Annotated in this window: 46 protein-coding genes and 1 riboswitch (2 of these 47 running past the window's edge); of the genes, 23 read left to right on the plus strand and 23 right to left on the minus strand. The window is 66.7% G+C overall.

What is annotated here, in order from left to right:
• Positions 1-586, plus strand: the 3' portion of a protein-coding gene (locus MJ606_RS13520) for a hypothetical protein (protein ID WP_243050053.1). Its footprint begins 329 nt before the window's first position; 586 of the gene's 915 nt are visible here — the last part of the coding sequence; its start codon lies off the left edge, out of view; it ends in the stop codon at positions 584-586.
• A gap of 76 nt (positions 587-662) precedes the next feature.
• Here the strand turns inward: MJ606_RS13520 and MJ606_RS13525 are convergent, their stop codons facing one another.
• The 5 genes from MJ606_RS13525 to MJ606_RS13545 all read right to left on the minus strand — a co-directional run bounded on the left by MJ606_RS13525 (position 663) and on the right by MJ606_RS13545 (position 5,305).
• Complete coding sequence (locus MJ606_RS13525) at positions 663-1,565, minus strand: DUF4097 family beta strand repeat-containing protein (RefSeq protein ID WP_243050054.1); 903 nt, start codon at positions 1,563-1,565, stop codon at positions 663-665.
• A 19-nt stretch (positions 1,566-1,584) separates the two neighbouring features.
• Positions 1,585-2,025: a hypothetical protein gene (locus MJ606_RS13530; protein ID WP_243050055.1), complete on the minus strand. Its 441-nt coding sequence runs from the start codon at positions 2,023-2,025 to the stop codon at positions 1,585-1,587.
• Positions 2,022-2,570: a sigma-70 family RNA polymerase sigma factor gene (locus MJ606_RS13535; RefSeq protein WP_243050056.1), complete on the minus strand. Its 549-nt coding sequence runs from the start codon at positions 2,568-2,570 to the stop codon at positions 2,022-2,024. The genes MJ606_RS13530 and MJ606_RS13535 overlap by 4 nt, the downstream gene beginning before the upstream one ends.
• Positions 2,571-2,701: 131 nt before the next feature.
• Entirely contained in the window at positions 2,702-4,495 is a 1,794-nt protein-coding gene (locus tag MJ606_RS13540) for a phosphoenolpyruvate carboxykinase (GTP) (protein ID WP_343214821.1), read from the minus strand.
• A gap of 231 nt (positions 4,496-4,726) precedes the next feature.
• Positions 4,727-5,305 (minus strand): TetR/AcrR family transcriptional regulator, encoded by a 579-nt coding sequence (locus MJ606_RS13545; protein ID WP_243050058.1) that lies wholly within the window; start codon positions 5,303-5,305, stop codon positions 4,727-4,729.
• Positions 5,306-5,426: 121 nt separating this feature from the next.
• Here MJ606_RS13545 and MJ606_RS13550 point away from each other — a divergent pair, with 121 nt between their 5' ends.
• The 3 genes from MJ606_RS13550 to MJ606_RS13560 are packed head-to-tail and all read left to right on the plus strand — an operon-like array spanning position 5,427 to position 9,370.
• Positions 5,427-6,317, plus strand: coding sequence for an alpha/beta hydrolase (locus tag MJ606_RS13550; protein WP_243050114.1), 891 nt, complete (start codon positions 5,427-5,429; stop codon positions 6,315-6,317).
• A gap of 52 nt (positions 6,318-6,369) precedes the next feature.
• On the plus strand, positions 6,370-8,841 hold the full coding sequence (locus tag MJ606_RS13555; protein WP_243050059.1) for an acyl-CoA dehydrogenase: 2,472 nt from the start codon (positions 6,370-6,372) through the stop codon (positions 8,839-8,841).
• A gap of 58 nt (positions 8,842-8,899) precedes the next feature.
• Complete coding sequence (locus MJ606_RS13560; RefSeq protein ID WP_243050060.1) at positions 8,900-9,370, plus strand: hotdog fold domain-containing protein; 471 nt, start codon at positions 8,900-8,902, stop codon at positions 9,368-9,370.
• Positions 9,371-9,424: 54 nt separating this feature from the next.
• Here MJ606_RS13560 and MJ606_RS13565 read toward each other — a convergent pair whose 3' ends face one another.
• Positions 9,425-11,026: a peptide chain release factor 3 gene (locus MJ606_RS13565; protein WP_243050061.1), complete on the minus strand. Its 1,602-nt coding sequence runs from the start codon at positions 11,024-11,026 to the stop codon at positions 9,425-9,427.
• Between the two features lie 558 nt (positions 11,027-11,584).
• Here MJ606_RS13565 and MJ606_RS13570 point away from each other — a divergent pair.
• Positions 11,585-13,927, plus strand: a complete 2,343-nt coding sequence (locus MJ606_RS13570; protein WP_243050062.1) for a TonB-dependent receptor — start codon at positions 11,585-11,587, stop codon at positions 13,925-13,927.
• A gap of 10 nt (positions 13,928-13,937) precedes the next feature.
• A complete protein-coding gene (locus MJ606_RS13575; protein WP_243050063.1) occupies positions 13,938-15,080 on the plus strand; it encodes a histidinol-phosphate transaminase in 1,143 nt (380 codons plus the stop codon).
• A 17-nt stretch (positions 15,081-15,097) separates the two neighbouring features.
• Here MJ606_RS13575 and MJ606_RS13580 read toward each other — a convergent pair whose 3' ends face one another.
• Positions 15,098-15,769 carry a M24 family metallopeptidase gene (locus MJ606_RS13580; RefSeq protein WP_243050064.1) on the minus strand — a complete coding sequence of 224 codons (672 nt, stop codon included), beginning with the start codon at positions 15,767-15,769 and terminating at the stop codon, positions 15,098-15,100.
• 55 nt (positions 15,770-15,824) lie between these two features.
• Positions 15,825-16,181 carry a DUF1304 domain-containing protein gene (locus MJ606_RS13585; protein ID WP_243050065.1) on the minus strand — a complete coding sequence of 119 codons (357 nt, stop codon included), beginning with the start codon at positions 16,179-16,181 and terminating at the stop codon, positions 15,825-15,827.
• 241 nt (positions 16,182-16,422) lie between these two features.
• Here MJ606_RS13585 and MJ606_RS13590 point away from each other — a divergent pair, with 241 nt between their 5' ends.
• From MJ606_RS13590 to MJ606_RS13605, 4 genes are all read left to right on the plus strand, one after another.
• Positions 16,423-17,214 carry a hypothetical protein gene (locus MJ606_RS13590; RefSeq protein WP_243050066.1) on the plus strand — a complete coding sequence of 264 codons (792 nt, stop codon included), beginning with the start codon at positions 16,423-16,425 and terminating at the stop codon, positions 17,212-17,214.
• A gap of 114 nt (positions 17,215-17,328) precedes the next feature.
• Positions 17,329-17,445, plus strand: a riboswitch (SAM riboswitch).
• 85 nt (positions 17,446-17,530) lie between these two features.
• A complete protein-coding gene (locus tag MJ606_RS13595) occupies positions 17,531-18,559 on the plus strand; it encodes a homoserine O-succinyltransferase (RefSeq protein WP_243050067.1) in 1,029 nt (342 codons plus the stop codon).
• A 37-nt stretch (positions 18,560-18,596) separates the two neighbouring features.
• A complete protein-coding gene (gene metB, locus MJ606_RS13600; protein WP_243050068.1) occupies positions 18,597-19,787 on the plus strand; it encodes a cystathionine gamma-synthase in 1,191 nt (396 codons plus the stop codon).
• Entirely contained in the window at positions 19,784-20,866 is a 1,083-nt protein-coding gene (locus MJ606_RS13605; RefSeq protein WP_243050069.1) for a homoserine dehydrogenase, read from the plus strand. The genes metB and MJ606_RS13605 overlap by 4 nt, the downstream gene beginning before the upstream one ends.
• A 140-nt stretch (positions 20,867-21,006) precedes the next feature.
• On the opposite strand, the gene MJ606_RS13610 is transcribed toward MJ606_RS13605, so the two are convergent.
• Positions 21,007-22,626 (minus strand): APC family permease, encoded by a 1,620-nt coding sequence (locus MJ606_RS13610; RefSeq protein WP_243050070.1) that lies wholly within the window; start codon positions 22,624-22,626, stop codon positions 21,007-21,009.
• A gap of 306 nt (positions 22,627-22,932) precedes the next feature.
• Here MJ606_RS13610 and MJ606_RS13615 point away from each other — a divergent pair, with 306 nt between their 5' ends.
• Positions 22,933-23,937 carry a tetratricopeptide repeat protein gene (locus tag MJ606_RS13615; protein ID WP_243050071.1) on the plus strand — a complete coding sequence of 335 codons (1,005 nt, stop codon included), beginning with the start codon at positions 22,933-22,935 and terminating at the stop codon, positions 23,935-23,937.
• A 10-nt stretch (positions 23,938-23,947) separates the two neighbouring features.
• Here the strand turns inward: MJ606_RS13615 and MJ606_RS13620 are convergent, their stop codons facing one another.
• Together MJ606_RS13620 and MJ606_RS13625 are read right to left on the minus strand one after the other, a co-directional pair.
• Positions 23,948-25,330: an L-serine ammonia-lyase gene (locus tag MJ606_RS13620; protein ID WP_243050072.1), complete on the minus strand. Its 1,383-nt coding sequence runs from the start codon at positions 25,328-25,330 to the stop codon at positions 23,948-23,950.
• A gap of 116 nt (positions 25,331-25,446) precedes the next feature.
• The gene (locus MJ606_RS13625; RefSeq protein ID WP_243050073.1) at positions 25,447-27,855 is read right to left on the minus strand and encodes a TonB-dependent siderophore receptor; all 2,409 of its coding nucleotides are present in this window, start codon (positions 27,853-27,855) and stop codon (positions 25,447-25,449) included.
• Positions 27,856-28,057: 202 nt separating this feature from the next.
• Here MJ606_RS13625 and MJ606_RS13630 point away from each other — a divergent pair, with 202 nt between their 5' ends.
• A complete protein-coding gene (locus MJ606_RS13630) occupies positions 28,058-28,297 on the plus strand; it encodes a glutaredoxin family protein (RefSeq protein WP_243050074.1) in 240 nt (79 codons plus the stop codon).
• A gap of 36 nt (positions 28,298-28,333) precedes the next feature.
• Here the strand turns inward: MJ606_RS13630 and MJ606_RS13635 are convergent, their stop codons facing one another.
• From MJ606_RS13635 to MJ606_RS13645, 3 genes are read right to left on the minus strand one after another with little or no spacing between them, the layout of a single operon-like run.
• The gene (locus tag MJ606_RS13635; RefSeq protein WP_243050075.1) at positions 28,334-28,891 is read right to left on the minus strand and encodes a YceI family protein; all 558 of its coding nucleotides are present in this window, start codon (positions 28,889-28,891) and stop codon (positions 28,334-28,336) included.
• Entirely contained in the window at positions 28,891-29,469 is a 579-nt protein-coding gene (locus MJ606_RS13640) for a cytochrome b (RefSeq protein ID WP_243050076.1), read from the minus strand. The genes MJ606_RS13635 and MJ606_RS13640 overlap by 1 nt, the downstream gene beginning before the upstream one ends.
• Complete coding sequence (locus MJ606_RS13645) at positions 29,466-30,086, minus strand: YceI family protein (RefSeq protein WP_243050077.1); 621 nt, start codon at positions 30,084-30,086, stop codon at positions 29,466-29,468. The genes MJ606_RS13640 and MJ606_RS13645 overlap by 4 nt, the downstream gene beginning before the upstream one ends.
• A 154-nt stretch (positions 30,087-30,240) precedes the next feature.
• Here MJ606_RS13645 and MJ606_RS13650 point away from each other — a divergent pair, with 154 nt between their 5' ends.
• Positions 30,241-33,813, plus strand: a complete 3,573-nt coding sequence (locus MJ606_RS13650) for a hybrid sensor histidine kinase/response regulator (RefSeq protein ID WP_243050078.1) — start codon at positions 30,241-30,243, stop codon at positions 33,811-33,813.
• Positions 33,814-34,391: 578 nt separating this feature from the next.
• Here MJ606_RS13650 and ltaE read toward each other — a convergent pair.
• On the minus strand, positions 34,392-35,420 hold the full coding sequence (ltaE, locus tag MJ606_RS13655; RefSeq protein WP_243050079.1) for a low-specificity L-threonine aldolase: 1,029 nt from the start codon (positions 35,418-35,420) through the stop codon (positions 34,392-34,394).
• Positions 35,421-35,571: 151 nt separating this feature from the next.
• On the opposite strand from ltaE, the gene MJ606_RS13660 reads away from it, so the two are divergent.
• Positions 35,572-37,347 carry a glucan ABC transporter ATP-binding protein/ permease gene (locus tag MJ606_RS13660; RefSeq protein ID WP_243050080.1) on the plus strand — a complete coding sequence of 592 codons (1,776 nt, stop codon included), beginning with the start codon at positions 35,572-35,574 and terminating at the stop codon, positions 37,345-37,347.
• A gap of 11 nt (positions 37,348-37,358) precedes the next feature.
• Here the strand turns inward: MJ606_RS13660 and lptG are convergent, their stop codons facing one another.
• Both lptG and lptF read right to left on the minus strand, forming a co-directional pair.
• On the minus strand, positions 37,359-38,462 hold the full coding sequence (gene lptG / locus MJ606_RS13665; RefSeq protein ID WP_243050081.1) for an LPS export ABC transporter permease LptG: 1,104 nt from the start codon (positions 38,460-38,462) through the stop codon (positions 37,359-37,361).
• Positions 38,462-39,559: an LPS export ABC transporter permease LptF gene (gene lptF, locus MJ606_RS13670; RefSeq protein ID WP_343214823.1), complete on the minus strand. Its 1,098-nt coding sequence runs from the start codon at positions 39,557-39,559 to the stop codon at positions 38,462-38,464. The genes lptG and lptF overlap by 1 nt, the downstream gene beginning before the upstream one ends.
• Positions 39,560-39,777: 218 nt before the next feature.
• On the opposite strand from lptF, the gene MJ606_RS13675 reads away from it, so the two are divergent.
• On the plus strand, positions 39,778-41,265 hold the full coding sequence (locus MJ606_RS13675) for a leucyl aminopeptidase (RefSeq protein ID WP_243050082.1): 1,488 nt from the start codon (positions 39,778-39,780) through the stop codon (positions 41,263-41,265).
• A gap of 68 nt (positions 41,266-41,333) precedes the next feature.
• Positions 41,334-41,756: a DNA polymerase III subunit chi gene (locus MJ606_RS13680; protein WP_243050083.1), complete on the plus strand. Its 423-nt coding sequence runs from the start codon at positions 41,334-41,336 to the stop codon at positions 41,754-41,756.
• Between the two features lie 126 nt (positions 41,757-41,882).
• Here MJ606_RS13680 and phaZ read toward each other — a convergent pair whose 3' ends face one another.
• From phaZ to MJ606_RS13695, 3 genes are all read right to left on the minus strand, one after another.
• Positions 41,883-43,136, minus strand: coding sequence for a polyhydroxyalkanoate depolymerase (gene phaZ, locus MJ606_RS13685; RefSeq protein WP_243050084.1), 1,254 nt, complete (start codon positions 43,134-43,136; stop codon positions 41,883-41,885).
• 98 nt (positions 43,137-43,234) lie between these two features.
• A complete protein-coding gene (locus MJ606_RS13690; RefSeq protein ID WP_243050085.1) occupies positions 43,235-43,978 on the minus strand; it encodes a methyltransferase domain-containing protein in 744 nt (247 codons plus the stop codon).
• A gap of 42 nt (positions 43,979-44,020) precedes the next feature.
• Positions 44,021-44,524: an RDD family protein gene (locus tag MJ606_RS13695; RefSeq protein WP_243050086.1), complete on the minus strand. Its 504-nt coding sequence runs from the start codon at positions 44,522-44,524 to the stop codon at positions 44,021-44,023.
• A gap of 63 nt (positions 44,525-44,587) precedes the next feature.
• Here MJ606_RS13695 and xerD point away from each other — a divergent pair, with 63 nt between their 5' ends.
• From xerD to MJ606_RS13730, 7 genes are all read left to right on the plus strand, one after another.
• Positions 44,588-45,499 (plus strand): site-specific tyrosine recombinase XerD, encoded by a 912-nt coding sequence (xerD, locus tag MJ606_RS13700; protein WP_243050087.1) that lies wholly within the window; start codon positions 44,588-44,590, stop codon positions 45,497-45,499.
• A gap of 101 nt (positions 45,500-45,600) precedes the next feature.
• Complete coding sequence (locus MJ606_RS13705) at positions 45,601-46,359, plus strand: DsbC family protein (protein WP_243050088.1); 759 nt, start codon at positions 45,601-45,603, stop codon at positions 46,357-46,359.
• Positions 46,360-46,545: 186 nt separating this feature from the next.
• Positions 46,546-47,583, plus strand: coding sequence for a zinc-dependent alcohol dehydrogenase family protein (locus MJ606_RS13710; protein WP_243050089.1), 1,038 nt, complete (start codon positions 46,546-46,548; stop codon positions 47,581-47,583).
• A 127-nt stretch (positions 47,584-47,710) separates the two neighbouring features.
• Positions 47,711-51,571, plus strand: a complete 3,861-nt coding sequence (purL, locus tag MJ606_RS13715) for a phosphoribosylformylglycinamidine synthase (RefSeq protein WP_243050090.1) — start codon at positions 47,711-47,713, stop codon at positions 51,569-51,571.
• Positions 51,572-51,652: 81 nt separating this feature from the next.
• Entirely contained in the window at positions 51,653-52,357 is a 705-nt protein-coding gene (locus MJ606_RS13720) for a hypothetical protein (RefSeq protein WP_243050091.1), read from the plus strand.
• A 69-nt stretch (positions 52,358-52,426) separates the two neighbouring features.
• Entirely contained in the window at positions 52,427-53,338 is a 912-nt protein-coding gene (locus MJ606_RS13725; RefSeq protein WP_243050092.1) for a glycosyltransferase family 2 protein, read from the plus strand.
• Entirely contained in the window at positions 53,335-54,237 is a 903-nt protein-coding gene (locus MJ606_RS13730) for a DMT family transporter (protein ID WP_243050093.1), read from the plus strand. Before MJ606_RS13725 ends, MJ606_RS13730 begins: the two co-directional genes overlap by 4 nt.
• A 153-nt stretch (positions 54,238-54,390) precedes the next feature.
• Here MJ606_RS13730 and MJ606_RS13735 read toward each other — a convergent pair whose 3' ends face one another.
• The 3 genes from MJ606_RS13735 to MJ606_RS13745 all read right to left on the minus strand — a co-directional run.
• Positions 54,391-55,791 (minus strand): sigma-54 dependent transcriptional regulator, encoded by a 1,401-nt coding sequence (locus tag MJ606_RS13735; RefSeq protein ID WP_243050094.1) that lies wholly within the window; start codon positions 55,789-55,791, stop codon positions 54,391-54,393.
• A 76-nt stretch (positions 55,792-55,867) separates the two neighbouring features.
• Entirely contained in the window at positions 55,868-56,947 is a 1,080-nt protein-coding gene (locus MJ606_RS13740; protein ID WP_243050095.1) for an alpha/beta hydrolase fold domain-containing protein, read from the minus strand.
• Between the two features lie 28 nt (positions 56,948-56,975).
• Positions 56,976-57,671 carry the end of an alpha,alpha-trehalase gene (locus tag MJ606_RS13745; protein ID WP_243050096.1) on the minus strand. It continues 996 nt past the right edge of the window, so the window shows 696 of its 1,692 coding nt (coding positions 997-1,692); its start codon lies off the right edge, out of view — the gene reads right to left on this strand; it ends in the stop codon at positions 56,976-56,978.

Below are 57,671 nucleotides of genomic sequence, written 5' to 3' on the forward strand. Positions count from 1 at the left end.
CGAACACAACTGGGCCAACAACCAGGCACCTCGTGTCATCGGCAGCGAAGTGGGGGCTACCTACAACAGCGGCCGTTACACCCTGGGGCTCAGCGTGGGCGCCAATAGCGTGCCGGGCAACGCCACGCTGCCGCGCTTGCTGCCAGGTGCCTTGCCTGGTGTGAATGGGCTGCCGGGTTTCGATAGCAGCACGCAGCTCAATGCCCGTGGCCGCCTGGCGCTGGACGGCGCCAGCGGTATCGATCTCGGCGCCAGCGTTGGGCGCGTACGCCTGTTGCCGGGCAATCTGCTTGGCATCAGCACGCTCGACCAGAAGGCCTTGAGCTTTGGCGTCGATCGGGGTCCGCTGAGCGGCAGCATCGTCGGTCGCACCATGCAGCCGGAGGCCGGCGTGCCGGGCGTTGGCTACCAGGATCGTCACTGGAACAGCATCGACCTGGGTGTCACCTGGCGCTTGCCGTGGCAGGGTCAATTGAGCGTCGGCGCGCAGAACTTGTGGTCATCGGGCAGCGGCGCGAATACGCCCATGGGCCCGGAGCCGGATCAGTCGCGCACACCTTACGTGCAATATCACCAGGATCTTTGAGCCCGCATCCACAGGGGCGGGCGTCAAAAAAACGCCGGGCATGAGAGCCCGGCGTTTTTTGTTTGGCGCGTGACGATCAGTCCTGCTGGCGAATGCGCAGGTCGCCGCTGAAGGTCTCGACGCTGATCTTGCCGTTGCCGCCGCCCACGGTGGCCTGAAGCTCGCTGCCGGGGCCATGTTCCACCTTCTTGACCGTGCCGAAATCGCTGCGCAGGTCGCCGCTGAAGGTGTTGGCGTGGATGGTGGCCGAGGTGCTGGCGGGAATCTGCAGCTGCACGTCGCCACTCATGCTGTCGACATCGAAGGTGCCGCCCGGGGCGAGGCCGCCGGCCAACTGCACGTCACCGGAAACCGTGCTGAGGTTGAGCTTGCGCCAGGGCCCGCCACCGACGCGGATGCGCCCGGATACCGTCTGCAGTTCGGCTTCAGCGCCGATGTTGGGCGCAAGGATGTCACCGCTGACCGTCTGCAGCGATACCTTGCCCGCGCTGCCGGCCAGCTCGATGCTGCCGCTGACGCTGTCCACGTCGGCGATCGGCGTGCGGGCGTTCACGCGGGCCTTGCCGCTGACCGTGTTCACGCTGATCTTGCCGCCGTCGATGCCATCGATGCTCAGCGGCGCGCTGACCACGTCGACATCCAGCGAGGCCCCCTTGGGCACGCGGATATCCAGCGTGGTAGCACCCATCGAGGTGTCGCTGTTCCAGTTGAACCAGCCCGACTTGCCCTGCGATTGCACCTTGATGGTCATGTCGCCGTTGCTGCCCTCGATGGCGAGCGGCTTGGCGCCATCGCCGAGACGGCCGCCCACCTGCACCTGGTTGCGATCCCACGCGGTGATGGTGACGGCGCCTTTGACGTTGCTGATGCTGACGTGCACGTTGGGCGTGGCGTCGTGCGTGAGATTGATGGGCGTATCGGCCAGGGCTTGGCCGATCGACAGGCTGAGCAGGAGTGGGAGGATGCGTACGGTTTTCATGCTGAAGGCTCCGCTGGACTCAACCAGCCTGGTGTTCCATCTGACGCAGTTGCGATTGCTGTTTTTGGGTGCGATATAGCAGGCGCTGCAGCGCGGGGGAATCGGGGGCCTGCTCGATGGCCTGACGCAGTTCCATGCTGGCGGCATCGAGTTCCACCGCGGCACCGGCAAGGCGCGGATCGGTGGGGCGCCAGCGTGCCGCGTCCGGCGTGGCTTGGGCGGCGCTGACGCTGGCGGGCTGCTCACGCAGGTGCACGACGACGCTGCCGGCAAACAGGGCCAGGCCAGCCACGCTGGCGGCCAGCAGCCAGCCCTGGCGACGGCGCGATGGCTTGTCCGCGATCGGCATGGCGGCATCGGCCGCATCCAGCGCGGTATCCAGCGCGGGCCACAGGTCGCGGCGCGGCGTCACCGGTTCGCGCAGGGCGCGGGTCTGGCGGAGCCATTCGAATTCGTTCATGAGCGTTCTCCCAATACTTTTCGCAGCAGGCCGCGCGCACGGTGCAGTTGTGCCTTGGACGATCCCACTGCCATACCCAGCTCGGCGCCGATTTCCTCGTGCCGCCAGCCTTCGATGTCATGCAACACCAGTACGGCGCGCGCACGGGGCGGCAGCTTGCCGATGGCGCGTTCCAGTTCCTCGCGCTCAGCGGCGCAGAACGGTGTTTCACCATGATCCGGAATAGTGTCCTCGTCCATCATCGTGACCGGGTCGGCGCCACGCGACCGGATATCCATCAGCGCGACATTCACGGCGAGCCGGTACAGCCAGGTGCTGAACGCGCTTTCATGGCGAAAGCCGGCCAGCTTCTGCCAGGCGCGCACGAACGCGTCCTGGGTGAGATCTTCCGCGCGGGCGTGATCGTAGCCGGCGAGCCGGTAGACCGCGCCATAGATGCGGTCCACATGCAGTCGATAAAGCCGCTGGAACGCCTGTCGATCACCCGCAGCGGCCGCGCGGACGTCGTCCGTGTCGGTGGAGTCCGCGGCAGGCGCAGGCGGCATGGGGCTTCCGTTGGCGGGGCAGGCGGCAATCATCTTGCCAGCTTGGATGCGCCGGTGCGTGGCAAGGTTTAACGAGGGGGGAGGCGAAGCCCGTTCTGCCGGCCGCATGACGGCCGGCAGAACGGGGTGACTCAGGAGGCGACGGCGGTGCGCGGGGGCGCCGCGGCTTGATCCAGCGCCTTGGCGACGCGCTGCTGTTCGGCATGCAACTGCTGCGGCATGCGGGCGCCGAAGCTGTGCAGGTAATCGCCGATATCGGCCAGTTCGGCCGTCCAGCCAGCGTGGTCGACATGCAGCAGGGTGTCGACCGTGCGTGGGTCGAGGGCCAGCTCGTCGAGCTTGAGTTCGCCCTTGGCGGGCACTGTGCCGATCGGCGTCTCGGTGCCGCTGGCGCGGCCTTCGACGCGATCGATCATCCATTCCAGCACGCGCAGGTTGTCGCCGTAGCCCGGCCACAGGAAGCGGCCATCCTCGCCCTTGCGGAACCAGTTGACGTGGAAGATCTTCGGCAGTTTCGCGCCCGGCCGGTCAAACGATAGCCAGTGACGGAAATAGTCGCCATAGTGGTAGCCGGCGAACGGCTTCATCGCCATCGAATCGCGGCGCAGCACGCCCACTGCGCCGGTGGCGGCGGCGGTGGTTTCCGAACCCATGGCGGCACCCACCAGCACGCCGTGCGCCCAGTCGCGCGCCTCGAACACCAGCGGGATCAGCGAGGGGCGACGGCCGCCGAACACGATGGCGCTGATCGGCACGCCCTGGGCGTCCTCGGCATGCGGCGACCAGGTCGGGCACTGGCTGGCGCTGACGGTGAAGCGGGAGTTCGGATGGGCCGCCGGACCGTTGGCGGGGTCATACGGACGGCCCTGCCAGTCGGTGACGGGCGACCCTGGCAGGCCTTCCCACCAGGGCTGGTTGTCGGCCGTGACGGCGACGTTGGTGAAAATGGTGTCGCGCGCGATGCTGGAAAGCGCGTTCGGATTGGTCGCTTCGCTGGTGCCCGGCGCCACGCCGAAGAAACCGGCTTCCGGATTGATCGCGTAGAGGCGGCCGTCCGCGCCGGGGCGCATCCAGCAGATGTCGTCGCCCACGGTCCACACCTTCCAGCCGTCCTTGCGGTAGCCCTCCGGCGGAATCAGCATGGCCAGGTTGGTCTTGCCGCAGGCCGATGGGAACGCGGCGGCGATGTAATGCGTTTCGCCCCGGGGATTCTCGATGCCCACGATCAGCATGTGCTCGGCCAGCCAGCCTTCGGACTGGGCCTGGTAGCTGGCGATACGCAGCGCATGGCACTTCTTGCCCAGTAGCGCGTTGCCGCCGTAGCCGGAGCCATACGACTTGATGGTCAGCTCTTCGGGGAAGTGCATGATGAAGCGGCGCTCCGGGTCCAGCTCGCCGGTGGAGTGCAGGCCCTTCACGAAGCTGCCTTCGCGCTCGATACGGGCCAGCGCGGCGGCGCCCATGCGGGTCATGGTGCGCATGTTGATCACCACGTACGGGCTGTCGGTGATCTCCACGCCACAGCGGGCCAGCGGCGAGTCGATCGGCCCCATGCAGTAGGGGATCACGTACATGGTGCGGCCTTCCATGCAGCCGTCGAACAGCGCATCCATCTTGGCGTGCGCGTCGGCCGGCGCCATCCAGTGATTATTGGGGCCGGCAGCTTCCTCGTCCCGGGTGCAGACAAAGGTGAGGTGCTCGACGCGGGCCACGTCGGAGGGGTTCGAGCGGTGCAGGTAGCAGCCCGGATGGGTCTGCTGGTTCAGCTCGATCAGGTCGCCGGTCTGCAGCATCTGCTGCACCAGCTGCCGGTATTCGGCATCCGAGCCATTGCACCAATGGATCTGCGCAGGGCGGGTCAGGGCCGCCACTTCGTCAACCCAGCGCTGCAGCGCTTCCAGCTTGCTCGACATCGCGTTCCTCACTCTGGTCTTAGGCCAAAAAAGAGCGAAAACGGTAACTTGCGATGACTGGCATGGCAAGGCGAGGTGCAGCAAAAGGCAACTGGGCGCACCCCTAAAACACCGCTCCGGCCGGCAGTTAGGCAGGAACGTGCAGACCACTTCGGGAAGTGGACTGCCAGAGGCGTTGGGCCATAGAAAACGCCACCCGAAGGTAGCGTTCTTTGTAGTGGAAATTCCTGCTGTGGCCTGGGCTTAGGCTGGGGTAAGGGTGCGGATCATGTGCTCGACGTAGGCGTCGAACTCATCATGACTGATCCGCGGCAGGCCCAGGGTGAAGTTGAGCTGCAGGAAGCCGACGTACGCGGCATAGGTGAGGCGGGCGCGATTGAGCGCCTCTTCGGGCGGCAGGCCGGCCTCGCGGTAAATATTGGTGAGGAACTCCATGCGCCGCTGGGACACCCGGGCCATCACCGGTACCACCTGCGGGTGGTCCAGTGCCTTGAGCAGGGCGGCGTAGACGCGATGGGGTGCCAACTCGTGGGCCACGCGGCGGAACAGTTCCGGCAGGCGTGCGCGCGGATCGGGCATGGCCTCGATCTGCTCGATGACTTCGCGCTCGCCGTATTGCTCCCAGCGTTCCAGCGAGGCTTGCAGCAGCGCTTCGCGGGTACGGAAATGCCAGTAGAAGCTGCCCTTGGTCACGCCCAGTTGGCGCGCCAGGGCCTCGACGGCGAGGGCGCCTACACCCTGGTCGGCGATCAGCTTGAGAGCGGCGTCTTCCCAATCTTCAGCGGAAAGTCGGGTGCGTTCGGGTTTGGCGCTTGCATTCATGGATGCATGGTAGCCCCAGTCGGCGGGTTTGCAATTGGCGGCGGGGCAAGTCGTTGAATTGGCGCGGTCATGCGGCGGCGCATATTGACGTGGCCATTTGTCGCGATCCATACTCGTGCGTATGGTATCCGCATCGCCCATTGAGAAGACCGTGTCCCGCGTCACCGCCGCCGATGGCCTGGAGCTGGCGGTCGAGGTGCGGCATCCCTCCGGCACCCCCACGCTGCTGTTCGCGCATGGCTTCGGCCAGACCCGTGGCGCCTGGCGCGGCACGGCGGCGGCGCTGGCCGCGCAGGGTTATCGCTGCGTCACCTTCGACAGCCGTGGCCATGGCGAAAGCGGACGGGTGGCCGGTGGCGACTATCACATGGAACAGTTCGTCGGCGATCTGCGCCTGCTGGCCCATGCGGAGTTGAGCAAGCCGATCCTGGTGGGCGCCTCGATGGGCGGCCTGCTGGGACTGGTGGTGGCCGGCGAGATCGATCCACAAGCGTTCCGCGCGCTGGTGTTGGTGGACATCACGCCGCGCTGGGAAACCAAGGGCGTCGAACGCATCCTCGCCTTCATGCAGGCGCATCCGGATGGCTTCGCCAGCTACGAGGAGGCGGCCGAGCAGATCGCGGCCTATCTGCCGCATCGCGCGGAGCGCAAGACCGAAGACCAGCTGCGCCCGCTGCTGCGCGAAGGCGCCGACGGTCGTCTGCGCTGGCACTGGGACCCGGCCTTGCTGGGTGGTGTGGTCAGCGAAAGCGAGCGTTACCAGCCGCGCCTGATGGCTGCCGCCGCCAAGGTGAACGTGCCGGTGCTGCTGCTTTCCGGTGGTCGCAGCGACGTGGTTTCGCGCGATACCGTCGAAGAATTCCTGCGGCTGGTGCCGCATGCCGAGCATGTCCAATTGCCGCGCGCCACGCACATGGTGGCGGGCGACGCCAACGATGCATTCACCCGCGAGATCGCACGATTCGTGGGCGAGCTTTCCTCACCCGGTCGCCGTGATGCGGCGGCCGTATGAGTTTTTTCCCGTGTTCGATCCGCAAAGTCGTCATCCGTAACGAGGTGTTGTGATGTCTGTGATCCTGACCCTGCTGGCGGCACTCATTGCCACCGGCGCCTGTGCCTACCATCGCAGTAGCCTGCGCACGTGGGCGATCGCCACGGTGGTCACCACCGTCGTGGTCGGCCTGGTCGCCGGCGCGCCGTGGACCACTTTCATTCTGCTGGTGATCGAGCTGGCGATCGCGGTGCCGTTGCTGTTGCCCGGCTTTCGCCGCAAGCAGATCAGCGCGCCGCTGTTGAAGATGTTCGCCAAAGTGACGCCGAAGCTGTCCGAGACCGAGCAGACCGCGCTGGAGGCTGGCACGGTGGGCTTCGAAGGCGAGCTGTTCTCCGGCAAGCCGGACTGGCACGAGTTGCTCAAGCAACCCAAGCCCGAGCTGAGCGTGGAAGAACAGGCCTTCATGGACGGCCCGGTGGAAGAGCTCTGCGGCATGATCGACGACTGGCAGATCACCCACGAACTGGCCGACCTGCCGCCGGAGGTCTGGGCCTTCGTCAAGAAGCACAAGTTCTTCGGCATGATCATCCCGAAGCAGTACGGCGGCCTGGGTTTCTCCGCGCTGGCGCATTCGGCGGTGCTGCAGAAGCTGGCCACCATGTCGGCCACGGTAGCTTCCACCGTGGCCGTGCCCAACTCGCTGGGCCCGGCCGAACTGCTGCTGCACTACGGCAGCGACGAGCAGAAGAACCATTACCTGCCGCGCCTGGCCATCGGCGAGGAGATTCCGTGTTTTGCGCTCACCGGTCCGTACGCGGGCTCCGATGCCACCTCCATCACCGACTACGGCATCGTGTGCAAGCAGGTGGTCAACGGCGTCGAGACGCTGGGCATGAAGCTCACCTTCGACAAGCGCTACATCACGCTGGCGCCGATCGCCACGGTGGTGGGCCTGGCCTTCCGCCTGTATGACCCGGAAAAGCTGTTGGGCGACAAGGAAGACCTCGGCATCACGCTGGCGCTGCTGCCGCGTTCGACCCCGGGCCTGGAAATTGGCCGCCGCCACTTCCCGTTGAACGTGCCGTTCCAGAACGGTCCGCTGCACGGCAAGGACGTGTTCGTGCCGATGTCGGTGCTGATTGGCGGTCCGCATATGGCCGGCCATGGCTGGCGCATGCTGGTGGAATGCCTGTCGGTGGGCCGTGCGATTTCGCTGCCGTCCAACGCGACGGGCGGCGTGCGCGCCGCGGTGGCTTCTACTGGTGCGTATGCACGCATGCGCAAGCAGTTCGGCCTGTCCATCGCCCGTTTCGAGGGCGTGGAAGAGGCATTGGCCCGCATCGGTGGCCTGACCTACGCCACGGCGGCGCTGTCGCGCGCCACCGCAGCGGCGGTGGATCGCGGCGAGAAGCCGGCGGTGCCGTCGGCCATCGCCAAGTACCACGCGACCGAGTGGGGCCGCGCCGTTGCGGGTGACGCGATGGACGTTCACGGCGGCAAGGCTGTACAGCTGGGTCCGAAGAACTATGCCGGCCGTGCGTGGCAGGGCGTGCCTATCGCCATCACGGTGGAAGGCGCCAACATCATGACGCGCAGCCTGATGATCTTCGGCCAGGGCGCCATCCGCTGCCATCCCTACGTGCTGAAGGAAATGCAGGCGCTGTCGATCGCCGACTACGGTGACCGACTGCGCACGTTCGATCGCGCGCTGTTCGGCCATATCGGCTTCGGCATTTCCAACGCCGTGCGCAGTTTCACGCTGGGCCTCACCGGTTCGCGCTTCGGCGAGACCGCGGGCGATGCCTATACGCGCCGCTACTACCGCAAGCTCAACCGCTACTCCGCCGCGCTGGCGCTGTGCGCGGACACTTTCATGGGCGTGCTGGGCGGCAAGCTGAAGTTCAAGGAAAAACTGTCCGCCCGCCTGGGTGACGTGCTGAGCTACCTGTACATCGCCAGTGCGATGCTCAAGCGCTACGAGGACACCGGCCGTCCGGAAGCGGATCGTCCGCTGCTGGCCTGGGCGTTCCACGAGTGCGTGTGGCGCATGCAGATGGCGCTGGATGGCGCGATCCGCAATTTCCCCGTGCGTCCGGTGTCGTGGCTGCTGCGCGTGCTGGTGTTTCCGCTGGGTCGCCGCGAGGTGCCGCCGTCCGATCGCCTGGGTCGTCGCGTTGCCGCGTTGATCACCGCGCCAGGCGAGGCGCGCGATCGCCTCACCGAGTGGGCCTATCTCACGCCGACCGCCAACAACACCATCGGCCGCATGAACGCGTTGTTGCCTGACGTGATCGCCGCCGAGCCGGTGGAGCGCAAGTTCGGCAAGGCGCAGAAGACAGGCCAGTTCAAGTCGCACGACTACAACGGCCAGCTCGCCGAGGCCGTGCAGGCCGGCGTGATCACTGCGCCGGAAGCCGACCTGCTCAAGCGCGTGCGCGAGGGCGTGTTCGAGTTCATCTCGGTGGACGATTTCGATCCGTCCGAACTGCGTGCGGCGGTGACGCGGGCCGATCGCAACAAGAAGCTGGCCGACGCGGCCTGATACCCATCGCCATGCCACAAGGGCGGAGCATTCACTCCGCCCGCGCGGGAGGTTTGCCATGAGCCAGGCGTTGTCGCTCTATCGTCGACTGGCCTCCGTGCCGGGCGGGCGCTGGCTGTATGGCCGGCTGATCTGCTTCAAGGCGCCTTACTTCGCCACCATCGCGCCGCGCTTCGTGGCGCTGGAGCCGGGGCGCTGCGAGGTGGATATCCGCGATCGCCGTCGTGTGCACAACCATATCGGCACCGTGCATGCGATCGCGCTGTGCAACGTGGCCGAACTCAGCGCCGGCATGATGACCGACGTGACGATCCCCGCCGGCATGCGCTGGATTCCCAAGGGCATGTCGGTGGAATACCTGGCCAAGGCCAAGGGCACCCTGCACGCCGTGGCGACGCCGGAAAACGCCGCGATCGAGGCGGCCAGTGGCTATGCCTGGCCGGTGGTGGTCAAGGTGCGCAACGATGCGGGCGAGGACGTGTTCCGGGCCCGCATCGATATGTGGGTGTCGCCGCGCGCGAAGGCGTAACGCTGACGCCACACCCCTCCCCAGTCTTCCCCTGGCAAGCAGGGGAGGGAGGACTTAGAGCTCGACCGACGTCGCGTGCTCGCGCGTGGCCGAGAAGCGCACCTGCGGCCAGCGCTCCTGCGCCAGCTGCAGGTTCACGCGCGAGGGCGCGAGATAGACCAGCTCGCCAGCCGCATCGATGCCAAGGTTCATCGCGTTCTTCTCGCGGAATTCCTCCAGCTTCTTGGCGTCGTCGCAATGGATCCAGCGTGCGGTGGCCACGGTGACCGGTTCGAAGCTGGCGTCCACCCCGTATTCGTCCTTGAGGCGGTAGGCCACCACGTCGAACTGCAGCACGCCGACCGCGCCGAGCACCAGGTCGTTGCTCATCAGCGGGCGGAAGAACTGGGTGGCGCCTTCCTCGGACAGCTGGGCCAGGCCCTTCTGCAGCGCCTTCATCTTCAGCGGGTCGCGCAGGCGGGCGCGGCGGAACAACTCAGGCGCGAAGTTGGGGATGCCGGTGAAGCTCACCAGTTCGCCTTCGGTGAAAGTGTCGCCGATGCCGATGGTGCCGTGGTTGTGCAGGCCGATCACGTCGCCGGGGTATGCGCTTTCCACGATCTCGCGATCGCTGGCCATGAAGGTCAGTGCGTTGGCGATGCGCACGTCCTTGCCGGTACGCGTCTGGATCATCTTCATGCCGGCGGTATAGGTGCCCGAGCACACGCGCATGAAGGCGATGCGGTCGCGATGCGCCGGGTCCATGTTGGCCTGGATCTTGAACACGAAGCCGGTGAGCTTTTCTTCCTCGGGCTTCACCTCGCGGGTGAGCGTGGCGCGCGGGCGCGGGGCGGGCGCGTGTTCCACGAAGAAGTCCAGCAGCAGCTGCACGCCGAAGTTGTTCACCGCCGAACCGAAGAACACCGGGGTGAGTTTGCCCGCGAGGTACTGCTCGATATCGAACGGATGCGAGGCGCCCTGCACCAGTTCCAGTTCGTCGCGCAGCTCGGCCAGCGCCTCGGCGCCGATCTTCTCGGCCAGGCCCGGGGCATCCAGGCTCTTGAAGATGGTCGAATCCTGGCGCGTGAAATTCTTGCCCTGCTCGAACACATGCACTTCGTCCAGCAGCAGGTGGTACACACCCTTGAGGCGCTTGCCCATGCCGATCGGCCAGGTGAGCGGGGCGCAGGCGATGCCCAGCACCGACTCCACTTCGTCCAGCAGTTCGATCGGCGAGCGGCCCTCGCGGTCGAGCTTGTTGATGAAGGTCATGATGGGCGTGTCGCGCAGGCGGCACACCTCCATCAGCTTGATGGTGCGTTCCTCCACGCCCTTGGCGCAGTCGATCACCATCAGCGCCGAGTCCACCGCGGTGAGCACGCGGTAGGTGTCTTCGGAGAAGTCCGCGTGGCCGGGGGTGTCGAGCAGGTTGACGATGCGGCCCTCGTAGGGGAACTGCATCACCGACGAGGTGACCGAGATGCCACGCTCCTTTTCCAGCGCCATCCAGTCGGAGGTGGCGTGGCGGGCTGCCTTGCGGCCCTTCACCGAGCCGGCCATCTGGATCGCGCCGCCGAACAGCAGCAGCTTTTCGGTCAGCGTGGTCTTGCCCGCGTCAGGGTGGCTGACGATGGCGAAGGTGCGGCGGCGGCGGGTTTCGGCGAGATGCGTGGACATGGCGGGGTATCAGGCTTGCGAACCCGACATTGTACCAAGGGTTGGGGCAGGGGCGGCCTGGGCTTCCTGGCCATCCCGCCGGGGCACCCTTTTACGCGGGATGTGGCCTGGCTGCGGGTTTTCCGGTGGTCCGTGGAGGCGTGCCGAGGGTGGAGATGCTCCCGCGGTGCCCTCGCCCAAGGCTGCCAGCCGGGGTGGTTGTGAATGCCGGGCCGGCCGAGTCGGAGGCTGGCGCCGTTATGTCATAAACATCATGTTGGTATGACGAAAAGCTTTGAGTGATCCGAAAATGACCGTGATATGGTCCTTGTCATGGCATCTGTTGCCATCGATGTCTTTACGTTTAGACATCCAAATCATTCATTTAAATGAGCGGGGTGGTGGATGGCAATGGACAGGTGGCTTGAACGCGGCTTGGCGTCCTATCCGGCAAAAGCATCCGGGCTTGTCGCAGTGGCGCTGGCCACGGCGTTTTTTCCTGGCCTCTCGATGGCGCAGGACCAGCCAGGGGCGCCTTCGGACCAAGGCAAGGCTGGCAATACCCGGAATCTAAGTACCGTGGTCGTCACCGGCGAACGCGGCGGCGATGCCACTGTGCTCAACAGCGCGGTACCCATCACGGTCATTACCAGCGAGGATCTGCAGCGCACCGGCAAGGCAGGCCTGAAGCACATCCTCGCCGCGCTCGATCCCTCGTTTACGTTGGCCGAGAACGCTTACGGCACCTCGGCTTCGGTGCGTCCTTTCACCATGCGCGGCTTCAGCGGCGATGAAGTGCTGGTGCTGGTCAACGGCAAGCGGCGGCACACGTCGTCGTTCGTCAACAACGTCTCGTCGATCGCCGGCGGCAGCGCACCGGTAGACCTGGACCTGATCCCGGTCAGTGCGATCGACCATATCGAAATCCTGCACGACGCGGCGGCCGCGCAATATGGTTCGGACGCCATCGCCGGGGTCATCAACATCATCCTCAAGCGGGACGACAGCGGCGGCGAGGCCGACACCACGTTCGGCAGCAATTATCACGATGGTGGCGCCACCCTGCAGGAGGAGCTCAACAAGGGTTTCAAGCTCGGCGACGGCGGATTCATCAACCTGTCACTGGATGCGCGGCGGCAAAACGCGGCGCCGTTGCCGGTGTATCCCACGCTCTATCCGTCCAATCCGTTCTATACGCCGCTGCCCGATGGCTCGCCTGACCCGCGCGAGTCGAGCATCGACCGCCGTCATTTCGACAAGGGCTATGGCCAGCCCACCGATGACCATCTGCTCAACCTGGGCTACAACCTCGAATTGCCGCTGGGCGACAACGTCACGCTCTACTCCAACGCCACGCTGAGCTACCGCGACGTGGTGGCGGCCAGCACGCCTTATGGTGAGGGCAGCGTGGCGAACCTGCCGCAGATCTATCCCAACGGTTTCCAGGCTTATCGTCACATCTACGAGACGGACTACCAGGTTACCGGCGGGCTCAAGGGGCAGCTGGATGGATGGAACTGGGACGTCAGCAGCAGCTACGGGCGCGACCACGCCCGCCTGCACGGGCAGAACACGCTCAATCCCTCGTTGGGTCCGGACAGCCCTACCAGCTTTTATCTCGGCGAACAGGATTTCGACCAGCTCACCACCAACCTGGACCTGTCGCGCGCCTTCGACGTGGGGCTGCATGCGCCGCTGCGCGTGTCCTGGGGCCTGGAGCAGCGCTGGGAGAAGTACGAATTGGGCGCGGGCGAGCCCGATTCGTATATCAATGGCGGCTATGCCAGTCCCGATGGCCCGTTTGCCGGCGTGCCGCGCAACGGCGGCCTGCAGGCCTTCAACGGCTATACGCCAGCCAATGCAGTGAATCTCGAACGTGACGTCTACGCCGGTTATGCGGAAGCGGCCACGGACCTCACTGATCGCTGGCACGTGGATCTGGCTGGCCGCTACGAGCACTACAGCGATACGGATCACGTGCTGTCCGGCCAGCTGAGCAGCCGTTTCGCGATCACCTCGACGCTGGCGTTGCGCGGATCGATCGGCAATGGCTTCCGCGCGCCATCGTTGCAGCAGGAAGGGTTTGCCACCACCGGCTACAACACGGCGAACCTGGGCAACGGTTACCAGAGCGTGGAGTCGCTATGGCTGCGCGCCAATTCGCCGGTGGCCGAGGCGTTGGGTGGCACGCCGCTGAAGCCGGAGCGGTCGCGCAACTACAGCCTGGGCCTGGTCTACAACCCCACCGAGGCGCTGCATTTCAGCCTCGACGCCTATCAGGTGCGGATCGACGACTTCATCAGCGCCACGGGCTACATCTCGGGGCCGGCGGTGGCATCGATCCTGACCGCCTACGGCTATTCGGGGCTGGACAGCGTGAAGTTCTTCACCAACGCCGCCGATATCCGCAGCCGTGGCGTCGATGCGTCGGCCTCATGGTTGCAAAGCCTCGGCAACTACGGCTCGATCAACTGGACCTTCAGCGGCAACGTCAATCACCTGCACGTGCTGAGCACGGTTCCCACGCCGCCGCAGTTGAGTGCGCTCGGGCCCACCTACCAGTTGTTGAATGCCGAGGCGCAGGCGGAAATCACCCAGAGCAGCCCCGACCGCAAGCTGATCTTCGGCGGCGACTGGCAGTACGGCAAGCTGGGCGTGCTGCTGCACGAAACGCAGTACGGCAAGTATCGCGAGGCCTATGGCGCGTGGTTCGACGCGCGCTGGATCACCGACCTGGAGGTCAACTACCAGCTGACGCCGGCCATCAACGTCGCGGTGGGCGCCAACAACCTGTTCGATGCGCGCCCGTTCAAGTCGGCGGTGGCGTTCTATCCTTCGCTGGGCGAAAGCTACTATGGCAACACCGCGCCCTATGGCCTCAACGGCGGCTATTGGTATGCGCGCCTTGGCATCACTTTCTGAGGAGCCTCGCATGTCTTCCGAGATGGGCATCGATCGTCGCAGTTTTCTCCAGGGTGCGGGCCTGGCCGTGGGGGCCGCGCTGCTGACTCCCGCGTGGAGCCGCCCTGCATCGGCTGATGCCGCTGCGTCGCCGGGCGCGGGGCCGGGCCTGGTGCGGCTCAGTTTCAACGAGAACCCCTATGGTCCGTCGACGCTTGCCGTGCAGGCGATCCAGCGCGAGCTGGGCCGCGTGGTGCGCTATGGTGATGAAAGTGCCGCCCACGCACTGCGGGAGCAGGTGGCTGCGTACGAGAAGCTGCCGGTCGATCACGTGGTGCTCGGCGAGGTGCTCGACACGCTGGGGCTGCACCTGGGCACCCAGGGTGGCCCCGGTGGCGAATTCATCTATTCGACGCCCGGTTATCTGGCCCTGGTCGATGCCACTTCGCATGTGGGCGGCGTCAGTGTCGCGGTGCCGCTGGACGCCAGCCAGGGCAATGACCTCGCGGCCATCGCGGCCAAGGTGAATCCAAAGACGCGCGCGGTGTACCTGGTCAACCCGCACAACCCCAGCGGCACGGTCAGTGACGATGCGGCGTTCAAGCGATTCCTGCGCGAGGTGTCGCAAAAAACGCTGGTGATCGTCGACGAGGCCTATCTCGAATACACCGACGACTTCGCCACTCGCAGCGCGGTGGATCTCGTGCGCGATGGCGCCAATGTCGCGGTGTTCCGTACCTTTGCCAAGATCCACGGCCTGGCCGGGTTGCCGTTCGGCTACCTGCTGGCGCCGCCGGCGCTGGTGGCGGCGCTGGCCAAGGAAGGCGCCGGCAGCGCCGAGGGGCTGGGCCGGCTGGCCATCGCCGCGGCCAGTGCGGCGTTGCAGGACGAGGCCCTGCTGGAGCGCAGCCGCACGGCCGTCGCCCGCGAACGCGCCGTGTGGGCATCGGTGCTGGCCGAGTTGAAGCTGCCGCACAGTGCGTCCGCCGCCAATTTCGTCTTCTTCGATGCCGGCAGGCCGCAGCATGAGCTGGCGGCGGCATTCCTCAAGCGAGGCGTCGATATCGGGCGCAGCTTCCCGCCGCTGGATCACTGGGCGCGCATCACCATCGGCCTGCCCGAGGAGAATGCCAAGGCGCAACGGGCGCTGCGGGAGATTCTCGCCACGGCCTGACGCCGGTCGCGCCAGGATCAGGCCGGGTCGTTGCTGAGCAGATCCTCGTAGAACGCCCCAAAGGGTTGGGTGGGGTGGGCGAGCTGGATCTCCAGAATCCACAGCCCGCTCGATGGTTTCTCGTCCAGCTCGCCCAGGTCGCCGGCCTTGTGCACCGCATGCGGAAAGTCGCTGACCCGGTGGCCCTTGATCGCGTGGTTGAGGCGCCAGCCCATGGCTTCGGCGCGCTGCCCGGCAAACTGGTACAACGCCTGGCCGCTGAGGCCTTGCGTGCGCCACGCGTCGGCGACGATGTGAAAGAGCTCGCGCGCCGCTTCCGCACAGGCCTGCTGTTCGGGCGCATGGCCCGTCACGAAGGTATCGCCGGCATCGCCCTCGTGGCCATCGAACACCAGGCCCAGGTCGATGAAGTAGATGTCGTTCTCGCCCAGACGCACGCTGGGGTCGGAGCGTTCGCGATAGGTCTTGGTGGTATTGGAGCCGATACGGATGATCACCGGATGCCACAGGCGCTCCATGCCCAGCTGGCGGAAGACCTCGGCGGCCTCGGCCCGCGCCTCATCCTCGCTGATGCCGAGGCGCATGCGTTGCCGGATGCCTTGCACGGCAGCCCACGTCCGCTCGCGGGCGTACTGCATCCGCTGGGGATCGAAGCGTTGGCCGACGGCTTCTTGTCGAATGGCGGTCATGGGCGGTCTGGCGCGGTCGTCATGCGGGCCGGAAGCATCGCGCAGGGCCCGTGGCCTACGACAGTGCCACCAGCAGCAGGCCGATGAGCGCCGGCAAGGCCTGGATCCAGAGGATCTTGCGGCTGGCGGTGAGGCCGCCGAACAGGCCCGCGACCAGCACGCAGCCAAGGAAGAACAACTTCACGTCCGTGCCACGGGAGCCCAACCAGAGACCCCAGCACAGGCCGGCGGCCAGAAAGCCGTTGTAGAGCCCCTGGTTGGCGGCCAGCACTTTCGATTGCGTGGCGAATTCGGCGGTGAGGCCAAAGGCGCGACGCCCCGCGGGGCGGTCCCACAGGAACATCTCCAGGATCAGGAACCACAGGTGCAGAAGGGCAATCAGGGCGACGACGATAGTGGCGGCGATCGACATGGGCTTCGTGGGTGGCGGGCGTGCCGCGCAGTGTTGCAGCCGGGCAGTCGTGCCGCAAATCCTTTCTCCGGGGCCCTGCCAAGCGGGCTTGCTCCTAACACTTTCAGCCGATGGTTGGGTGGTGGACCTCGGCGTACGGTCAAGGGGCTGGGATTGGGATGGACCTGCCAAGGCGACAGTGACGTCCGTTCGGGGGAGCAGGCGGTGCCTGGCCACACTCACTATCCGGGGAATGGCAACCATGAAGAAGTCACTGCGTATGGGCCTGCTGCTGGTCCTGCTTTGTCCGCTGTGCGCGATGGCGCAAAGCGTCCTCGACGGCACCTGGAAGATCGACACGAACAAAGTCGACATGCCCAAGAAGCCGGATGTGATCGTGCTGCAGAACGGTACCTACCAGTGCCAGACCTGCGCGCCGGCCATCAGCGTCAAGGCCGATGGGCAGGATCACCCGGTGACCGGTCACCCGTATTTCGACACGGTGGCCATCCTGGTGGTAGACGACCACACGATGAAGGAAACCCAGAAGAAGAACGGCAAAGTGGTGGGTACCACCACCACCACGGTGGCGGCGGATGGCAAGACGGCGCATTTCGAATTCACCGACAGCAGCAACACCAATGCCGCTCCGGTCACCGGCAAGGGGGACCTCAAGCAGGTGGCGCAGGGGCCGGCGGGTTCGCATGCGGTGTCCGGTTCCTGGGTGACCACCGGCCTGTCCGGCTTTTCCGATAACGGCCTGCTGTTCACCTATAAGGACGCCGGCGGCATGCTCAGCATGACCACGCCCACCGGACAGTCTTTCCAGGTCAAGACCGACGGTACCGAGGCGCCCTACCAGGGCGATCCGGGCATCACCACCGTCACCGTGAAGCAGGTGGGCAAGGGCTCCATCGTGGAAACCGACAAGCGGGACGGCAAGGTGATTGCCGTGATCAAGTCGACCGTGTCGCCCGATGGCAAGGCCATGAAGATCCTCTATGAGGACAAGCTGCGCGGGGAAACCATGTCCTACGTGGCCGAAAAGCAATGAAAGCCGCGTGGCGGCGCGGTTTCGCGCCGCCACGTGATTATAGTGTGATGCCTATACGCCTAGACGTTTAGACGTCTATTGACATGGCGTCTGGATGCCGCTAGATTCTCCACCTACTCATCGAGACCGGCGGAGGGACAGGCCCTTTGAAGCCGGGGCAACCTGCGGAACAGTTCCGCAACGGTGCCAATTCCTGCGGCGGCGCTTCGAGTGCCAGCCGCGAGATGAGGGCAGATCCGCACCGCCGCTCTCTTGCCGGCCGTGCCTTGCTCTCATCTCCGGTCCGCAGGTCGATGCCCGACCGGAGAAGAGCCAGATGTCCAGCCAGCCGCAACCCGTTCCCCCCGCCGTGTCCGCCCCTATCGCGGCCGTCGGCGCCATGCGGCCGGACCTCACCACCCAGCGTTGCAGCCGTCGCGTCTCCTTCACCCCCAAGTACGGCAGCGCGCCGTGCCAGGTGGATGTGCGTTACCTGTGGTGCGGCGCGCCGGACGCGCCCACGGTGATCGTGCAGGGCGGTATTTCCGCCAGCCGCGACGTGGTGGCGCTGGACGGCGAAGTGGCACCCGGCTGGTGGCAGGACCAGGTGGGCGCGGGGCTGCCGCTGGACCTGGACCGCTACCGCGTGCTCTCCATCGACTGGCTCACCCCGGCCGACCTGGACGGCGTGCAGGCCGTGTCCAGCGAAGACCAGGCCGATGCGCTGGCCGCCTTGGTGGAGGCACTGGGCATCGGCCGCGTGCATGCCTTCGTGGGTTCTTCCTATGGCGCCATGGCCGCGCTGGCCTTCGCCGCCCGTCATCCCTATGCCCTGGGTCGCCTGGTGCTGCTGGCGGGTGCCCATCGCCCGCATCCGCTGGCCACGGCACAGCGTTCGGTGCAGCGCGGCATCGTGCGCCTGGGCCTGGACTGCGGTCAGCCGGAACAGGCGCTGGCGCTGGCCCGCCAGCTGGCCATGACCACCTATCGCGGCAGCGAGGAATTCGCGCGCCGCTTCAACGCCGCGCCGGAATTCCGCGATGGGCGCTTCCACTTCCCGGTGGAGGATTACCTGGAGCACGCCGGCCGCCGCTTCGTCGAACGCTTTGACGTCGAGCGCTTCCTCGCCCTGTCCGAGTCGATCGACCTGCACGACGTGACGCCCGAGCAGGTCGCCGCGCCGGCCACGCTGATCGGTTTCCCGTCCGATCGCCTGGTGCCGCTGGCCGACCTGTGCGAGCTGCAGCGCCGCCTGCATGGGCCGGCCACGCTGGAAGTGGTCGAGTCGCCCTACGGGCACGACGCCTTCCTCAAGGAAACCGACCGCCTCGCGCCGCTGCTGCGCGAAGCGCTGGCCGGTTGTTGAACCCATACATAAAGAGCAAGACGCACGGAGATCCACCATGAGCGACACCACCGCCCCCTGTACCCGCGCCGTGCGCGCCGGCATCGAGTCCGATACCCAGCACGGCGCCGTCGTGCCGCCGCTGCACCTGTCGACCAACTATGCGTTCGAAGGCTTCGGCAACAAGCGCGCCTATGACTATTCGCGCAGCGGCAACCCCACGCGCGACCTGCTGGGCAATGCCCTGGCCGAACTGGAGCAGGGCGCGGGTGCGGTGGTGACGGCCAGCGGCATGGCGGCGGTGGCACTGGCGCTGGAACTGGTGCCGGCCGGGGCGCTGGTGCTGGCCGCGCACGATTGCTATGGCGGCACCTGGCGCCTGCTCGATGCCTGGGCGAAGAAGGGCCGCTTCCAGGTCCGTTTCGTCGACCTCACCCACAGCCACGCGCTGGCCGAAGGCCTCGCCGCCAAGCCGGCGCTGGTATGGGTGGAGACGCCTTCCAATCCGTTGCTGCGCATCACCGACATTCGCCATGTGGCGGCCGCCGCGCATGCCGTTGGCGCGCTGGTGGTGGTGGACAACACCTTCCTCTCGCCCGCACTGCAGCAGCCGCTGGCGCTGGGCGCCGACGTGGTGGTGCATTCCACCACCAAGTACATCAACGGCCACAGCGACGTGGTGGGCGGCGCCGTGGTGGCGCGCGACCCGGCGGTGGCCGAACAGTTGAAGTGGTGGGGCAACTGCAACGGCCTCACCGGTGCGCCGTTCGACAGTTTCCTCACCTTGCGCGGCCTGCGCACGCTCAGCGTGCGCCTGCGCCAGCACCAGGAAAACGCGGTGCGCATTGCCGAGCGCCTGGACGGCCATGCGGCGGTACGCAAGGTCTACTACCCGGGGCTGGAAAGCCATGTGGGCCATGCACTGGCTGCGCGCCAGCAGCAGGGTTTTGGCGCCATGCTGAGTTTCGAGTTGGAGGGTGACGTGGAGCACATCGCCGCTTTCGTCGATGGCCTGCGTTATTTCTCGCTGGCCGAATCGCTGGGCGGGGTGGAGAGCCTGGTCGCCCATCCGGCGTCGATGACGCATGCCTCCATGGCACCCGAAGCCCGCCGCGCGGCGGGCATCGCCGACAGCCTGCTGCGCCTGTCGGTGGGCATCGAAGATGGCGATGACCTGCTGCGCGACCTGGACGCCGCCTTGCAGCGCGCCGAGGCCGCGGGTGCCGCCAAACGCCGGGTGAGCGCATGAGCGCGGTGCTGGCGACGCAGGCCGTATCGGCAGCGAAACCGCAGCGGGCTTCCATCGCCACCGTGTTGCTCGGTACCGGCGTGGTCGGCGGGGCCTTCCTGAAGTTGCTCAATACGCCGGCGGCAGCGTCGATCCGGCTGGTGGCCGCGGCCAATTCTCGTCGCCAGCAGACCCGCGCCGACCAATTGGCCGATCGCGCCCTGCGCGAAAAGCTCAAAAGCCACGGCGATCCGCGTGACGATGCCGCGCTGCTCGCGGCGCTCGATGCCAGCGACGCCACGGTGAAGGTCATCATCGACGCCACCGCCTGCGGCGCGCTCGCCTCGCGTCATGCCGAGTGGCTGGCGCGCGGCTATCACGTGGTCACCGCCAACAAGTCGCTCGCCGGCGGCGACCTGCCGGGCTGGCGCGCGCTGCAGGCGGCGCTGGCGCAAGGTGGCAGCTATGGCGATTCGGCCACGGTGGGCGCGGGCTTGCCGGTGATCTCCACGCTGCGCCGCCTGCGTCATTGCGGCGATGCGTTGCTCACGCTCGAAGGCGTGTTCTCCGGCTCGCTGTCCTACCTGTTCAACCAGTACGACGGCAGCCAGCCGTTCTCCGCGCTGCTGCGGCGGGCGCGCGAACTCGGTTATACCGAGCCCGATCCGCGCTCGGATCTTTCCGGCGAGGACGTGGCGCGCAAGCTGCTGATCCTCGCGCGCTGCGCCGGCTTCGCCCTGCGTCCGGACGAAGTGGAAGTGGAAAGCCTGGTGCCGGAAAGCCTGCGTGGCGTGGACGTGGAAACCTTCCTGTCGCGCCTGGAAGAACTCGATGAACCGCTGGCTGCGCGTCATGCCGAAGCAACGGCACGCGGCGGTTCGCTGCGCTTCCTGGCCCGCCTCAACCAGCGCGGTCGCGCCCGCGTGGGCCTGGTGGAAGTGCCGGCCAACCATCCGGCCACCCGCCTCTACGGCACCGACAACCAGTTCGCGCTCAGCACCACCCGCTACAACACCCAGCCGCTGGTGATCCAGGGTCCGGGCGCGGGGCCGGAAGTGACGGCGCAGGCGTTGCTGGGTGACGTGCTCGCCTTGGTTTGAGCATATCGCAGCGTGGGCCGCGCACAGGGACAAAGACAGCACCGCCCCTGCACGCGATCGGTGCCGATCGACGCGGCAGCTCCAAAAGAAAACGCGCGGCTCATCACCGCGCGTTTTCTTTATGCCTGGGTTCCAAAGACTCAGTGATGAGCCGTGGGATTGGCCAGCGCTTCGCGCTCCGCCTGTTCCACCGACGGCGTGCGCCAGCCGGACTTCACGCCCCACAGGTAGAACACCAGGCCGATCACGGCGACCACGGCCAGGTCCACGCCGTAGGGCAGGTAGCCCTTGCCGCCGAACATGTCGCTGCCGAGCCAGGACACCAGCGCGAGCGCGGGCAGGTAGCAGACCAGCCACCAGGCGCCCTTGAGTTGGCGGCCAAAATCCTTCCAGCCTGCCTTGGCCTGGTAATACAGGTACACCGGCAGGGCCACCACCATCAGCAGGATGATCTCGCCGGTAAGCGGCCAGCGGGCCCAGTACAGCAGCTCGGTCGCCATGATGAAGGCGACGCCCGCCAGGATAGGCAGGCCGCTGATGCGCAGCGGGCGATGCAGGTTGGGCGCCGTGCGGCGCAGCGTCATCGCGCTCACCGGGCCGGTGAGGTAGGAGATGATCGTGGCCACCGAGATCACCGCCGCCAGCGTGCCCCAGCCGCGGAAGAAGAACAGGAACAGGAACGACACCGCCAGGTTGAACCACATCGCCGGACGCGGCACGCCCCACTTCGGGTGGATGCGGCCGAGGATCTTCGGCAGCGTGCCATTGCGCTCCATGCCGTAGATCATGCGCGCGGTGGTGGCGGTATAGGTCATGCCGGTGCCGCTGGGGCTGATGAACGCATCCACGTACAGCAGCATCGCCAGCCAGTGCAGGTTGACGATGATCGCCAGCTCGGCGAACGGCGAGCGGAAGTCGATGCCATGCCAGCCGGCCTTGGCCAGCATCTCCGGCGGCACCGCGCCGATGTAGGCCAGCTGCAGGATGATGTACACCACCGTGGCCAACAGGATCGAGCCGATCACCGCGAACGGAATGCTCTTGCCCGGGTTGTGCGCCTCGCCGGCCAGGTTCACCGGGCTCTGGAATCCGTTGAAGCTGAACACGATGCCGGCGGTGGCTACCGCCGTAAGCACCGCGGCGAAATCGATCGCGTGCGTATCGCCATGCACGCCCACCGAGAAGTTCTCGCCGTGGAAGCCGCTGGCGATCAGCGCCAGGCCGGTCGCGGCCGGCACCACCAGCTTGAACACGGTGATGGCGGTATTGGAGCGCGCGAACAGCTTCACGCTCCAGAAGTTCACCAGGAAGTAGATGATCACCAGCACCGCGGCGATGGACAGGCCAGCCGGTGCCAGCTCGCCATGGCCATCGGGCATGTGGATGTACAGATCGTGCGCCCACTGCCACGGCCACGAGGCCATGTACTGCACCGATGCCTCCGCTTCCACCGGAATCACCGAGACGATGGCGATCCAGTTGGCCCATGCGCCGATAAAACCCACCAGCGAACCGTGCGAATAGTGGCTATAGCGCACCATGCCGCCCGACTCGGGGAACATGGCGCCCAGCTCGGCATAGGTCAGCGCGATGGTCATGATGATGGCGGCGCCCAGCACCCACGCCCACACGGCGCCCGGACCGGCCAGGCCAGCCGCGCGCCATGCGCCAAACAGCCAGCCGGAGCCGATGATCGAGCCCAGGCCGGTGAGCATGAGGGCGAACGGGCCGACATCGCGTCGGATGGGAGATTGAGACATGCGGGTCCCCAGGTCAGTGGATCGACGGGCCGCCACCCGGGCGACACAAGGGGCGGATGATGACAGACCCGTCACGCCGCTGTCAGCCCGCCGGGAGTCACGGTGCGTGCCGGGATGTAGCGGGCAGGTAGTTGAATCGGCTGCAAATTAGCCCGCCTGTTGGTGCGGCGCAGGCACGGGCGGGTGCCCTATCGCCCGCAGGAAAATGCCGGAGGTGGCCGCCGCGCCGCAGGAAGTCGCCATTGGCGAAGCGAGGCCCGGGCGCTAGCATCGAAGATCGACCTAGGGACATGGGGAGAGCGCCTTATGCTTCGTAGCCATGTGATGCTGGCGATGGTCCTGCTGGCGGGCATGGGCATGCAGGCCCTTGCAGGAAGCGGCAATCCCATCCCCGACGCGCTGCGCCAACAGGCCGCCGCTGGCGACGCCAAGGCCCAGGTCGCCCTCGGGCATGCGCTGCAGGCCGATGGCGTGGCGGCGGACAAGCCGGCGGCCGTGGACTGGTATCGCAAGGCGGCCGAGCAGGGCAGTGCGGAGGCGGCGTGGATGCTCAGCTCCGCCTATATGGGGGGCATGGGCGTCCCGCGCGATATGTCCGCAGCGGTCGAGTGGATGCGCAAGAGCGTGTCGATCGACGGCGACCCGGATCACATGTCGATCTTGGCGATCACGTTGTTCACCACCGGCAATCTGCCGGAAGCGAGCCAGTGGGCACAGAAGTCGGCCGACAAGGGCTCGACCAAGGGCATGACCTTGCTGGCGATGGCCAACATCACCGGCGAAATGGGCCTGCCGAAGGATCAGGCGGCAGGCGAGCATTGGCTGCTGCTTGCCGCGCAGAAGGGTGATCCGGAGGCCCAGGTCGCGCTGGGCCAGATCTACATCACCGGCATGCTGGGGCGTACCGACACGGCCGCCGGCATCCGCTGGCTGCAGAGCGCCGCCGATCAGGGCAGCGCAAGGGCTGCCGGCACGCTGGGCTACTTCTACATCACCGGCAAACAGAACGTTCCCCAGGACGTGCAGCGCGGCGTGGAGCTGGCGCGCAAGGCACTGGCCGGCAACGACATGATGGGGCACTTCGCGATGGGCGTGGCCTATGCCACCGGCGCCGGGGTCGCCGCCGACCCGGCGCGCGGATGGTACGAACTGGCCACCGCCCAGCGGATGGACAACCAGCACGAACTGAAAAGCGCCGTCGACTACATGTCGCGGGCGGCCACCCAGCTGTCGCCCGAGCGCCTGAAGGAGCTGCGCGCCAAGGTGGACGCCGATGCCGCCGCCGCGAAGGCGACGGGCAGCACCGGCTGACGAGCTCGCCTCAGCACTCGATCACATTGACGGCGAGGCCGCCGCGCGAGGTTTCCTTGTACTTGTCCTTCATGTCGCGGCCGGTGTCGCGCATGGTGGCGATCACCTTGTCCAGCGACACGCGGTGCTTGCCGTCGCTCTTGAGCGCCATGCGGCTGGCGTTGATGGCCTTGACCGAGCCCATGGCGTTGCGCTCGATGCAGGGAATCTGCACCAGGCCGCCGATCGGGTCGCAGGTCAGGCCCAGGTTGTGCTCCATGCCGATCTCGGCGGCGTTCTCCACCTGCAGCACGTTGCCGCCCAGCGCGGCGGTGAGGCCACCGGCCGCCATCGAGCAGGCCACGCCCACTTCGCCCTGGCAACCCACCTCGGCACCGGAGATCGAGGCGTTCTCCTTGTAGAGGATGCCGATGGCGCCGGCGGTGAGCAGGAAGTCGATGATGCCGTGCTCGTCCGACTTCGGGCAGAAGCGGTGGTAGTAGTGCAGCACCGCCGGCACGATGCCGGCCGCGCCGTTGGTCGGCGCGGTGACCACGCGACCGCCGGCGGCGTTTTCTTCGTTCACCGCGAGCGCGTAGAGGTTCACCCAGTCGAGGATGGTCAGCGGGTCCTTCAGCGCGGCTTCGGGCTGGCTGCGCAGCTCCTCGGCCATGGCCGGGGCGCGCCGCGTCACCTTGAGGCCGCCGGGCAGCACGCCGGGCGAGCGCAGGCCGCGGTCCACGCAGTTCTGCATGGCCTTCCAGATGGTCAGCAGGCCGGCGCGCGTATCCGCCTCGCTGCGCCACACTTTCTCGTTCTCCATCATCAATTGCGCGATGGAGAGTCCGTGCTTTTCGCACAGCGCCAGCAGCTGGTCGCCAGTGGAGAAGGGATAGGGCTGCTCGGTAGTGTCGGCGACGATGCGGTCTTCGGCGGCCTCGTCGTGGTTGACCACGAAGCCACCGCCGACCGAGTAGTAGTCGCGCGTGGCCAGCTCGTGGCCATCGGCATCGTAGGCGGAGAAGCGCATGCCGTTGGTGTGGAACGGCAGCTTCTGGCGCTTGTTGAACACCAGGTCGCGCTTCTCGTCGAACTCGATCTCGTGCTTGCCGAGCACGCGCAAGCGATGCGTGCCGCGGATGCGCGCCAGTGTCTCGGGAATGTGGTCGGGGTCGACCGTATCCGGATGCGCGCCCTCGAAGCCGAGCAGCACCGCCTTGTCGGTGCCGTGGCCACGGCCGGTCATGGCGAGCGAGCCGTACAGCTCCGCGCGCACGCGCACCACCCGGTCGAGCACGCCCTTTTCCTCCAGCCAGCGCTCGGCGAAGCGGGCGGCGGCGCGCATGGGGCCAACCGTGTGCGAGGAGGAGGGACCAATGCCGATCTTGAACAGGTCGAATACGCTGACAGCCATGGAGATACGCAGAGTGGGCGGGGAGAACCGCCCATTCTACGCGGGCCGCGGCGCGACGTTTGCCGCGCCGCAGCGTTGCTGTTCAGTGCGTGCGCGTATGGCGACGCATGCGGCGATCAGAACTGGTACTTCACGTTGAGCATGTAGCTGCGCGATGCGGCGTAGTAGCCCTGCGCCCAGTACAGGCTGGCGATGTACTTGCGGTTGGTCACGTTGTCGATGTTGAAGGTGGTGCTCCAGTGCTGGCCGAAGTCGTAGCCGGCCATCAGGCCGAGCACGGCATAGGCGCCCTGGTGGGTGAAGATCTCGCTGCCATCGGTGGCCACCGCATCCTGGTCGCGGTAGATGCGGTCCTGCCAGCGCAACGTGCCGCCGACCTTGACGCCCGGCAGCGCGCTGATGCGGTAGCTGGTGGCGAGGCGGAACATGCGGCGCGGCACATAGGTGCGCACGTTGTCGCCTTGCGGATCGACGATGCCCAACTGCGTGTAACCGCCGCTCACCTGCCAGTTGTCGGTGAGCTGGCCGCTGACGTCGAACTCGTAGCCTTTGGAGGTGGCGTCGATGCCGCTGTAGTAGTCCTGGTTGGTCACCAGGCTGTGGCCGGCGTACTCGGCCAGGTTGTCCTGCTTGGCGCGGAACAAGGCGAACGACGCATTGAGGCGGCCGCCGAACCATTCGCCCTTGATGCCCGCTTCCAGGTTCGAGCCGGTGACCGGATCGAGCACCTTGTTGTTGATGTCGGCCTGCGTCTGCGGGTTGAACAACTGCGCGTAGCTGGCATACAGCGAATAGTGGGGCGACAGGTCGTACACCGCGCCCACGAACGGCACCGAGCGGGTTTTCTCGTAGTTGTTGGGGGTGCCGTAGTTCTCGCCGTCCGAATGGATGCGCACCAGGCTGGCGCCGGTGATCAGGGTGAGCGGGTCGGCCAGGCTCCAGCGCGCGGTGGCGTACAGGCTGCTGCGGTGGATATGCCATTGGGCGGTGCCGTAGTACGCATCGAACGGCGGCTGCGGATAGTCGCCGGTCCAGTCGGTGAGGCTGGGCAGCGGCGTGCCGATGCCTTCGCCATAGCCGGACCACTGGTTGACCGAGCTTTCGGCCCAGTTGGCGCCCAGCACCAGCTGGTGCTGGCGGCCGCCAAGGTCGAACGGACCGCTGGCGTACAGATCGCCCACGTACTGTTTCTCGGCGCTGGTGTAGCGCGAGGGATAGGCATACAGGCCCAGGCCGGTCGCCGCGTCGGGCGTGCCGTAGATGTAGAACAGGTTGCCGTCCTCGGCGATACGTCGATAGTTGATCGCCGCCTTCAGGCTCCAGTCGCCGCCCAGTTGCTGGGTCAATTCGGTGAAGGCACGCGTATCGGCGATGTTCCAGTACGACCAGTCGGCCGAGGTGCTGGTGGAACGCGGGTAATCGGTGGCCGAGCCATCGGTGTTGTACAGCGGCAGCGCGCCCCACATGCCGCCGTGCGCCTTGTCCTTCTGGTAGGTCACGCCGGCGGTGAGCAGGGTGCTGCTGCTGAGGTCGGCCTCGACGATGCCCGACAGCACTTGCTTGCGCAGGTTGTAGCGGTCCAGATAGCTGTCGCCATCCTGGTCGGCGACGATCAGGCGGCCGCGCACGCTGTGCGAATCGTTGAGCGGCCCGGACAGATCCACGTCCACGCGGCGCTGGTCCCAGCTGCCTACGGTGACGCCCACGCTGCCTTCGTAGTCGGCGGTGGGCAGCTTGCGCACGAAGTTGATGGTGGCCGACGGGTTGCCGGTGAAGGACAGCAGGCCGTTGGCCCCGCGCAGCACCTCGACGCGCTGGTACACGGCGGTGTCGAGGTCACCCTCCTGCTCGCCGTTGGTAAATGGCAGGCCCAGTCCGTCGACCAGGAAATTGGTGACATCGAAGCCGCGCGCGCTGTAGTAGGTGCGATCGGTTTCCACGCGCTCGACGTTCACGCCGGTGGTGGTGTCCAGCACGGCGTTGACGTTGTTGAGGCCGAAGTCGTCCATCTGCTGGCGCGTGACCACGCTCACCGATTGCGGCGTCTCGCGCAGCGACAGCGGCAGGCGGGTGGCGCCGGCGGTCTCGCGCGTGGTGTAGGTATTGCCGTCGCCCACCACATTGGCGGTGGCCTGCACGCCCTCGAGGTTCTTCACGTTCGCCGCGGTGGCGGCCGCGACCAACTGGTAGCGACCACCGCCCACGTCCTGGGCCGCGATGCCGCTGCCGGCGAGCAGCGCGTCGAGTGCGTCGCCAGCGGTGTAGTCACCGTGGAGGCCGGCGGTGTGCTTGCCTTCCAGCACCAGGCCATGGCTGTCCGGACGCGGGCCGCCCTGGCGTTCGAACGCGACCAGGGCCTGGGCCAGCGAGCCGGCGGGAATGTCGTAGCGGTGCATCGGCCGGGTAGCGGCAGGCGTGCCCTGCTGGGCGAACAGCACCGGCGAGGCGCAGGCGAGGCAGAGTGCGATGGCCAGGCTGCGATACAGGGGACGGTGCAGCCGCGGAGACGAGCAGGGCGGGGACATAGTGGGGCCTTGGGGCAATCGATATGGGTCAGGGCAGGCCATGGAGCGTCCGCTGTCATGGCATGAACACAAATGATAGTAATTATCATTTAGTTTTGCCAATGATGATGCCGGGACACGGTGCCGCGGGCCTTTGCGCCGCTCGGCGGGAACGCCGGGAACCCTCGCGAAAGCGGGGTCTGATCGCGTATGGTCGCCGCCCATGCGCCCGCGATTCGTGCTCTACCAACGTGACTATTGCCACCTGTGCGACCAGGCGCTGGCCGTGATGGCGCAAGCCCGCGCGCCGGATTTCGACAGCGTATGGGTCGATGACGACGAGGGGCTGGAGCTGCGCTATGGCACCCGCGTACCGGTGCTGTGCGATAGCCGCGATGGGCGTGAGCTGGACTGGCCGTTCGACGCGGCGGCGGTACGGCGGTTTCTGCTGGAAACGCGGTAGGAGCGCCTGGGGTGCGCCCCTGCCGGTGGCGCGCGCTTACTTTGCGGTGAGCACGAGATGGGCGTTGATCTTCACATCGGCGCCGATCACCGACGTATCGGCGTACTCGCCACCACCCACGCCGAAGTCCAGGCGCTTCACCGAGCCGCTCACATCCAGGGTGGCGCCCGTGCCCTGCGGCTTGAAGGTGACATTGAGGCTTACCGGCTTGGTCACGCCGCGCAGGGTGAGGTTGCCGTCGGCCACCACCTGGGCGCCGTTCTGGTGAAAGCCGGTGGTGACGAAGTGCGCCTGGGGGAATTTCGCCACGTTGAAGAAGTCGGCGCCCGGCAGCGCGCCGTCGCGGTCGTTGTCGCCGGTCTTGGCGCTGGCCAGGTCTACCGTCACGTCGAACTTGGAGGTGGCCAGCTTGGCCGCGTCATAGCTGATCGCGGCCGTCCACTTGCCGAAGCTGCCGTCGAACGACTGGCCCTGGAAGCTGCTGGTGAAGCCGAGCTTGCTGGCGGCAGGTTGCACCGTGTAATCGGCGGCGCTGGCCAGCCCCGGCAGGGCAAGGGCGAGCAGCAGTGGGGCGACGAGCTTGAGGTGTTTCATCAGCGTTCTCCTTGGGAGGCGGAGCCGTTGCGCAGGCGACGGAAGGGGAGCATGCGCAGCAGCGTGTTGTCGCGGTCGAGCAGGTGATGCTTCCACGCGCCGGCGACATGCAGCACCAGGATCACCACCAGTATCCAGAACAGTTTCTCGTGCACGCCGTGGGCGAAATGTCGAAGCTCGGGATGGGCCGTGGTCAGCGCGGGCAGGTTGAACAGCTTGAAGAACTGCAGCGGCTTGCCGGCGATCGAGTTGAACCACCAGCCGCTGAGCGGCAGCGCGGCGATCAGCAGGTACAGCACGCCATGCACCGCATGCGCGACGATGGTCTGCCAGCGCGGCGCGGGTTCGTCTTTCGGGCGACGGTCGCCCACGCGCCATAGCAGGCGCAACAACAACAGCGCCAGCACGGTCAGTCCGATGGACTTGTGCAGGGCCAGCCAGTTGATTTTCTGCATGGGCGAACTGGCCAGATCCATCGCCAGTCCGAAGATGCCGTTGCCGATGATCAGCAACGCGGTGGTCCAGTGGAAGAACTTGGCGACCGAGCCCCATTGGCGGTCGTTGCTGCGCAGGCTCATGGAGATCCTTGGTGGGTGTTGAGGTGGTCGTCTTGGACGGCTTCCAGCTCCAGCCAGACGCTGACGCCATGGCCGATCGAATGGGCGTTGGCGGTGATGCCGAAATCATCGCGGTTGAGCATGGCCGTGGCTGAAAAGCCCGCCGTGGTATGCATGCCGTAGATGGTGGTGCCCAGGCGGTTGAAGGTGAAGGGCAGCTCCACCGGCCGGGTCACTCCGCGCAGGGTGAGGTTGCCGTGCAACACCCCATGGCTGGCGTCCTTGCGCTCCACCGAGGTGCTGCTGAAATGGGCATAACGCGCGCCGTTGGCATCGAGGAAAGCCGGCTTGAGCACCGCCGCATTCCATGCCGCATCGCCCATGTCCAGGCTTGCCAGGTCGATATCCAGCTCGGTGGCGGACTGGCTCCAGTCGTCAACATCGAAGCGCAGCCAGCCCTGGGCGATATGCAGGCGCCCGAACGGGCGCGAGAAACCGTCGTGGTCGATGCTGAAGAGGATCTGGCTATGCGTGGTGTCATAGCGATACGTGGCCGGCGCGGCAGGTATCGCGGCCAGCGGCAGCCACGCGCCCACGAGCGCAAGAAGAAGCCGGCTTGTGAGGCGTGACGTGGGCATGGCGGAAGTCTGGATGATCCGTGATACCGGCGCCAGCCGCCCATCGGGAACGGATTGTTTCCGCGTCGGCGCCTTCACAACCTGTTGATGTCGCCGCCCCGTGGCGGCGTTGCGCGGCCGGTGCCCATGCTCGTTCTGACATCGTTGCTCTGGCATGATCGTACGCCTGGGGGAGTTCATGCTGCCGTCCTTGTTGCTCAGTGCCTTCCTGTTTGGAACCACGCCGACGCCCACGATGGATATCACGTCCGTCGTGCCGCCGGCTGCCACGGCGCTGCCCACGCCGCAGTTTCGCCGCTATGGCACCGCCGAGGGGCTGCCCAGCAGCAGCGTGTATACCGTGGTGCAGTCGCCCGACGGCACCATGTGGTTCGGCACCAAGAGTGGCATCGCACGCTATGACGGCGTCGGCTTCAAGGTGTTCCGTCATGTCGTGGGCGATGCGCAATCGCTGTACAACAACGGCATCTCGGCCCTGCTGTTCGATCGCGGCGGGCACCTGTGGGCCGCCGGCCTGGAGGCGGGGCTCAACCGTTACGACGAACATACCGCCTCGTTCCGTCACTGGGGGCACGACAACAACGATCCGGCGAGCCTTAGCAGCGACAAGGCATGGACCATCGCGCAGACCGCCGACGGCTCGATCTGGGTCGGTACCGCGGTGGGCCTGGATCGCATGCGCATGGATGGTCGCGGTTTCGACCATGTGGCGGTGAGCGGGGATGATCCCGCGGCGCTGGGCACGGTGGGCGCGCTTTACGTCGACACGCATGGGCAGCTGTGGGTTGGCAGCGACAACGGCGTGTTCCGTCGCGACGAGGCTGGCGAATTCCACGCGATCAAGCCGGAAACCCCGGGGCAGGCGGTGGATGCCTGGCGTATCGAAGGCAACGCCGACGAAGTGCGCATCGCCTCGTCGCATGGCCTGTTCGTGGTGCGCGGCGACGATATCGCGCGGCAGGTCGGGCGCAATGAACTGCCCGATACCAATGTGCTCAGCAGCGCACGCGACCGCGCCGGGCGCCTGTGGGTGGGCACGCAGCGGGGCCTGTTCCTGCAGAACGGCGAAGGCAGGCCCATCCAGGCCGTGATCAATCAGCCGGTGTTGTACGGCAACCTGCCGGGCACGTGGGTGTGGCAGATCCAGGCCGACAACGAAGGCGGCCTGTGGATCGCCCTGTTCGATGGCGGCGTGGCCTACCTCGCGCCGGGCTGGAACAGCGTCAGCCGCTTCACCCACATTCCCGACGATGACGACAGCCTGCGCGATTCGGTCGCCTATTCGGTGGCGCGTGGCAGTGCCGGCACCGTGTGGGTGGGCGAACGCGGCGGTCGCGTGGACCGGCTATGGCCGGCCACCGGCGCGGTCGCGCACGTGTTGTCGGGCCTGCGCGGCGACGTGCTGGGCATGACCGAAGATGCACAGGCGCGCTTGTGGATCACCGTGCAGGGCGCGTTGTTCCGCTACGACAACGGCAAGCTCGACCAGGTGCCGGCCAACAGCCAGGGCATGAAGCATCCGCTGGAAGTGGAGCTGGGCCCGGATGGCAAGCTCTACGCGCGCACCTTCGGCGAAGGCCTGTTCCGCGTCGATCAGGACACGCTCGCCGTCACGCCGGTGCCGTTCCGGCCGGCCGAGGAAAAGGCCCGCTGGGGCAGCCAGATCACGCTGAAAGATGGCCGCTTCTGGTACGCCAGCGACGGCGGCATGATGCGCCTCGATCACACGTTCCAATATTTCGAGCCGGTGCCGGGCGTGAAGAACGACGCCTCGGTGGACGCCTTCGACTTCACCGACGACGGCATGTGGATGGCGCGGCCCGATGGCCTGGAGCACTACCACTACACCGAGGATGGACTGGCGCTCGACGACAAGATCGATGCGAGCCGCGGCTGGCCGTCGGTCAACGTGATCGACCTGGCGGTGGACAAGCATCAGCGCGTGTGGATTTTTGGCCGCGATGGCCTGTGGCGGTTCGATCCCAGTTCGGGGCGATTCCGTGAGCTTGGCCTGCAGGACGGCCTGAGCAACGGTGAATTCATGCGTGGCTTTGGACGCGCCATCGACGGCACCATCTACGCGCCCACGCTGGGCGGCGTGATGGGCTTCAACCCCAACCGCATCGACGAGAACGTTTCATCGCCAGCCGTGGCCATCACGCATATCAGCGTGCGCCGCAACGGCATCGTGCAGGACGTGCCGGTGCCGGCCTCGGGCGAGTTGTTGCTCGGCTGGAAAGACCGCGGGCTGAATATCGAGGCGCGCGTGTTCTCCTATGTCGACCCTGCCGCCAATCGCTACCGCTTCCGCCTGCATGGTTTGGACGCCGCCTGGGTGGACACGGGTAGCCGCGGCGAACGCGATTTCGCGGGATTGGGCGCCGGCGATTACACCTTGGACGTAGCAGGTGCAGGCGCCGATGGCGTGTGGGCACATCTGGCCCAGCCCCTGCATATCCACGTGCAGGCGCCGCCGTGGGAGCGCTGGTGGGCGTGGTGCGGCTATGTGCTGCTGGCCGCATGGCTGGCCTGGCTGGCGCTGCAGGTATGGCGCCGTCGCCTGGCGCAGCGGCACCAGATCCAGCTGGCCGAGCAGCGCAGCCGGCTCGCCGAGCAGGCCAGTGCCGCGAAAACCCAGTTCCTCGCTACCTTGAGCCATGAAATCCGTACGCCGATGACCGGCGTGATGGGCATGGCCGAGCTGCTGCTCAGCACGCCGCTCAGCAGCCTCCAGCGCGAGTACGCCGAAGCCATGCAGCGATCCGGCGGCATGCTGCTCAAGTTGCTCAATGACGCACTGGACCTGGCGCGCATCGAGGCCGGCAAGCTCGAACTGGAAAACGCCCCGTTCGATCCCGCCGTGCTGGCCAATGACGTGGCCCAGCTGGAACTGGGCCAGGCGCGGGCCAAGGGTTTGCGCTTCGAGGTGGACGTTGCCGACGGCCTGCCGCATCGCATGATCGGCGACGCGGTACGCATCAAGCAGGTGCTGCTCAACCTGGCCAACAACGCCTTGAAGTTCACCGAGCGTGGCGGCGTCACCCTGCGCGTGCGCCGCACCCAGGACGGCCTGCGCTTCAGCATCATCGACACCGGCCCCGGCATTCCGGAAGCCAGCCAGGCGCGCTTGTTCCAGCGCTTCGAGCAGGCCACCAGCCCGCAACGGCGCGCCGGCAGCGGGCTGGGCCTGGCGATCTGCCGCGAACTGGTGGCGATGATGGGCGGCAGCATCGAACTGGAATCGAAGGTGGCATTCGGCAGCACGTTCCATGTGCGGTTGCCGCTACAAGTCGCGCAGGAGCCGCCCGCGTCGACTGCCACGCACGGTGATGTTCCGATCACGCGTCAATTGCACGTGCTGCTGGTGGAAGACGACGCCATCGTGGCGGCGGTGATCCGCGGCCTGCTCGAACGCGTCGGTCACGACGTGCGCTATGTGGGCAATGGCCTGGCCGCGCTGGCGGAACTGGCACAGGCGTCTTGCGACGTGATCCTGCTCGACCTCGACCTTCCAGGCATCGATGGCTTCCAGATCGCACGCCTGATCCGCCAGCGCGAGGAACCCGGTCATCGCATACCGATCGTGGCGATCACGGCGCGTTCGGGTGGCGATGAGGAAGCGCGGGCGCGCGACGCGGGCATGGATGGCTTTCTGCGCAAGCCGCTGACGGGTGAGCAGCTGATGGATGTGATCCATGCGCATATGAGGGTGAGTGAAGGGGAGTGATGCGGGAGCATCACGAAGCGTGTTCGGCTCTTGCGCTCGTCATCCCTGCGGAAGCAGGGACCCAGTGACTGTGTTCTTGATGGTGACGTTATCGCCAGCGTGCTCGCCTGCGGCGGGCTTCCGAGCCGCTGCCGCGGCCCGGGTTACTTCTCTTTGCGTGGCCAAAGAGAAGTAACCAAGAGAAAGGCCACCCCGATGGCGCGCCCTTCGGGTGCGCGGACGGGTTGCGGAGGTTTGGCGACAGGGCCTCCTGCCCTGACGCCAAACTGGCTCGCCTCCATGCGAGCCACCCTACGGGCTTTTCCTCCACCCGTCCGCCGCGCCATAGGGGACCCGAAGATCAACGGCCAGAGCTCGAGCCGTGTGCTCTTGATCTATGGGGCCCCTGTACACCAAGCGGGGGGCCGTTTCTCTTGGTTACTTCTCTTGACCCCGGGCATGCTGCCCTTCGCCCTTCGGGCCGGCTTCGCCGTTCGCATGCGCTCCTGCGTATGCGTGGGCAAGCAAAGAGAAGTGACCCGGCCTCCGGCAGGAGGGCGGAAGCCCGCCGCAGGCGAGCCTGATCGCGGTCACGCGACTTAAGCGCGACGACCACCCGCAAAGAACGCCCGAAACGCCGCCACCGTCCTCGCCACGCCCTCGTCATCCACATCCAGATGCGTCACCAGCCGCAAGGTCGGCAGATAGCCGATGCTGATGCGTACGCCGGCCTCGCGCAGATGGACGTCCAATTCACGAAGACGATCCGCCGGCACGTCGATAAACACCATGTTGGTGAACTGGCCAAGCAACTTGATGCCCGGAATGTCGCTGAGCCCCGCTGCAAGCGTGGCTGCACGCGCATGATCGTCGGCGAGGCGCGCCACATGATGATCGAGCGCGTAGGAAGCGGCCGCCGCCAGCATGCCGGCCTGGCGCCAGCCACCGCCAGCGACCTTGCGCCAGCGCCGGGCCTTGTCGATCAGCATGGCCGAGCCGACCAGCACCGAGCCCACCGGTGCGCCCAGCCCCTTCGACAGGCACACCGAGACGCTATCGAAATGCCGTGCGATTTCGCGCGCGGGCACGCCGCTGGCCACGGCGGCGTTGAACAGGCGTGCGCCATCCAGGTGAAACCCGAGCCCACGCTCGTGGGTGAAATCACGCGCCGCCCGGATGTAGTCCATTGACATCACGCGGCCGTGCCAGGTGTTTTCCAGCGCCAGCACGCGGGTGCGGGCGAAATGCGGGTCGACCGGCTTGATCGCCGCGGCAAGCTTGTCCAGCGGCAGCGAGCCATCGGCATCCTGGGGAATCGGCTGCGGCTGGATCGAGCCGAGCACCGCGGCACCGCCACCCTCGAACTTGTAGGTATGCGCATCGGCCCCGACCAGATACTCGTCGCCACGCTCGCAATGCGCCATCAGCGCCAGCAGGTTCGACTGCGTGCCGGTGGGCACGAACAGCGCCGCTTCGAAGCCCAGCTCATCCGCCAGGCGCCGCTGCAGGGCGTTGACGCTGGGGTCCTCGCCATAGACGTCATCGCCGACCGCGGCATCCACCATGGCGGCACGCATGGCCGGGGTGGGGCGGGTCACGGTATCGCTGCGCAGGTCGATCGGTTCCACGGCGGTCGCTCACTCGGAAAACAGGCCCGCAGCTTGATCGCTCACCGGCGCCGTCGCAAGCATGGCCATGCTTACGATGGCCGTCCGCTTGGGCTAGCCTTGGGCCCAGCGGCGTCCGCATTGCGCGGGTGCAAGTCGATGGGGCAACCGCATGTCGTTTCTGCGTCTCTACCTGCGTGTCATCGGGCTGCTGGCGCCCGAAAGGAAACTGGCGATCACGCTGGCGCTGGCCAATCTCGCGCTGGCGGGAGTGTTCTTCCTGGAGCCGGTGCTGTTCGGCAAGGTGGTGGATGCGCTGGCAGCGACCCATGGCGGGAATGCTCCGCGCCTGATCGCGCTGTGGGCAGGCGTTGGATTTGCCGGCGTGCTGGCCAGTGTCTGGGTGTCGCTGCATGCCGATCGGCTGGCGCATCGGCGGCGGCTGGCGGCCATCGCCATGTTTTTCGAGCACGCGGCATCCATGCCGCTTTCGTTCCACGGCGAATATCACACCGGGCGGTTGTCGCGCATCATGAACGTGGGCGTGAGCAATCTGTTCAACCTGTGGCTGAGTTTCTTCCGCGAGCATCTGGCGACGCTGCTGTCGATCCTGGTGATGGTGCCGGTGGCGTTGTGGATCAACTGGAAGCTGGCGCTGCTGATGATCGCGCTGCTGGTGTGCTTCTCCGTCTTCAATGCGGTGGCCGTGCAACGCACGCACAAGGCCCAGGGCGAGGTGGAGGAGCTGCATCACGAAATCGCCACGCGCGCCGGCGACGTGTTCGGCAATGTCACGGTGGTGCAGAGCTTTACCCGCCTGGCCGCCGAGTCGCGCGCCTTGCGGGAGATGATGACGCGCACGCTCAACGCGCAATATCCGGTGCTGCGCGGCTGGGCGATTTTGTCCGTGCTCAATCGCGCCGCCAGCACGCTGACCATCGTGGCGATCTTCGCGATGGGCGCGACCCTGCATGCGCGCGGCGAGATCAGCGTAGGCAGCATCGTCAGCTTCGTGGGCTTTTCGATGCTGTTGATCGGACGGCTGGAGCAGTTCGCCACCTTCCTGTCCAACCTGTTCTTCCAATCGCAGTCGCTGCGCGATTTCTTCACCGTGCTCGACCGCCGCCCGGAGATCGCCGACCGCCCGGGCGCCATCGAGCTGCCACGCGTGCGTGGCGAGGTGGTGTTCGACCACGTCAGTTTCGGCTACGACCCGGTGCAGCCGGCACTGCATGACCTGAGCTTCCGCGCTGCGCCGGGCAGCACCATCGCCCTGGTGGGCCCCACGGGTGCTGGCAAGAGCACGGCGCTGAGCCTGCTTTATCGCGCCTACGATCCCAGCGCCGGGCGCGTCACCATCGATGGCCAGGATGTGCGCGAGGTAACGCTCGAGTCGTTGCGCCGGAACATCGGCGTGGTGTTCCAGGATGCCGGCATGTTCTATCGCTCGATCCTGGACAACCTGCGCGTGGGCAACCCCGAGGCTGGCGAGGCGGATATCGAAGCGGCGGTGGCGGCGGCCGAGGCGGCGGCATTCATTGCGCGCAAGCCCGAGGGCCTGGGGACCCTGGTGGCCGAGCGCGGCCGCTCGCTGTCCGGCGGCGAACGCCAGCGCCTGGCCATCGCTCGCGCCATGCTCAAGGACGCACCGATCCTCATCCTGGACGAGGCCACCAGCGCACTCGACAACACCACCGAAGCGCGCATCCAGCGTGCGCTGGACCGGCTCACGGTGGGGCGCACCACCTTTGTGATCGCACACCGATTGTCCACCGTGCGCCATGCCGACCAGATCCTGGTGCTTGACCAGGGGCGCATGGTGGAGCTGGGAACGTTCGACGAGCTGATCCGAAAAGGCGGGCTGTTCGCGCGGCTGGCCGAGGAAGGACAGTTCGTGGCGGATGCACAGCCCGTCCCGGCTTCCTCTCCCCTGGGGGGAGAGGATTGAAGCGAGTGGCGCTAGCCGTGTTTACGGAAGTACAGCCACGCCAATACCGCCAATATCACTGCAGGCAACAGGTTGGCCATCAGCGGCGGCACACCGTAGACGGTGCCGAAGTTCACCATCGCCTTCTGCAGGAAGTACCAGCCGATGGCCAGCAGCATGCCGATGAACATGCGCTTGCCCAGGCCACCGGAGCGCAGCGTGCCGAACGAGAACGGCATGGCGCACAGCACCAGCACCAGCACGTTGAGCGGGTATAGCGCGCGCATCCAGAACGCCGAGGCGTATACACCCGGATTCTGGCCGTTCTGCTCCAGATAGTTGATGTTGCGCCGCAGGTCGCGCATGGGCAGGTATTGCGGCTGGATCACCGATTGCTCCAGCACCTGCGGATTGAGCTTGGAATCCCAGCGCTGGCTCGGGGCGGTGATCGTATGCGTGCCCTTGTCGTCCAGCGTGGTGCTGCGCACCTGGCTCATCACCCATTGCCGGCCATCGTGTTCGGCCGTCTTGGCCCAGTCGAAACGGTCGACCTGGCCGTCCGGGGTGAGCGTGAACACGCGTACATCGTGCAACTGCACGGTGCTGTGCGTGCCCCGGTGTTCGGCCGTCCAGCCCTTGGCGTTGATGATGCGGTCGCCATCGCGTGCCCACAGGCCGGAGCTGCCGCCGAGCCCCATGCTGTTGTTCGACTTCAGGCGCAACTGCATGGCCTGCGCTTGCTGGTCGCCCCACGGCGCGGCGGTTTCGCCCAGGATCACCACGCCCACCACCATGATGGCCACCACGCCCACCGCGGACACGGCAATGCGCAGCTTGGAAAGTCCGCAGGCGCGCAGCGCGGTGATCTCGTTGGTGGAAGCCAGGCCGCCGAGGCCCAGCAGGCCGCCGATGAGCGCCGCATTGCCGAACATTTCATAGAGGCGGCGCGGAAAAGTCACCAGCACGTAGACCACCGCGTTGGTCACCGTGTAGCCGTTCTTGCCCACGTTGCCGAGCTGGCGCAGGAACTGGAATACCGCGTCGAGGCCGGTGATCACCAGCCACACCATCAGCATCGAGCCCAGTACGGTCGTGCCGACCAGCCAGTCAACGCGCCGGATGCGGAACCTGCCCATCAGGCACCCGCCTTGCGCGGTTTGCGCTCGACGTACTGGTTACGGAACATCCAGGCAGCGTAGGCAAACACGATAAAGCTCACCATCCACATCGGCGCCGAATGGTGCCAGTGGCCCTTGATGATCTGGCCGCGGCATAGCGCCAGCAGCAGGTAGTAGAAGTAGAAGCTGAGCACCGCCAGGAACAGGCGCCCGAAGCGCGGTTCGCGCGGGCTCTGGCGCGACATCGGCAAGGCCAGCGCCAGCAGCACCAGGGTCATGGCCGGCGCGATGGTGCGCCAGGCGAACTCGGCGCGCGTGTCCGGGTTGTCGGTGCGCAGCAGCTGCATGGTGGTGAGCGAGTGCGCGGGATCCTCGTCGTCCTCGTCGGACTGGATGCTGTCCAGCGAGGCGTCGTTGCGCTCGTATTTCATCTTGCGCCAGTTGTCGGCGCCGAGCGGGATGTCGTACTGCCAGCCGTCCCAGAGCGCCAGGAAGCGGCCATTGCCGTCGGTCTCCTGGTAGAGCTGGCCATGCTTGCCGGTCACGATCTTGAGATGGGGCACGTTGTCGTGGCCGGCGCGCTCGGTGGCAATGAAGGTATTGCCCAGCGTGCTGCCATCGCGGCTGAGCTCGTCGACGAAGATGATGCCGCCCTTGCCGGGCAGCTCGGTGAAGCGGCCCGCGTCCAGGCCCGCCGCGATCACCGAGCGGTTGGCCTCGGCCACCAACTGGTCGGAGGTGCGTGCCGCCCATGGCCCCAGCCACAGCGACACTGCGCCCACCAGCACGGCCACCACCAGCGAGAGGATGGACAGCGGACGCAACAGCCCCGAGGCACCCATGCCGGAGGAGGCCAGTACATGCATTTCGCTTTCGCGATACATGCGGCCAAGGCCGTTGAGCACGCCCAGGAAGGCCGCCAGCGGCAGCAGGGTGGTCAGGCCGTCGAGCATGTTCAGGCCCAGCACCTGGAACATCACGCTGGCCGGGAAGCTGCCATTGGCCACCTGCTGCAGCACATGCGCGAACGAGGTGCCGGCCATGATGGCCAGCAGCACGATGGCGGTGGCGGCTACGGTCTGAGCCAGCTCACGCAGGAAATAACGATCGAGGATGCTCAGAAACGGTCCTCACGCATGCAGAGGCCCGCGACGCGGAAGGCACGCGCGCAGGACGGGGAACAACCGCTAAGTGTACGGGCTATCACCCGGATCATGGGGACAGGTTCTCGACATGCGATAAGATGATGGGCTTGGCGCCGCCCTTTTCGGGGCTGGCAAACCCCAAGTCTAGCCTGTCCGGACCTTTCCGGACCTTTCCGCAGGACATCTTCATGACTCTCCAGTTCAGCCTTGGCTCCGCCGCTCCCGAAACCGTCGATACCGCTTGCGTGGTGGTCGGCGTCTATGAGAACGGTGTGCTCACCAGCGCCGCTGCCCGCGTGGACACCGCCGCGCACGGCGCCATCAAGCGCCAGGTGGAGAGCGGCGACATCAACGGCAAGGCCGGCACCACGACGCTGCTGTATGCGCCCGAGGGCGTCACCGCCAAGCGCGTGCTGGTCGTGGGACTAGGAACGCAGAAGACCTTCGATGGTGCACGCTATCAAAAGGTGAATGTCGAAGCCGTGCGTGCCCTGGGCCGCCTGCCGGTGGACAACGCCGTGTCCTACCTGACCGAGGTGGAGGTTCCCGGCCACGACCTGGCATGGCGCGTGCGTACCGCGGCGCTGGCCGCCGATCACGCCGCCTATCGTTACACCGCCACCTTCAAGCCGCGCGAGAAGAGCACCCAGCCGGAGCTGGCCGCCATCGCCTTTGCCGCCGGCAACGAGGCACAGGCCGGTCTGGAGCAGGCTGTCGCCATCGCCGCGGGCGTGCGCTTTGCGCGCGAACTGGCCAACCTGCCGCCCAACATCTGCAACCCCGCCTACATCGCGGCGCAGGCCGAGCAGTTCGCCGCGCAGCACGACAAGGTCAGCTGCAACGTGCTCGACCACGAAAAGATGGGCGAGCTGGGCTTCGGCTCGCTGCTGGCGGTGGGCCGTGGTTCGGCCAACAAGCCCAAGCTGGTGGTGCTCGAATACAAGGGCGGCACCGAGGGCGACAAGCCATACGCGTTCGTCGGCAAGGGCATCACCTTCGACACCGGCGGCATCAGCCTCAAGCCTGGCCCGGGCATGGAAGAGATGAAGTTCGACATGGGCGGCGCCGCCGGCGTGCTCGGCTGCTTCGTGGCTGCCGTCAAGCTCGGCCTGCCGGTGAACCTGGTATGCGTGGTGCCCGCGGTCGAGAACATGCCCGACGGCGACAGCTACCGCCCCGGCGACGTGCTGACCAGCCTGTCCGGCCTCACCATCGAAGTGCTCAACACCGATGCCGAAGGCCGCCTGATCCTGTGCGACGCGCTTACCTACACCGCGCAGACCTTCCATCCCAAGGTGCTGATCGATGCCGCCACGCTGACCGGCGCCTGCGTGGTTGCGCTGGGCAAGCACGCCAGCGGCCTGATGAGCAAGCACGACGACCTCGCCGCCGAGCTGGTCGCCGCTGGCGAACAAACGCTCGACCGCGCCTGGCGCCTGCCGCTGTGGGACGACTACCAGGTGCAGCTGGAATCGGGCTTTGCCGACGTGGCCAACATCGGCGGCAAGAACGCCGGCGCGATCACCGCGGGCTGCTTCCTGGCGCGCTTCACCGAAGGCCAGCGCTGGGCGCACCTGGACATCGCCGGCACCGCCTGGGACGAAGGCCGCAAGGGCCTGGCCACCGGTCGACCGGTGTCGCTGCTGGTGCAGTGGCTGATCGATCGCGCTGCGTAACCCACTGTTCGTCATTCCGGCCCACGCCGGAATGACGATTCGTTAGCCTCAGCCAAGATCTCCCGCCCATGCCACGCGCCGATTTCTACCTGATCGACAAGCCGCGCTTTCGCGAACAGCCCTTGCTGCTGGTGTGCGAACTGGCCAAGCGTGCGCATGCGGCGCAGCAACCCACGCTGATCCTCGCGCGCGATTTCGCCCAGGCCGAAGCCATCGACGAACTGCTGTGGGAATTCGACGAAGACGGCTTCATCACCCACCAGCTCGCTGGCGACGATGATGACCAGCACACCGCCGTGCTGATCGTGCCCCCCGGCATCGAGACGCCCGACCGCCCCTTGCAGATCAACCTGCGCGAGGCATGCCCGCCCGGTCGCTACGATCGCGTGCTGGAAGTGGTGGCGGCGGATCCCGCCGAGCGCGAGGGTTCGCGGTCGCGGTGGGGGGAATACAAGCGGCGTGGGTTTGAGGTGAACAAGTTTGATATGTAGGTGGGATGGGGTGTGTCGGTTTGGTGTCAGCAGGATCGGTGCGTTCTAGCTCGTCATGCCCGCGGAAGCGGGGATGACGAGCAAGGGAAGCGGCCTGCGACACCCACCGCAACCCCCAGACACCACTCACTTCCCCGCGCGATCAAACTTCCGGATGAAATCCTTCACCTGCGGATACACCGTCTGGCGCCAGCGCCGCCCGCTGAAGATGCCGTAGTGGCCGGCCCCTTCAACGACTCGGTGCGCCCGACGGTCGGTGGGAATGCCGCTGCATAGGTCATGGGCGGCTTCGGTCTGGCCCAGGCCGGCGATGTCGTCCAGCTCGCCTTCGATGGTGAGCAGCGCGGTATCGGTGATGGCTTCCGGCTTCACGCGTTCGCCCGAGACATCCCATAGCCCGCGCGGCAGCAGGAACTGCTGGAACACGGTGGAGATGGTGTCGAGGTAATACTCGGCCGGCATGTCGAGCACGGCGTTGTATTCGTCGTAGAACTTGCGGTGCGCCTCGGCATCGTCCTGGTCGCCGCGCAGCAGGTTTTCGTAGAAATCCCAGTGCGAATTCACGTGGCGGCCCGGGTTCATCGCAATGAAGCCCGCGTGCTGCAGGAAGCCGGGGTAGACCTCGCGGCCGCTGCCGGGATAGTTCGCCGGCACGGTGTGGATGACGTTGCCCTTGAACCAGCTCAGCGGCCGGGTGGTGGCCAGGTTGTTGACGCCGGTCGGGTTGCTGCGCGGCTCGATCGGGCCGCCCATCATGATCATGCTCAGCGGCGTTTCTTCGCCGCGCGCGGCCATCAGCGACACCGCGGCCAGCACCGGCACGGTCGGCTGGCATACCGAGACTACATGCAGGCGATGCGCGCCGATGTGGCGGATGAATTCCTCGATATAGGCCACGTAGTCGTCGAGGTGGAACGGGCCTTCGCTGGCCGGCACCATGCGCGCATCGACCCAGTCGGTGATGAACACCTTGTGGTCCTGCAGCAGGGTACGAACGGTATCGCGCAGCAGCGTGGCGTGGTGGCCGGACAGCGGCGCCACCACCAGCACGACCGGATCGTTCTTCATCTTCTCGATGGTTTCCGGATCGTCACTGAAGCGCTTGAAGCGCTTGAGCTGGCAGAACGGCTTGTCCAGCACCACGCGCTCGATCACGGCGATTTCCTGCCCGTGCGCGGTGACCTGCGGCAGATTGAAACCGGGCTTCTCGTATTCCTTGCCCAGGCGGTGCAGCAGCTCGTAGCCGGCGGCGAGCCGCTGTGCGCCGGGCACATGCGAGAGCGGGCTGGTGAGTTCGCTGAACATCTTCGCGCTGGCTTCGGCGTAGTGGCTCAGCGGACCGAGGATGGCGCGCTGCCACTCGTGAATCTGATAAAGCATGGGGGTGGAACCGGAAGCATCGGGAGATCGGCATCTTACCCGGTTTGGCAGCGTCGTGCTGCGCTGCCGCATTGTCTCAGCCCTGTTGAATCAGTTGTTTACGCGCGGCGACAGAGCAACAGCATCTCGTCGACGCAGTACGTCGAGCCCAGGCCAGGCTGCCAGCGCAAGGGTTTCTGCAGGCGCAGCCCCAAGGGCATGACGACGCGGTTGTACCACCACAGGGCACGGTCGCGCTGGTGCGTGAGATACCACTGGCCCAGCGCCAGCAGGCGGGACGAGGCCGGTTGCATGCCGTAGGTGGCGCTGCGCTCGATGGTCCAGCCATGGGCCGCCAACCGGTTTTGGATCTGCCCGGGTTCGTAGCGGCGATAGTGGCCGACGAATTCATCGAAGTCGGTCCATGCGGCTTGGTGCAGCGGCACGGACAACAGCAGGCGGGCGTCGCGGGCCGCTACGCGGGACAGTTCGCCCAGCGCCTTGTCGTCGTCCACCAGGTGCTCGAGGATGTCCAGCGCGCAGATCAGGTCGAAGCTGGCATCCGGGCAGGGCAAGGCGGTGATCGAGCCACGTAACGCGCTGGCGCCGTGGGCACGCAGCCCGGCCAGGGCGGCTGGGGTGATGTCGACGAAATAGGTGCCGTCCAGCGGCAGGCGCGGACGCAGGCCGGGGGCCACTTCCAGGCGGCGCGGCAGGGCCATGGCCAGTTCGCGCACCATCGGCCAGGTATTGAAGCGGCTGGGATCGACCAGGCGCGAGCCCGCCCACAGCGACTCATAGAATCCGCGATTGATGCGGTTGAGTTCGGCCGCGGTGCGTTGAGGCAGGGCAAGAGTCGGCATCCTCGCAGTGTCGCAAGGAAATGCCTTACATGGATGTGAAGGTCAGCCGATCCTGCGTAGTTCGGTACGTGTGGCGATATCGTGCACAGCCCGATGTCGCGGATCGATGGCGCCCAGGCCGAACCAGATCGCCCAGCCGATGCCGACCGCCCACAGGGCGCCACGCACGCCCACCCAGGGAGCCAGTGCCAGCAGCAGCATCGGCATGGCGGCGACCAGCAGGCGCACCACTGCCTGCGCCAGCGTCAGGCGGCCACCGTCGCTGTTGGTTACCCGGATACGCCAGGGGCGCATCCCCAGCGTCTGCCCGCCGCGCAGCCACGAGACCAGGAAATAGGCGGAGACCACCAGCGCCTGCAACGGCTGGTACCACCATGCGATATGCGCCTGGCCATCGCTGCTGACCAGCGTGCCGCCGGTGATGCGCTGGCAGACATAGCCCACCACCATCACGATCGCCAGCACCGCCAGCAGGTCATAGACCAGGGCGATCAAGCGGCGCCAGAGTGGGCAGGTCACATCGATGGAAGCGGTGATCGAGGTCATCGGAAGGCGGCCGGTGGAAGAAGGTGCTTGCACGCGAGGTGGCCGACGGCGAGCATCGCGTCCATGCAGGAACCCTCCCCAAGTATCGCCGAAGCGGATCGCCGCAGCATCGACGCCTTCATCGAGCGGGTCTGGTCCGAGGACGGACTGGCCGACCGTACCCTCGAGGCTTATCGCCGCGATCTCGACGGGCTCGCGCGTTGGCTGGCCACCCAGGGCCAGAACCTGCGTAGCGCGCAGCGCCATCATCTGTCCGCCTATCACGGCAGCCAGCCGGTGGCGGTGCGCTCGCTGGCGCGACGGCAATCGGCGTTTCGTCGCTATTACGCCTTTCTGGCCCGCACCGAGTCGGGTTTTGACGACCCGACGCTGTTGATCGAACGCCCCAAGACCCCGCGCAGCCTGCCCAAGGCGCTGGCCGAGCGGGAGATCGAGGGCTTGCTCGACGCACCGGACGTCACCAGCACGCTGGGCCTGCGCGACCGCGCGATGCTGGAGCTGATGTATGCCTCCGGCTTGCGCGTGTCGGAGCTGGTCGAACTGCCGCTGGCCTCGCTCAACCTGCGCCAGGGCGTGGTGCGCGTTACCGGCAAGGGCGGCAAGGATCGCCTGGTGCCGATCGGCGAGGTCGCCGCGGAGCGCATCGAAGCCTACCTGGCCGGTGCCCGGCCGCTGCTGGCCAAGGGGCGCCAGCCGGCGGCGCTGTTCCTCAGCAACCGGGGCGAGGGCATGACGCGACAGATGTTCTGGACCCTGGTCAAACGCTATGCGGCCGGCGTGGGCATTGCGTCCAAGCGCATCTCGCCCCATGTGCTGCGGCATTCCTTCGCCACGCATCTGCTCAACCACGGCGCCGATCTGCGCGCGCTGCAGATGCTGCTCGGCCATAGCGCGCTCAGCACCACGCAGATCTACACCCTGGTGGCCAAGGAAGGGCTCAAGCGCCTGCATGCCCAGCACCACCCGCGCGGATGACGGGTCCTGCGCCGTGGCCGGCGAATCCGTTCAAGTCGCCTGTGCGAGAATGCATGCCCCAGCGTTTCCGCTTGCGGAAACGGATGCCCATGAGGTCCGCGATGTTCAAGAAATGGTTGTTGGCGCTGTGCGTCAGCGGGTTCGCGCTTAACGCCTGTGCTGCCAATGACGGCGCGGCGAGCCCCGAGAATACGGTGCGCAAGGCGGTGATGTCGCTGGTGCCGGGCGTAAGCGTCGATTCGATCAAGCCGGCGCCGATGCCGGGCTTTTATCAGGTCATCGCCTCCGGGCAGCTGGTCTATGTCAGCGCCGACGGCAAGTACATGTTGAATGGCGACCTGATCGACCTGGCCACCAAGAAGAACATCAGTGACGATGGTTGGGCGGATTACCGCAAGGCCGAGCTGGCCAAGCTGCCCGAGTCCGATCGCATCGTGTTCTCGCCGGCCAACCCGCGCTATCGCGTCACCGTGTTCACCGATGTGAACTGCGCCTATTGCCGCGCGCTGCATGAACACATTGCCGACTTCAACAAGGCCGGCATCGCGCTGGAATACGTGGCTTGGCCACGCGACGGCGTCACCAACCCGGCCGGTCACAACACGGACACCTACAACGAGATGGTGTCGGTGTGGTGCGCGGCCGACCGCAAAGCGGCCTTCACCCAGGCCAAGGAAGGCAGGAAGCCCAAGTCGGCCACCTGCGATAACCCGGTGAAGAACGAATTCGACCTGGGCGTGCGCCTGGGCGTCAGCGGCACCCCGACCATCATTGCCGAAGACGGCACCATGCTCGGCGGCTACGTCACGCCGGAGCAGATGCTGCAGCTGCTGAGCAAGAGCGGCGCCAAGGGCAGCTGACGTCAGGACCACGGCAGCCTCGCCTTCGGCGGGGCGAACGCTTGCGCGAGGTCGCGCGGTTTGCCTGCGTGACGTTCGCGTCGCGCTGATTTTTCAACAACTACACTCCTTCGCTTCGTCCTCGCGCTGCGCATCCAACGGATGACGCAAGCTGCGCAAGCTTCCGAAGACAGCAAGGAGGTCAGCATGAAAGCGCTTGTTTATCGTGGCGTTGGCGACATCGCCCTGGAAGATCGTCCCGAACCCCGGCTGCAACAGCCCGACGACGCGGTGGTCCGACTGCTGAAGACCACCCTATGCGGTACCGACCTGCACATCATCAAGGGCGACGTGCCCAGCTGTACGCCCGGGCGCATCCTTGGCCACGAGGGCGTGGGCGTCGTCGAGCAGGTCGGCGCGGCGGTCAGCCAGTTCAAGCCGGGCGACCATGTGCTGATCTCCTGCATCAGCGCCTGCAGCAAGTGTGATTTCTGCCGCAAGGGCATGCCTTCCCATTGCCGCACCGGCGGCTGGATTCTCGGCAACACCATCGACGGCACGCAGGCGGAAAAGGTGCGCATTCCGCATGCCGACACCAGCCTGCACCCGATTCCCGGCGGGGTGGAGGAAGAGGCCATGGTGATGCTCAGCGACATCCTGCCCACCGGCTTCGAATGCGGCGTGCTCAATGGGCGCGTGCAGCCAGGTGGCTTGGTGGCCATCGTGGGTGCCGGTCCCGTCGGCCTGGCGGCCCTGCTCACCGCCCAGTTCTATTCGCCGGCGCGGATCATCATGATCGACCTGGACGACAACCGCCTGGAGGTGGCCAAGCGTTTTGGCGCCACCGACGTGCTCAATGCCGGCGACGCCAAGCTGGTGGACAAGGTCATGGCGATGACCGGCGGGCTGGGCGTGGACAGCGCCATCGAGGCGGTGGGCGTGCCCGCCACTTTTTCGCTGTGCGAAACGCTGATTGCCCCGGGCGGCGACATCGCCGTGCTGGGCGTGCATGGCGTGCCGGTGCCGCTGCACCTGGAGCGCCTGTGGTCCCACAACATCACCTTGCGTACCCGGCTGGTGGATACGGTCACCACCCCTATGCTGCTGCGGAGCGTGCAGGCAGGCAAATTGCAGCCGGCGCAGTTGATCACCCACCATTTTGGCCTGGGCGACATCCTGCAAGCCTATGATGCCTTTGGCAAAGCGGCACAAAACAAGGCGTTGAAGGTCATCATCGACGTCTGAAGCAGGTGCGGCCGGGGTGCCTGGCAATCGGGTGCCTCGCCCGTCTCCTCAACGTCTGTGCTGCGTTGCGGTAACGCCCGCCTGCCTTGGAGTACAATAGGGGTTTTCGCTAGCTCCCGTTCCCCGCATGATCGCACTCGACGGGCAGGGCGCCCTCTCGCCTTTTCGCCTCGAACGCCTGAACGCGCGCCTGGAAGCCATTCACCGTGGCACCCGCGTCCAGTCTTCGTGGTTTGTGTATTTCATCGACGCCGACGTCGTGCCGGAGGGCGAACAGCGCCGCCGATTGCTCGAAGTGCTGGAGGCGAAGGACACCAAGCCTGAAGTCGCCTCGCTGTGGGTGGTGCCGCGCCTGGGCACCATCTCGCCGTGGTCGAGCAAGGCCACCGACATCCTGCATGGCGCCGGTTTCGACGTGCGTCGCGTGGAACGTGGCATCGCCTGGCAGGTGGCCGGCTTGCCGGCGGCCGGTACGCCGCAGTACGAAGCGGTCATGGCGGTGCTGCACGATGCGATGACGCAGTCCGTGCTCACCACGCTGGACGACGCCCACGGGCTGTTCCTGGCCGGCCGGCCGGGGCCGCTGGTGCATGTCGCGCTGGGCGGCGATGCCAAGTCGGCGCTGGCCAAGGCCAACGCCGAGCTGGGCCTGGCACTGGCCGACGACGAGATCGACTATCTCGCCGACCGCTACGCCGAACTGGGCCGCGACCCCAGCGACGCCGAGCTCTTCATGTTCGCGCAGGCCAATTCCGAGCATTGCCGTCACAAGGTGTTCAACGCCAGCTGGACGCTGGACGGCCAGCCGCAGGACAACAGCCTGTTCGGCATGATCAAGAACACCCACCAGCATTCGCCCGCGCATACGTTGTCCGCCTACAAGGACAACGCGGCGGTGATCGAAGGCTACGAGGGGATGCGCTTCTATGCCGGCCCCGACGGGGTATGGCGCGAACACCGCGAGCGCGTCGAGTACGCGATCAAGGTGGAAACGCACAATCACCCCACCGCCATCGCCCCGTGGCCCGGCGCCGCCACCGGCGCCGGCGGCGAGATCCGCGACGAAGGCGCCACCGGTCGTGGCGCCAAGCCCAAGGCGGGCCTTACCGGCTTCTCGGTGTCGGACCTGCGCATTCCGGGCAAGCCGCGTCCATGGGAGGTGGATCGTCCGCTGCCGCCGCACATGGCCACCGCGTTCGAGATCATGCGCGACGGTCCGCTGGGCGCCGCCGCGTTCAACAACGAATTCGGCCGTCCGTGCCTGGGCGGTTATTTCCGCACCTACGAGCATGAAACGGGCGAGGTCGGCGTGCGTCGCGGCTACGACAAGCCGATCATGATCGCCGGTGGCCTGGCCAATATCCGCGCCAGCGACGTGCAGAAGCGCGACGTGCAGCCAGGCAACAAGGTGATCGTGCTGGGCGGCCCGGCCATGCTGATCGGCCTGGGCGGCGGCGCCGCGTCGTCGGTGGCTTCCGGTACCTCGAGCAAGGAGCTGGATTTCGCCTCCGTGCAGCGCGACAACGCCGAGATGGAGCGTCGCTGCCAGCAGGTCATCGACAGTTGCTGGACGCGTGGCGAGCACAATCCCATCGTGAGCATCCACGACGTGGGCGCGGGTGGTTTGTCCAACGCGATTCCGGAGTTGCTCAACGACGCGGGCGTGGGTGGTCATATCGACCTGTCACGCGTGCCGTGCGATGACCCCTCGCTGTCGCCGATGCAGGTCTGGAGCAACGAGTCGCAGGAACGCTACGTGCTGGCGATCGGCGCCGACCACCTGGCCGAGTTCGAAGCCTTCTGCGCGCGCGAGCGCTGCCCGTATGCGGTGGTGGGCGAAGCCACCGCCGAGCGCCGCCTGGTGGTGCACGATCCGCGTACCGACGTCACCGTGATCGACCTGCCGATGGACGTGCTGTTCGGCAAGGCGCCGCGCATGCATCGCGACGCCAAGCACCTGAAGCCGCGCGTCGACCTGGTGCCGGACCTTACCGGCATCAGCATGGACGAGGCGCTGCTGCGCGTGCTGCGCCTGCCCACCGTGGGCAGCAAGAGCTTCCTGATCACCATCGGTGACCGCACCGTGGGCGGCCTCAATGCGCGCGACCCGATGGTGGGCCCGTGGCAGGTGCCAGTGGCCGATGCCGCCGTCACCATCACCGATTTCGAAGGCTATACCGGCGAAGCGATGGCCATGGCCGAGCGCGCCCCGGTGGCGTTGCTCAACAGCGCCGATGCCGCCCGCCTGGCGGTGGGCGAAGCCATCACCAATCTCGCCGCCGCGCCGATCGCCTCGCTCAGCGAAGTGCGGCTGTCGGCCAACTGGATGGCGGCGGTGAACTACCCCGGCGAAGATGCTGCGCTGTTCGACGCGGTGAAGGCCGTGGGCATGGAACTGTGCCCGGAGCTGGATATCTCCATCCCGGTTGGCAAGGACTCGCTGTCCATGCAGACCGTATGGAAGGACGGCGATACGGTGCAGCGCACGGTGTCGCCGGTATCGCTGGTGATCACCGGCTTCGCCCGCGTCACCGACGTGCGCCGCACGCTCACGCCGCAGCTGCGGCTGGATCACGGCGACTCGGAGCTGTGGCTGCTCGACCTGGGTGCCTGCCGCGACCGCCTCGGCGGTTCGGCGCTGACCCAGGTGTTCAATCGCGGTGGCGGCGTGCCGCCGGACCTGGATGACGCCAAGCGCCTGAAGGCGCTGTTCGAGCTGGTCCAGGAGGCGAATGCGAGCGGCCTGCTGCTGGCCTACCACGACCGTTCCGACGGCGGCGTCATCGTCACTTTGCTGGAAATGGCCTTCGCCGGCCATTGCGGCCTGGAGATCCAGCTCGACGGCTGGGCCGAAGCGACGCTGCGTGCCCTGTTCAACGAAGAGCTGGGCGCCGTCGTGCAGGTGGCCTCGGCCAATCGCGAAGCGTTCGAGGCGCTGCTGGTCAAGCATGGCCTCACCGGCATGGCGTACCGCATCGGTCGTCCGAAAGAGAAGCTGGGCATCAAGCTGTTCCACAACGGCGACACCTTGTTCAAGTGGAACTGGCGCACGCTGTTCGAGGCCTGGAACGAAACCAGCCACGCCATGCAGCGCCTGCGCGACAACCCGCTCACCGCCGACGCCGAGAACGAATGGCGCCTGGACGACGCCGATCCGGGCATCAGCCCCAAGCTCGGCTTCGAGCCGAACGAAGACATCGCCGCGCCCTACATCGCCAAGGGCGCCAAGCCGCGCGTGGCGGTGCTGCGCGAGCAGGGCGTCAACGGCCAGGTGGAAATGGCCGCGGCGTTCACCCGCGCCGGCTTCGAGGCGGTGGACGTCCATATGTCCGATCTCGCCAGCGGGCGCATCCGGCTGGCGGACTTCCGCGGCCTGGCGGCTTGCGGCGGTTTCTCCTACGGCGACGTGCTGGGCGCGGGGCGTGGCTGGGCCACCTCGATCCTTTACAACGACTACCTGCGCGCGGAATTCAGCACCTTCTTCGCCGACGCCCAGCGCTTCGCGCTCGGCGTGTGCAACGGCTGCCAGATGATGAGCCAGCTCAAGGACATCATTCCCGGCGCGCAGCACTGGCCGAAGTTCCTGCGCAACGCGTCCGAGCAGTACGAGGCGCGCGTGGCCACGCTGGAAGTGCTCGACTCGCCGAGCATCTTCTTCAAGGGCATGACCGGCTCACGCATTCCGGTGGCGGTGGCCCACGGCGAAGGCCGCGTGAGCTTCCCGCATAGCTGCAGCCCGTCCAAGGCGGGCGGTTCACTGCGCTACGTCGACAACCGGGGCAAGCCTACCGAGGCCTATCCGCTGAACCCGAACGGTTCGCCGGGCGGCCTCACCGGCTTCACCGCCGCCGATGGCCGCGTGACCATCATGATGCCGCACCCGGAGCGGGTATTCCGCAGCGTGCAGATGAGCTGGCATCCGGAGAAGTGGGGCGAGGACTCGCCGTGGATGCGCATGTTCCGCAACGCCCGGGTGTGGTGCGGCTGATGTGGCACGGCCACGCTGAGCCCGCGCGGGCCTAGCGTGGCCATAGCGGCCATTCGCTGGTTGGTGCGGTGGCTGCCCGCAGTGGCATGGACCTGCCTGTTGGGCCTGTTGCCGTGGTGGGTGGGGCTGCCGCTGCTGTTGCTGCTGGCGTTGGGCGCGGTGCTGTTGGCGCGTCGTATCGCGCACTACGCGGCGCTGTGCCGGCGCGGTTTGCGCTGGGGCCTGCCAGGGTTGCTGTTCGCCGTGCAACGCGCGCTGGGTGGCGACCTGGTGGCCTGGGGGGCGGCACTGCTCGGTGCCCTGGTGGGTTTCTCGCTGGTGGTGTTGATGGAATCGTTGCTCGATCGACGGGTGCGGCGTACCGCGCACGTGCAGGTGTCGCCGGAGTGGAGCGAACTGGCGCTGGCGCCGATCGGTCCGCCGGCCCACATCATCGAGCTGACGCGCGCCGATTGGCGCGAGGTCTATGACGTGTTCGTCGATCCCGCCGGCGAGTCGGTGCGCTACGAGGCCGATGGCGTGGGCAGCGGGCGCTACGTGTTCAAGCGAGGGCGGGTGATCGATCGGGCCAGTCCGCGTTACTGCTTTGGTCCGGGCGGGCGCTGGTTCGTGGTGAGCCTGCCGCAAGGGCGTGGCGACATCCTGTGGGATCGCCAGGCCGACCGCATGCATCGCCTTGCGGGCTGGCAGTTATGCGGCTGGGAAGGCGAGCAGCCCTGGCTGGCGCAGGAGCCCGACGGGGTGCCCACGCCGCTGCACGAAGCGCTGGGGCAGCGGCGCCAGTAGTGGATCATCAACGGCGGCGGTGGCTTTCACATGTTCGCTACCCATCGCCTCGCGCATACTTAGGACGCAGTGAATACCAACGCCTCTCCCTCCTTGTCCTCCGTGCTGCCGGTCAGCGTGATCGTGGTGGCCGCCGACAGCGGCCCGTCGCTGCGCGACTGCGCGCGCCGGGTGTTGGCCTGCGATACGCCGCTGGAGCTGATTCTGGTCGACAACGCTTCCGGCGACGGCATTCCGCAGGCGATTGCGCGTGCGCATGAAAACGACGAGCGCCTGAAGGTCATCTACAACCACGCCAACCTGGGCTTCGGGCCCGCGGTGAATCGTGGCGTGGCGCAGTCGCACGGCAAGTCGGTGCTGGTGCTCAATCCGGATTGCCTGATCGACAACACGGTGCTGCAGCGACTGCTGGAGACTTTGGCCAGCCGTCCGCGCGTGGGCGTGATCGGTGCCGTGGTCTGCGACGAGCAGGGCGTTGCCGATCCCGCCTCCTATCGCCGCGATCCGCTTGTCGGCCGCGCGCTGACCACGTTGTTCGGGCGCGCCGGCGAAGGCGTCAATATCGGCGGCCCGATTCCGCATGAACTGGTGGAAGTGGAGGCCGTGTCGGGCGCGCTGATGTTGCTGCCGCGTCGCGTGTTCGATTACCTCGCCGGTTTCGACGAAGACTACTTCCTGCACTGCGAAGACCTGGACCTGTGCCGCCGCGTGCGTGATGCCGGCTACCACGTCATGCTGGCCGGCGACGTGCGCGTCCTGCACGGCAAGGGCAGTTCGAGCCGGCACCGCCCGGTGTTCGTCAGCCGCCACAAGCATCGCGGCATGTGGCGCTGGTTCCGCAAGTTCGATCCGGCCGCACGCAAGCCGTGGGTGTCGGCGCTGGTGTGGCTGGGCATCTGGACGCATTTCCTGCTGCAGATTCCCGGCCAGTGGCTGCGCCTGCTGCGATGCAAATTCACCAGGGCGAAGGACGGCGCATGAGTGTGGCGTCCCCGCGTGCCGCGACGTTGGCGATGTCCGGACTGATTGCGGTCACCGCGGTCTGGGGTTCCACCTTCTTCCTGATCAAGGACCTGGTGGCGCGCATGCCGGTGGCCGATTTCCTGGCCGTGCGCTTTCTCATCGCCGCGCTGGCCATGGTGCTGCTGTTTCACCGCCAGCTGATGCGGCTGAGCCGCCGCGAGTGGGGGCAAGGCCTGGCCCTTGGGGCCATCTATGGCGTGGCGCAATTGCTGCAGACCTCGGGCCTGGAGCACACCTCGGCAAGCATCAGTGGCTTCGTCACCGGCATGTACGTGGTGTTCACCCCGCTGCTGGGCACGGTGCTGCTACGCCAGCGCTTGCCACCCATCACCTGGATCGCCGTGTTGCTGTCGGTAGGTGGCCTGGGCCTGCTGGCCTTGCGCGGACTCAGCGTGGGCTACGGCGTATGGCTGACGCTGGCGTCGGCGGCGTTGTACGGCCTGCATATCGTCGGGCTGGGTACATGGTCGCGCCCTGGCAGCGCCTTCGCACTTTCCAGCGTGCAGATGATGGTGATCGCCGGCGTCTGCCTGCTCGCCACCCTCCCCTCGGGACCCAGCCTGCCGCCGGATCGCGGCGCATGGATGGCGGTGATCTACATGGCGCTCGCCGCCGGCGCCGGCGCGATGCTGATGCAGACCTGGGCACAGGCGCATCTGTCGCCGACGCGCGCGGCCATCGTGATGACGCTGGAGCCGGTGTTCGCGGCGGCCTTTGCGGTGACCTTCGGCAACGACGCGTTGACGTGGCGCATGTTGGCGGGCGGGGCGTTGGTGTTGGCGGCGATGTATCTGGTGGAGTTGGGGCCGTGTGGCGGGGGTGCCCTGCAGGCGGAGGGGTTGCATCACGAGGTGTAGTTGGGGGCGGGGGCCTCGCTTCGCTCGTCATCCCCGCGAAAGCGGGACAAGCGCGCTCCGTGCTTGTCCGCCCTGCGCCAGCAGGACACCCGGCCAACACCCCGAGTAAAAACAAAAAAGGCCGAACATCGTTCGGCCTTCTCCACGTCCATCTCAGTCGATACCCAACTTCTTCAACTTATAGCGCAGCGCCCGAAACGTGATGCCCAGTTTCTTCGCCGCCGCCGTCTTGTTGTAGCGGGATTCCTCCAGCGCCTTGATGATGGCTGTGCGTTCGAGGTTGCTGATGTAGTCGTCCAGGCCACCATGGGCGGTGGCTGTCGCCAGCGGGGCAGGGGCGGCCGCGGCGGTGGCGGCCTCGGCAGGCGCAACGGGTTCGGCGTGGGCGCGTGGGGTGCGCTGCGGCAGCATCAGGTCGCCGACGTCGATCTGGTCGCCGTCGCACATCGCCATGGCGCGTTCGAGTATGTTTTCCAGCTCGCGCACGTTGCCCGGGAAATCGTAGGCTTCCAGCGCGTGTTGCGCGGCCGGCAGCAGTTGGCCGGGGGTGCCGCCACTCTTGGCGGCCAGCTGGCGCAGCACGAAGGCAGCCAGCAGCGGCACGTCGCCGCGGCGTTCGCGCAGCGGCGGTACGCGCAGTTCGATCACGTTGATGCGATAGAACAGGTCCTGGCGGAACATGCCCTGCTCGACCAGCGCCGCCAGGTTCTTGTGCGTGGCGGAGAGAATGCGCACGTCCACCGGCACTTCTTCACGCGCGCCGATCGGGCGCACGGCTTTTTCCTGGATCGCGCGCAGCAGCTTCACCTGCATGTGCAACGGTAGTTCGGCCACTTCGTCGAGGAACAGGGTGCCGCCATGGGCGGCCTGGAACAGGCCTTCCTTGTCGCCCATCGCGCCGGTGAAGCTGCCTTTGCGATGACCGAAGAATTCGCTTTCCATCAGCTCGGACGGAATGGCGCCGCAGTTCACCGGCACGAACGGGCCGCTGGCGCGCGGGCCCTGCTCGTGGATGAGGCGGGCGACCAGTTCCTTGCCCACGCCCGATTCACCGGCGATGTATACCGGGGCCTGGTTGCGTGCGAGCTTGCCGATGGTGGCGCGCACCTGTTGCATGGCCGGCGAGTCGCCGATCAGGCGTTCGTTGCCGTCAGGCTTGGCGGCGGTGTGGCCGCTCTTGCGCTCTTCGGCCAGGCGCAGGGCGGTGCGCACCAGGCGGCGCAGCATCTGGATGTCGACCGGCTTGGAGACGAAGTCGAAGGCGCCGGCCTTGAGCGCGCCGACGGCGGCGTCGACGTTGCCGTAGGCCGTGATCATCGCCACCGGGGTATCCGGGTGTTCGGCGGAAATCAGTTCGACGATCTCATGGCCGGTGCCGTCCGGCAGGCGCATGTCGGTGAAGCAAAGATCGTAGTGTCGCTCGGCCAGGGCGCGCCGGGCTTCCGTGACGGTACCCACGGCGTCGACCAGCAGGTCCATGCGGCCGAGGGTGATGGTGAGCAGTTCACGGATGTCGCGTTCGTCGTCGACGACCAGTACGGTCTGTTGGCTCATGTCGTCTCGAGGGGAGGTGGTCGCGGCTAGGATAACCGCCCCCCTCGCGGGGGGCAAAGGCCGCGGCGGCAGGTGCTTATTTCCGGCCCAGGTGGCGATCGAAGAATTTCACGATGGCCGCATAGGCCGCCTGCGATTCCGGCAGTTCCGGGTCGGAGAAGAAGGAGTGCCACATGCCGTCCCATACGTGCAGTTCGGTCTCCACGCCGGCCTGGCTGAGCAGGATCTGGCTCTGGATGACCGAGCTCATGGCCATGTCGCGCGTGCCGGTGATCAGCAAGGTGGGCGGAAAACGCGCAAGCAGCTGGGGCGACAGGCCGGGAAACACCATGGGGTCGGTGGCGCTGGCGCCCTTGAAGTAGGGCAGGGCCTCCAGCCGCAGCGGGTGCTCGGGGATGGGCGCGCCATTGAGCAGGGGCGCCACATAGGTGGAGTCGCCCTCCATGTTCACCAGCGAACCGCAGAAGGTGCCGATGGCGCCCGGCACGGGCAGCTGGTGCGCGATCAGCCGGGCCACCGCCTCGCCGGTGAGCACGCCGCCGGCCGAGCAGCCGTAGATGCCGATATTGGCCGGCGGGTAGTGCTTGAGCAGTTCGCGATAGACCGCCTCCACGTCCTCGCTGGCGGCGGGGAAGACGTGCTCGGGCCCCTGGCGGTAATCCAGGCTGATCACCTTGATGCGCCCCAGGCTGGCGATCGGGATCGATTCCACCAGGCCGCCGCTATGCGCGCCCCACAGGAAGGCGCCGCCGTGCAGGTTGATCAGCACGCGCTGGCGGTTCTGCAGCGCGATGCCCTGGGCCGGTTCCACCACATCGGCGCCGACGCCGGCGATGGTCTCCTGGTGGGTCTTCACCGCATACCGCTTCTGCATGCGCGCGGCGCGGTCGCGGTTGATGGCGTCGTAGAAGTCGCGGCTCTGCGCAATGGGGGCGGTGATCGGCGGCGCCTTGCTGCCGCCGGCCAGCATTTGGGGGAAGAACGCGCGCGCCTCGGCCGAGGCGAAGCTGGAGTAGGGCAGGCTGGCACCGGCCAGGGTGATGCTGGCGTCGGCCTTGACCGTGGGGGCCGCGCCTTGCGCGGCGGCGGTGCCGGTCACCAGGCAGGCACCGAGCAGAAGATGGCGGACGAGCTGGGCAACGCGCGGTGCGTGCATGGCGTAGTTCCTCCGGTCGAAGGGGGCGTCACTTGGTGTGGATGGGTGCCGCCGGTTTGGCGGCGGTTTGCTGCTGGATTTCCAGCAGCTTCAGATACACGCCGTTGGTCCAGCCGAAGCCGATCACGTTCTCGCTGTAGCCAGCGCTGACCTTCACCTCCGCGTTGCCCAGCACCATGTTGTATTTCTCGCGGATGGTGCCGTCGTCGGCGAGGCCCTGGTCCACCGTGGCCATGAACTTGCCGGCGATGCGGCGCGCGTCGTCGTGGAAGCCATACGCATCCAGCCCGGACACCGCCAGCCAGTTGGTGGGCGCCCAGCCGAACGGTGCGCCCCACTGCACGCCGGCCGGGCGGTTGTCCATGCTCAGGCCGCCCTTGCGCTCGAACACCGGCAGCGACTGGCGCACGCCATCGGCTTGTTCCTTCGAGGCGGCACCGGCCCACAGCGGGTAGAACGTGGTGACGTAGGGATAGGGCGAAGGCTTGCCGGCGACGAAGTCGTAGTCGCGGTACATGCCCAGCTCCGGGCGCCACAGGTATTTGTCCATCGCGGCCTTGCGTGCCTCGGCGGCCTTGGTCCAGCGTTCCGCGTCGCCGGCCTTGCCCAGTTGCAGGGCGAAGTCGTGCAGGTCGCGCTCGTAGCGATAGAGCAGGCTGTTGAGGCTTACGTCGGCGTAGTGATGGGTGGAGCCGCCGAACGGTCCGAAGTGCGCGTTGGTGTC

This window comes from Dyella sp. RRB7 (assembly GCF_022761115.1).
Lineage (GTDB): Bacteria > Pseudomonadota > Gammaproteobacteria > Xanthomonadales > Rhodanobacteraceae > Dyella.

Coding starts and splice junctions, on each gene's coding strand:
- MJ606_RS13530 (WP_243050055.1), bottom strand. CDS start 2,025: ATGAACGAATTCGAATGGCTCCGCCAGACCCGCGCCCTGCGCGAACCG.
- MJ606_RS13550 (WP_243050114.1), top strand. CDS start 5,427: ATGGTATCCGCATCGCCCATTGAGAAGACCGTGTCCCGCGTCACCGCC.
- MJ606_RS13690 (WP_243050085.1), bottom strand. CDS start 43,978: ATGCCGACTCTTGCCCTGCCTCAACGCACCGCGGCCGAACTCAACCGC.
- MJ606_RS13535 (WP_243050056.1), bottom strand. CDS start 2,570: ATGCCGCCTGCGCCTGCCGCGGACTCCACCGACACGGACGACGTCCGC.
- MJ606_RS13735 (WP_243050094.1), bottom strand. CDS start 55,791: ATGAGCCAACAGACCGTACTGGTCGTCGACGACGAACGCGACATCCGT.
- MJ606_RS13740 (WP_243050095.1), bottom strand. CDS start 56,947: ATGCACGCACCGCGCGTTGCCCAGCTCGTCCGCCATCTTCTGCTCGGT.
- MJ606_RS13650 (WP_243050078.1), top strand. CDS start 30,241: ATGATCGTACGCCTGGGGGAGTTCATGCTGCCGTCCTTGTTGCTCAGT.
- purL (WP_243050090.1), top strand. CDS start 47,711: ATGATCGCACTCGACGGGCAGGGCGCCCTCTCGCCTTTTCGCCTCGAA.
- MJ606_RS13575 (WP_243050063.1), top strand. CDS start 13,938: ATGTCTTCCGAGATGGGCATCGATCGTCGCAGTTTTCTCCAGGGTGCG.
- MJ606_RS13605 (WP_243050069.1), top strand. CDS start 19,784: ATGAGCGCGGTGCTGGCGACGCAGGCCGTATCGGCAGCGAAACCGCAG.
- MJ606_RS13625 (WP_243050073.1), bottom strand. CDS start 27,855: ATGTCCCCGCCCTGCTCGTCTCCGCGGCTGCACCGTCCCCTGTATCGC.
- MJ606_RS13555 (WP_243050059.1), top strand. CDS start 6,370: ATGTCTGTGATCCTGACCCTGCTGGCGGCACTCATTGCCACCGGCGCC.
- MJ606_RS13610 (WP_243050070.1), bottom strand. CDS start 22,626: ATGTCTCAATCTCCCATCCGACGCGATGTCGGCCCGTTCGCCCTCATG.
- MJ606_RS13645 (WP_243050077.1), bottom strand. CDS start 30,086: ATGCCCACGTCACGCCTCACAAGCCGGCTTCTTCTTGCGCTCGTGGGC.
- MJ606_RS13595 (WP_243050067.1), top strand. CDS start 17,531: ATGTCCAGCCAGCCGCAACCCGTTCCCCCCGCCGTGTCCGCCCCTATC.
- MJ606_RS13710 (WP_243050089.1), top strand. CDS start 46,546: ATGAAAGCGCTTGTTTATCGTGGCGTTGGCGACATCGCCCTGGAAGAT.
- MJ606_RS13640 (WP_243050076.1), bottom strand. CDS start 29,469: ATGAGCCTGCGCAGCAACGACCGCCAATGGGGCTCGGTCGCCAAGTTC.
- MJ606_RS13545 (WP_243050058.1), bottom strand. CDS start 5,305: ATGAATGCAAGCGCCAAACCCGAACGCACCCGACTTTCCGCTGAAGAT.
- MJ606_RS13565 (WP_243050061.1), bottom strand. CDS start 11,026: ATGTCCACGCATCTCGCCGAAACCCGCCGCCGCCGCACCTTCGCCATC.
- MJ606_RS13695 (WP_243050086.1), bottom strand. CDS start 44,524: ATGACCTCGATCACCGCTTCCATCGATGTGACCTGCCCACTCTGGCGC.
- MJ606_RS13630 (WP_243050074.1), top strand. CDS start 28,058: ATGCGCCCGCGATTCGTGCTCTACCAACGTGACTATTGCCACCTGTGC.
- MJ606_RS13525 (WP_243050054.1), bottom strand. CDS start 1,565: ATGAAAACCGTACGCATCCTCCCACTCCTGCTCAGCCTGTCGATCGGC.
- MJ606_RS13660 (WP_243050080.1), top strand. CDS start 35,572: ATGTCGTTTCTGCGTCTCTACCTGCGTGTCATCGGGCTGCTGGCGCCC.
- MJ606_RS13585 (WP_243050065.1), bottom strand. CDS start 16,181: ATGTCGATCGCCGCCACTATCGTCGTCGCCCTGATTGCCCTTCTGCAC.
- lptG (WP_243050081.1), bottom strand. CDS start 38,462: ATGGGCAGGTTCCGCATCCGGCGCGTTGACTGGCTGGTCGGCACGACC.
- MJ606_RS13590 (WP_243050066.1), top strand. CDS start 16,423: ATGAAGAAGTCACTGCGTATGGGCCTGCTGCTGGTCCTGCTTTGTCCG.
- MJ606_RS13675 (WP_243050082.1), top strand. CDS start 39,778: ATGACTCTCCAGTTCAGCCTTGGCTCCGCCGCTCCCGAAACCGTCGAT.
- MJ606_RS13635 (WP_243050075.1), bottom strand. CDS start 28,891: ATGAAACACCTCAAGCTCGTCGCCCCACTGCTGCTCGCCCTTGCCCTG.
- MJ606_RS13615 (WP_243050071.1), top strand. CDS start 22,933: ATGCTTCGTAGCCATGTGATGCTGGCGATGGTCCTGCTGGCGGGCATG.
- MJ606_RS13730 (WP_243050093.1), top strand. CDS start 53,335: ATGAGTGTGGCGTCCCCGCGTGCCGCGACGTTGGCGATGTCCGGACTG.
- MJ606_RS13560 (WP_243050060.1), top strand. CDS start 8,900: ATGAGCCAGGCGTTGTCGCTCTATCGTCGACTGGCCTCCGTGCCGGGC.
- xerD (WP_243050087.1), top strand. CDS start 44,588: ATGCAGGAACCCTCCCCAAGTATCGCCGAAGCGGATCGCCGCAGCATC.
- metB (WP_243050068.1), top strand. CDS start 18,597: ATGAGCGACACCACCGCCCCCTGTACCCGCGCCGTGCGCGCCGGCATC.
- MJ606_RS13680 (WP_243050083.1), top strand. CDS start 41,334: ATGCCACGCGCCGATTTCTACCTGATCGACAAGCCGCGCTTTCGCGAA.
- MJ606_RS13580 (WP_243050064.1), bottom strand. CDS start 15,769: ATGACCGCCATTCGACAAGAAGCCGTCGGCCAACGCTTCGATCCCCAG.
- MJ606_RS13705 (WP_243050088.1), top strand. CDS start 45,601: ATGTTCAAGAAATGGTTGTTGGCGCTGTGCGTCAGCGGGTTCGCGCTT.
- phaZ (WP_243050084.1), bottom strand. CDS start 43,136: ATGCTTTATCAGATTCACGAGTGGCAGCGCGCCATCCTCGGTCCGCTG.
- MJ606_RS13620 (WP_243050072.1), bottom strand. CDS start 25,330: ATGGCTGTCAGCGTATTCGACCTGTTCAAGATCGGCATTGGTCCCTCC.